The organism is Geodermatophilus sp. SYSU D00703 (assembly GCF_054050155.1).
The window spans coordinates 1-48094 of the sequence record NZ_JBJGYU010000035.1; the positions used below are offsets into that span (position 1 = coordinate 1).

The 48094-nt window shown below is 76.1% G+C and carries 42 protein-coding genes; 21 read left to right on the plus strand and 21 right to left on the minus strand.

The genetic code is table 11. The annotated features are described in order from the left end of the window. Positions 1-276 precede the first annotated feature (276 nt). Positions 277-426 (minus strand): hypothetical protein, encoded by a 150-nt coding sequence (locus tag ACI782_RS22075; protein ID WP_456912247.1) that lies wholly within the window; start codon positions 424-426, stop codon positions 277-279. 516 nt (positions 427-942) lie between these two features. Between ACI782_RS22075 and ACI782_RS22080 the strand changes: the two genes are divergently transcribed. After that, the gene (locus tag ACI782_RS22080) at positions 943-1404 is read left to right on the plus strand and encodes a hypothetical protein (protein ID WP_456912248.1); all 462 of its coding nucleotides are present in this window, start codon (positions 943-945) and stop codon (positions 1402-1404) included. Positions 1405-1483: 79 nt separating this feature from the next. Next, on the plus strand, positions 1484-2485 hold the full coding sequence (locus ACI782_RS22085) for an ABC transporter substrate-binding protein (protein WP_456912249.1): 1002 nt from the start codon (positions 1484-1486) through the stop codon (positions 2483-2485). On the opposite strand, the gene ACI782_RS22090 is transcribed toward ACI782_RS22085, so the two are convergent. Then, the gene (locus ACI782_RS22090; protein WP_456912250.1) at positions 2482-3747 is read right to left on the minus strand and encodes a wax ester/triacylglycerol synthase domain-containing protein; all 1266 of its coding nucleotides are present in this window, start codon (positions 3745-3747) and stop codon (positions 2482-2484) included. The genes ACI782_RS22085 and ACI782_RS22090 overlap by 4 nt on opposite strands. A 130-nt stretch (positions 3748-3877) precedes the next feature. Here ACI782_RS22090 and ACI782_RS22095 point away from each other — a divergent pair, with 130 nt between their 5' ends. Both ACI782_RS22095 and ACI782_RS22100 read left to right on the plus strand, forming a co-directional pair. Then, positions 3878-4468, plus strand: a complete 591-nt coding sequence (locus tag ACI782_RS22095) for a carboxymuconolactone decarboxylase family protein (protein WP_456912251.1) — start codon at positions 3878-3880, stop codon at positions 4466-4468. Next, positions 4465-5343: an RNA polymerase sigma-70 factor gene (locus ACI782_RS22100; RefSeq protein WP_456912252.1), complete on the plus strand. Its 879-nt coding sequence runs from the start codon at positions 4465-4467 to the stop codon at positions 5341-5343. Before ACI782_RS22095 ends, ACI782_RS22100 begins: the two co-directional genes overlap by 4 nt. A 12-nt stretch (positions 5344-5355) precedes the next feature. Here ACI782_RS22100 and ACI782_RS22105 read toward each other — a convergent pair whose 3' ends face one another. Continuing rightward, the gene (locus ACI782_RS22105; RefSeq protein ID WP_456912253.1) at positions 5356-5694 is read right to left on the minus strand and encodes a hypothetical protein; all 339 of its coding nucleotides are present in this window, start codon (positions 5692-5694) and stop codon (positions 5356-5358) included. A 78-nt stretch (positions 5695-5772) separates the two neighbouring features. Between ACI782_RS22105 and ACI782_RS22110 the strand changes: the two genes are divergently transcribed. From ACI782_RS22110 to ACI782_RS22125, 4 genes are all read left to right on the plus strand, one after another. Continuing rightward, entirely contained in the window at positions 5773-7380 is a 1608-nt protein-coding gene (locus tag ACI782_RS22110) for an AMP-binding protein (RefSeq protein ID WP_456912254.1), read from the plus strand. 97 nt (positions 7381-7477) lie between these two features. Continuing rightward, on the plus strand, positions 7478-8185 hold the full coding sequence (locus ACI782_RS22115) for a CBS domain-containing protein (protein ID WP_456912255.1): 708 nt from the start codon (positions 7478-7480) through the stop codon (positions 8183-8185). After that, a complete protein-coding gene (locus ACI782_RS22120) occupies positions 8182-8760 on the plus strand; it encodes a flavodoxin domain-containing protein (RefSeq protein WP_456912256.1) in 579 nt (192 codons plus the stop codon). Before ACI782_RS22115 ends, ACI782_RS22120 begins: the two co-directional genes overlap by 4 nt. A gap of 230 nt (positions 8761-8990) precedes the next feature. After that, positions 8991-9275 (plus strand): hypothetical protein, encoded by a 285-nt coding sequence (locus tag ACI782_RS22125; protein ID WP_456912257.1) that lies wholly within the window; start codon positions 8991-8993, stop codon positions 9273-9275. Here ACI782_RS22125 and ACI782_RS22130 read toward each other — a convergent pair. Then, the gene (locus tag ACI782_RS22130; RefSeq protein ID WP_456912258.1) at positions 9241-10686 is read right to left on the minus strand and encodes a wax ester/triacylglycerol synthase domain-containing protein; all 1446 of its coding nucleotides are present in this window, start codon (positions 10684-10686) and stop codon (positions 9241-9243) included. The genes ACI782_RS22125 and ACI782_RS22130 overlap by 35 nt on opposite strands. Positions 10687-10857: 171 nt before the next feature. Here ACI782_RS22130 and ACI782_RS22135 point away from each other — a divergent pair, with 171 nt between their 5' ends. Genes ACI782_RS22135 through ACI782_RS22145 form a run of 3 tightly spaced genes read left to right on the plus strand, consistent with a single transcriptional unit; the run spans position 10858 to position 15606 of the window. Further along, on the plus strand, positions 10858-14082 hold the full coding sequence (locus ACI782_RS22135) for a PEP/pyruvate-binding domain-containing protein (protein WP_456912259.1): 3225 nt from the start codon (positions 10858-10860) through the stop codon (positions 14080-14082). Positions 14083-14119: 37 nt separating this feature from the next. Beyond that, complete coding sequence (locus ACI782_RS22140; protein WP_456912260.1) at positions 14120-14851, plus strand: hypothetical protein; 732 nt, start codon at positions 14120-14122, stop codon at positions 14849-14851. Continuing rightward, entirely contained in the window at positions 14848-15606 is a 759-nt protein-coding gene (locus tag ACI782_RS22145) for an SDR family oxidoreductase (RefSeq protein ID WP_456912261.1), read from the plus strand. Before ACI782_RS22140 ends, ACI782_RS22145 begins: the two co-directional genes overlap by 4 nt. 18 nt (positions 15607-15624) lie before the next feature. On the opposite strand, the gene ACI782_RS22150 is transcribed toward ACI782_RS22145, so the two are convergent. From ACI782_RS22150 to serA, 13 genes are all read right to left on the minus strand, one after another. Then, a complete protein-coding gene (locus ACI782_RS22150; protein ID WP_456912262.1) occupies positions 15625-16413 on the minus strand; it encodes a class I SAM-dependent methyltransferase in 789 nt (262 codons plus the stop codon). Positions 16414-16505: 92 nt separating this feature from the next. Beyond that, positions 16506-16913 carry a YkvA family protein gene (locus ACI782_RS22155; protein WP_456912263.1) on the minus strand — a complete coding sequence of 136 codons (408 nt, stop codon included), beginning with the start codon at positions 16911-16913 and terminating at the stop codon, positions 16506-16508. A gap of 105 nt (positions 16914-17018) precedes the next feature. Beyond that, on the minus strand, positions 17019-18224 hold the full coding sequence (locus ACI782_RS22160) for a heparan-alpha-glucosaminide N-acetyltransferase domain-containing protein (RefSeq protein ID WP_456912264.1): 1206 nt from the start codon (positions 18222-18224) through the stop codon (positions 17019-17021). A gap of 120 nt (positions 18225-18344) precedes the next feature. Then, positions 18345-18545 carry a hypothetical protein gene (locus ACI782_RS22165; protein WP_456912265.1) on the minus strand — a complete coding sequence of 67 codons (201 nt, stop codon included), beginning with the start codon at positions 18543-18545 and terminating at the stop codon, positions 18345-18347. Between the two features lie 177 nt (positions 18546-18722). Continuing rightward, positions 18723-18935, minus strand: coding sequence for an acyl-CoA carboxylase epsilon subunit (locus ACI782_RS22170; protein WP_456912266.1), 213 nt, complete (start codon positions 18933-18935; stop codon positions 18723-18725). A 13-nt stretch (positions 18936-18948) separates the two neighbouring features. Further along, positions 18949-20670, minus strand: coding sequence for an acyl-CoA carboxylase subunit beta (locus tag ACI782_RS22175; RefSeq protein ID WP_456912267.1), 1722 nt, complete (start codon positions 20668-20670; stop codon positions 18949-18951). Between the two features lie 43 nt (positions 20671-20713). Beyond that, complete coding sequence (locus ACI782_RS22180) at positions 20714-21601, minus strand: NAD(P)-binding domain-containing protein (protein ID WP_456912269.1); 888 nt, start codon at positions 21599-21601, stop codon at positions 20714-20716. Positions 21602-21674: 73 nt separating this feature from the next. Continuing rightward, complete coding sequence (gene sbnB / locus ACI782_RS22185; RefSeq protein ID WP_456912270.1) at positions 21675-22748, minus strand: 2,3-diaminopropionate biosynthesis protein SbnB; 1074 nt, start codon at positions 22746-22748, stop codon at positions 21675-21677. Next, entirely contained in the window at positions 22745-23746 is a 1002-nt protein-coding gene (locus tag ACI782_RS22190) for a TauD/TfdA family dioxygenase (RefSeq protein WP_456912272.1), read from the minus strand. Before ACI782_RS22190 ends, sbnB begins: the two co-directional genes overlap by 4 nt. A 56-nt stretch (positions 23747-23802) precedes the next feature. Continuing rightward, positions 23803-26361 carry a non-ribosomal peptide synthetase gene (locus ACI782_RS22195; RefSeq protein WP_456912273.1) on the minus strand — a complete coding sequence of 853 codons (2559 nt, stop codon included), beginning with the start codon at positions 26359-26361 and terminating at the stop codon, positions 23803-23805. 28 nt (positions 26362-26389) lie between these two features. Next, positions 26390-29239, minus strand: coding sequence for a Pls/PosA family non-ribosomal peptide synthetase (locus tag ACI782_RS22200; protein WP_456912274.1), 2850 nt, complete (start codon positions 29237-29239; stop codon positions 26390-26392). 94 nt (positions 29240-29333) lie between these two features. Further along, positions 29334-30368 (minus strand): 2,3-diaminopropionate biosynthesis protein SbnA, encoded by a 1035-nt coding sequence (gene sbnA / locus ACI782_RS22205; RefSeq protein ID WP_456912275.1) that lies wholly within the window; start codon positions 30366-30368, stop codon positions 29334-29336. 260 nt (positions 30369-30628) lie between these two features. After that, a complete protein-coding gene (serA, locus tag ACI782_RS22210) occupies positions 30629-31855 on the minus strand; it encodes a phosphoglycerate dehydrogenase (protein ID WP_456912276.1) in 1227 nt (408 codons plus the stop codon). Positions 31856-32247: 392 nt separating this feature from the next. On the opposite strand from serA, the gene ACI782_RS22215 reads away from it, so the two are divergent. Then, positions 32248-32388, plus strand: coding sequence for a hypothetical protein (locus ACI782_RS22215; protein WP_456912277.1), 141 nt, complete (start codon positions 32248-32250; stop codon positions 32386-32388). 52 nt (positions 32389-32440) lie between these two features. Further along, positions 32441-32698 carry a hypothetical protein gene (locus tag ACI782_RS22220; protein ID WP_456912278.1) on the plus strand — a complete coding sequence of 86 codons (258 nt, stop codon included), beginning with the start codon at positions 32441-32443 and terminating at the stop codon, positions 32696-32698. Here the strand turns inward: ACI782_RS22220 and ACI782_RS22225 are convergent. Continuing rightward, positions 32644-35364: an Hsp70 family protein gene (locus ACI782_RS22225; RefSeq protein WP_456912279.1), complete on the minus strand. Its 2721-nt coding sequence runs from the start codon at positions 35362-35364 to the stop codon at positions 32644-32646. The genes ACI782_RS22220 and ACI782_RS22225 overlap by 55 nt on opposite strands. A gap of 290 nt (positions 35365-35654) precedes the next feature. Here ACI782_RS22225 and ACI782_RS22230 point away from each other — a divergent pair, with 290 nt between their 5' ends. From ACI782_RS22230 to ACI782_RS22255, 6 genes are all read left to right on the plus strand, one after another. Further along, positions 35655-35855, plus strand: a complete 201-nt coding sequence (locus ACI782_RS22230) for a hypothetical protein (protein ID WP_456912280.1) — start codon at positions 35655-35657, stop codon at positions 35853-35855. Positions 35856-35892: 37 nt separating this feature from the next. Then, positions 35893-36558 carry a lasso peptide biosynthesis B2 protein gene (locus ACI782_RS22235; protein WP_456912281.1) on the plus strand — a complete coding sequence of 222 codons (666 nt, stop codon included), beginning with the start codon at positions 35893-35895 and terminating at the stop codon, positions 36556-36558. After that, a complete protein-coding gene (locus tag ACI782_RS22240; protein ID WP_456912282.1) occupies positions 36555-39071 on the plus strand; it encodes an asparagine synthase-related protein in 2517 nt (838 codons plus the stop codon). The genes ACI782_RS22235 and ACI782_RS22240 overlap by 4 nt, the downstream gene beginning before the upstream one ends. Then, positions 39062-39727, plus strand: coding sequence for a response regulator transcription factor (locus ACI782_RS22245; RefSeq protein WP_456912283.1), 666 nt, complete (start codon positions 39062-39064; stop codon positions 39725-39727). Before ACI782_RS22240 ends, ACI782_RS22245 begins: the two co-directional genes overlap by 10 nt. A 94-nt stretch (positions 39728-39821) precedes the next feature. Continuing rightward, on the plus strand, positions 39822-41174 hold the full coding sequence (locus tag ACI782_RS22250) for a hypothetical protein (RefSeq protein ID WP_456912284.1): 1353 nt from the start codon (positions 39822-39824) through the stop codon (positions 41172-41174). Next, positions 41171-44401 (plus strand): ATP-binding protein, encoded by a 3231-nt coding sequence (locus ACI782_RS22255; RefSeq protein WP_456912285.1) that lies wholly within the window; start codon positions 41171-41173, stop codon positions 44399-44401. Before ACI782_RS22250 ends, ACI782_RS22255 begins: the two co-directional genes overlap by 4 nt. Before the next feature lie 9 nt (positions 44402-44410). On the opposite strand, the gene ACI782_RS22260 is transcribed toward ACI782_RS22255, so the two are convergent. Then, complete coding sequence (locus ACI782_RS22260; protein WP_456912286.1) at positions 44411-44617, minus strand: hypothetical protein; 207 nt, start codon at positions 44615-44617, stop codon at positions 44411-44413. A gap of 221 nt (positions 44618-44838) precedes the next feature. On the opposite strand from ACI782_RS22260, the gene ACI782_RS22265 reads away from it, so the two are divergent. Both ACI782_RS22265 and ACI782_RS22270 read left to right on the plus strand, forming a co-directional pair. Next, positions 44839-45813: a hypothetical protein gene (locus ACI782_RS22265; RefSeq protein ID WP_456912287.1), complete on the plus strand. Its 975-nt coding sequence runs from the start codon at positions 44839-44841 to the stop codon at positions 45811-45813. A 126-nt stretch (positions 45814-45939) separates the two neighbouring features. Then, positions 45940-47127, plus strand: a complete 1188-nt coding sequence (locus tag ACI782_RS22270; protein ID WP_456912288.1) for a cytochrome P450 — start codon at positions 45940-45942, stop codon at positions 47125-47127. A gap of 21 nt (positions 47128-47148) precedes the next feature. Here ACI782_RS22270 and nthA read toward each other — a convergent pair whose 3' ends face one another. Together nthA and ACI782_RS22280 are read right to left on the minus strand one after the other, a co-directional pair. Then, positions 47149-47736 carry a nitrile hydratase subunit alpha gene (nthA, locus tag ACI782_RS22275; RefSeq protein ID WP_456912289.1) on the minus strand — a complete coding sequence of 196 codons (588 nt, stop codon included), beginning with the start codon at positions 47734-47736 and terminating at the stop codon, positions 47149-47151. Next, positions 47733-48094: SH3-like domain-containing protein (locus tag ACI782_RS22280; protein WP_456912290.1), on the minus strand; the 362-nt coding region annotated here is incomplete at its 5' end. The genes ACI782_RS22280 and nthA, both read right to left, overlap by 4 nt.

Genomic DNA, 48094 nt, shown 5'->3' on the forward strand with positions numbered 1-48094 from the left:
GGGGGGGGGGGGGCGCGGGCGGGCGGGGGGGGGGGGGGGGGGGGGGGGGGGGGCGGGGGGGGGGGGGGGGGGGGCGGCGGCGGCCCCCCCCCCCCCCCCCCCCCCCCCCCCCCCCCCCCCCCCCCGGGGCTCGGGGAGGTCGTCGCAGCTCTCGATCGGCGGGCGCCGCCCGCATCGGCGACCCGGCACCGGGTGCCGGGGAGAGCGAGCCGGCTCGCGCTCCGCGGTCGCGGAGTGCGGCGTGACCCGGACCGGCCGGGCCACGCCGCGGTCCGGTCAGTAGTCGCCGCCGTACTCGTCGTCCTCGTAGTCGTAGTCGTCGTGGTCGGAACTCTCGTCGTGCTCGTCGAAGTGGCAGTCGTCGCTGTCGTCCCAGTCACTGCCCCAGTCGTCGCTGCAGTTCTCGTCCCAGTCGTCGTCGAACACGGTCCACTCCTTCGTCCCAGGCCCGGGAAACCACTTCCCGTGTCGTGCCTGGAGAAGAGAATGGCGAGCGAGAAAGAGCGCCGACACCGAGCAGACCCCCGCATTCCTGGAGGGCACCACCACCGTTCCGGGTGGGGTCCACCTCCGGAACGGTGGTCTCCGCGGCCTCACTCTCCGCCGGGCCGCCGGGCCGCCGGGCCGCCGGCGCCGGACCGGGTCGGCCGTCGGGCGGGCTCCGGATCGCCGGCAGGACGCCGACGGCGGGCCGATGGCGGAGACGGTGCCTTCCGATCCTGGCCCCTCCGCTTCGCGGCGACCCACCCTGGCGGCGGTGTCCCGTGGCGCTCCCCGGCACCGCCGGACGCCCGAGGCAGGCGACCGGACCTCCTCGTGTCGTCGGCGCCCCACCGACGGTCGGGCTGCGTCCCCTGCTGCTTCGGTCCCCTACGAGCCGATCGACTGCGTCCGCTCCTCGCCGGCGGGAGGCGGGGAGCCGGCGCGGAGGAGGTGGACGCCGTGCTGGGCGATCGACTGGGCGAGTCCTCCGGGAAGTTCACCACCGTCCGCGTGCTGCCCTCCGAGGGGCAGCAGGTGTGGCTGGAGGCGCCCTTCCAGGGACGGGGCACCCTGCTGGGACAGGAGATCACCGACACCGGCACCTACCGGCAGACGTTCCGTCCCGGGCGCGTCCTGTCCGGAGAGGGCCACGTGCTGATGATGGCCGCGAACGGCGACGTCGCCGACTGGGTCGGCGGTGGCGTGGGCCGCCAGACCGGGCCGGGCTACCAGGCCAGCTTCGGGGTCTGGGGCTCCTGTCCGTCCGCGACCGGCCTCCTCGGGCGGCTGGCCGAGGTGGCCCACGTCCTCGAGTACGAGGTCACCGAGGACGGCAGCTACCACTGGACCATGTGGGCGTGGACGGGCGCCGGCGTGCCCCCGATCCCCCGCCAGGAGGCGCCGGCCAGCGCGATGACCTGACCGCGGGGTGCCGGGCCCGGATCGGGGTACTGCCGGTCCGGGCCCGATCGGCCCTGGGAGCTCCAGGAGGGAGACGCCGGTGTCCTCGTCCTCCCCGGCCGGGCCGCGCCCCACGAGGGGTCCGCGCCGCCCGGCGGGCCTCGCGGTGGGCTGCGCGGTCGCCCTGGTCCTCGCGGCGTGCGGCTCCGGCGACGAGGGCGGGGGCGACGCCGCCGGAGGCGGGACCGACGGCGCCACTCCGGTGACCGTCGGCTACTTCCCGCTGGTGCACACCGCGACCGCCGTCCACGCCGACGAGACGGGCCTGTTCGCCGACGCCGGTCTCGACGTCACTCTCGAGCAGACGTCCGGGGGCGCCCAGGCCATCCCGTCGCTGATCGCCGGGGAGTACGACATCACCTACGGCAACTACACCTCGGCCCTCCTGGCCGCCCAGCAGGGACTCCCGGTCCGGGTGGTGGCGGGCAACGACGTCGGCGCCGACGACCACGCGATCATGGTCGCCGCCGACTCCCCCTACCAGTCCGCCGCCGACCTGGCCGGCGCTCGCATCGCGGTCAACAACCTGCAGAACATCGGCACGGTGGCCATCAACGCGGTCCTCGAGGACGCCGGGGTCGACATCTCCACCATCGAGTTCGTCGAACTGCCGCTGCCGGACATGGCCGCGGCCCTGGACGGCGGGGACGTCGACGCCATCTGGCAGGTCGAGCCGTTCCAGGCCTCGGCCCTGGCGGCCGGCCACCGCGTGCTGTTCCCGCTGTTCAGCGGCCCGGTCGAGGACATGCCCGTCGCCGGCTGGCTGACCACCGAGCAGTACGCCCAGGAGAACCCCGAGGTCGTCGAGGCCTTCCGCACGGCGATGGCGCAGTCGATGGAGCAGCTCACCGGCGACCGGGAACGCCTGGTGGAGCTGGTGCCGACCTACACCCAGGTGCCCGCCGAGACCGTGCAGCAGGTCGCGCTCCCCGCGTGGGACGCCGACGTGGACGAGGCGCAGCTGCAGGAGATGGCGGACCTGATGCTGGAGTACGGGATCATCAGCGAGGAGTTCGACGTCCAGACGATGGTCGTCGACTAGAGAGCCGTACCGGCCCGCACCAGCTCGGCCGCCTCCCGCTCGACCGCACCGGCGAGCACGTCCAGGCCGCCGACCACCGCGGGATCGGCGACCAGCCCGAAGCACAGCCGGTCGGCGATCGAGACCACGGCCACCCGGAGGGCGTGGTGCTGGGCGACCTCGACGAGCGAGTGGACCGCGGCCACGCGCGCGCCGAGCACGGCGACCTCGCGCTCGGGCCCGCGGACGTTCGACACGGTGAGGGCGAAGGCCCGCCCGCTCCGCTGCAGCCGCTGCGACCAGCTCGCCGTGCGCGGCGAGAACCGGGCCAACCGGGCCATCAGCTCGTCGAGCTCCTGCGCGTCGTGGTGGGCCTTGCGCAGGGCCGTCTCCGCCCGGACGGCGGTCAGCCGCGTGGCGACGTCCGGCTCGTCCACCGGGAGGTCGACACGGAACCACGAGTCGCGGTTGCCGGCCGCGTCGCCGTCGGAGTGCAGGGCCACCGGGACCTTGACGCGCAGGCCGTGGACCGGCCCGTGGCGGTGCTCCAGCCAGAGGCGCAGCGCGCCCGCGACGACGGCGAGCACCGCGTCGTTCACCGTCGCGCCGGCCAGCTCCCGGGCGGCGTCGCGCACGGCGGGGAGCGAGGTCCCGGCGAACGCGACGTCGCGGTCGTGTCCCACCCGCGCGTCGAACGGGGAGCGGCGCAGGCCCGGGAGGAGCTCACCGGTCAGGACGTCGGCGAGGTGGGCACGCCCAGGGGCACCGCCGGCCGGCCTCGGGGGGACGGCGGCCGGGCCGGGCGCGTCGGCCGCCGGCGCGGGCGTCGGGTCCCACAGCACGTCGTGGGCCAGGCGCATCAGCGTCGTGCCGTCGGCCAGGGCGTGGTGCACCCGCCACACCAGGACCGCTCCCCCGCCCTCCAGCGGCCCGACCAGGTCCATCCGCCACAGCGGCCGGCGCCGGTCCAGGCGCTGCACGAACAGCCGCGCCACCTCCCGGCGCAGGCCGGCCGGGTCGAGCGGGCCGGCCGCGGCCACGGCACCGACGTGCGCCGCCACGTCCACCGCCTCGTCGGGACACCACGTCGGCTCCTCGGCGGTGCCGGCCAGCCGCCAGGTCAGCCGCGGCGCGCCCGGCAGCCGGCGGGCCACCGCGTCGCGGAGCTCCGCCGCGCTCGGGGCGCCCGCCGGGAGGTGGACCACCTTGCACGTGTGCCCGACCAGTGCCGGGCCCTCGAGGGCCAGGATCGCCCGGTCCTCGGCGGAGAGGCGGACCTGCACGGGAGCAGCCTGCCGGGCCGCGGACCGCCCGGACACCCCGCGGCGCCTCCCGCCCGTGCCCTCCGCGGTGCTGTCACAGATCGTCCTCGGCCGGTGTCTCCATGCCGGGACCACACGACGAGGAGGAGTCATGACCAGCACCACCCGGATCCCCCAGGCCGAGATCTCCGGCGTCCGGGGCGCCGTCCTGAAGGCGATCAGCCGGAAGGCGCTCGGCGACGTACCCGACGCCCTCGGGGTCATGTGGCACCACCGGCCGGTGCTCCGGTTCAGCTTCGGCCTCGGCCGGAAGGCGGCCCGGTGGCACGCGTGCGACGAGCACCTGAAGTCCTACGCCCACATGGCGGTCGCGTCCCTGGTCGGGTGCTCGTTCTGCCTGGACTACGGGTACTTCCAGGCGCACGACAAGGGGCTCGACGTCACCAAGGCCCGCGAGGTGCCGCGGTGGCGCGAGTCGCACGTGTTCACCCAGCTGGAGCGCGACGTCATGGAGTACGCCGAGGCGGTGTCGCAGACGCCGCCGACCGTCACCGACGAGCTCTCCGCCCGGCTGCTCGCGCAGCTCGGCGCACCGGCGATGGTCGAGCTCACCGCGTGGATCGCGCTGGCGAACCAGTTCGCGCGGACCAACGTCGCCCTCGGCATCGAGGCCCAGGGCATCTCGGCGTCGTGCGGCCTGGCGCCCCTCGCCCAGCCGAGCCGGGTCGCGTCGACGGCATGACCGACGACCCGTTCGTCGCCCACCGCAGCCTGCTGTTCACGGTCGCCTACGAGCTGCTCGGCTCCGCCGCCGACGCGGAGGACGTCGTCCAGGAGGCCTGGCTGCGGTGGGCGGGCCTCGCCACCGCGGCCCGCGCCGAGGTCCGCGACCCGCGGGCCTACCTGGTGCGGACCGTCACCCGGCAGGCGCTGAACCGGCTGCGCACGCTGGCGCGCCGGCGCGAGGAGTACGTCGGCGAGTGGCTCCCCGAGCCCCTGCTGACCAGCCCGGACGTCGCCGAGGACGTCGAGCTCGCCGAGAGCGTCTCGTTCGCGATGCTCACCGTGCTGGAGACCCTCGGCCCCACCGAGCGCGCGGTGTTCGTGCTGCGCGAGGTGTTCGACACGCCGTACGACGAGATCGCGGAGACGGTCGGCAAGACGCCGGCGGCGGTGCGCCAGATCGCCTCCCGCGCGGCGCGGCACGTGGCCGCACGTCGGCCGCGCGTGCAGGTGGACCGGGCCGAGCAGGAGGCCGTCGTGGCGCGGTTCCTGGCGGCGGTGCGCGGTGGCGACCTGCAGGGGCTGCTGGACGTGCTCGCTCCCGACGTCGTCGTGGTGGCCGACGGCGGCGGCGTGGTCGCCGCGGCGCGCCGCCCGATCACCGGCGCCGACCGGGTGGCCCCGCTCCTGGCCGGCCTGGCCGGGCTGGCCGGCCAGGTCGCGGTCGTGCCGGTGCAGCTCAACGGCGGCCCGGCGGCGCGACTCGACGTCGACGGGACGCTGGACACCGTGGTGAGCCTGGTGGTCGAGGACGGCCGGATCACCCGCATCTACGCCGTCCGCAACCCGGACAAGCTGGCCCGGCTCGCCGAGGAGGCCCAGCTGCGCCGGTGAACGGCCGGGAGATCAGTCGGGGCCGGCTGCGCCCGCGTCGGCCTCGCCGAGCGGCGGGGAGGTGTCGGCTGCCGTGCTCGACCCCGCCGCGGTCGACTCGGGGACGGCGGTGTCCTCCGGGCCCGCAGAGCTGCCAGGCACGCCGGGCTCGGTGGCGCCGGGGTCGCTGCTCTCCTCCTCCGGCGCGCCGGTCCCCGGGGTGGTGCCCTCCGGCGCGCTCGGCACCGGTGTGTCCGCCGCGGTGCCCTCGTCGGAGGTGTTCTCCGGCGCGGGAGGGCTCTCCGTGTCGGGTACCGGCGCCGGTGCGCTGGTCTCCGGGACCGCGTCCGTGCCCGCGTCCGTCGGCGCCACGCGGGACGAAGGGCTGTGGAACGCGGCACGCGCGGCGTGGACCATCCTCACAGCGGGGCTGGAGCGAGGGGGCGCGCCGTGCTGACGACCGCGTACTGGCCCGCCGAGCGCACCGATGCGGTGCAGGAGCTGACCGTCGGGGACCTGCTGCGGAGCGCCGCGGCACGGTCCCCGGACGCCCCCGCGCTGGTCGAGGGGGTGCCCGACAGGGACCAGCGCCGCCGCTGGTCCTACGGCCGGCTCCTGGCCGAGTCCGAGGAGGCGGCGCGGGCGCTGCTGGGCCGCTTCGCCCCGGGTGAGCGGGTCGCGGTCTGGGCCAACAACAGGCCCGAGTGGGTCCTCCTGGAGATGGCCGCGGCGCTGGCCGGGCTCACCCTCGTCACGGTGAACCCCGCGCTGCGGGCCGACGAGCTGCGGCACGTGCTGCGCCAGTCGCGCGCGTCCGGCCTGTTCCTGCTGCGCGAGTACCGCGGCAACCCGATGGCCGAGACGCTCGCCGCCGTCCGGTCGGACCTGCCCGACCTGCGGGAGAGCGTGCTGTTCGACGACTGGGCGCGCTTCTGCGCGTCCGGGGCGCCCACCGAGGCGCTGCCGGCCGTGTCCCCGGGCGACCCGGCGCAGATCCAGTACACCTCGGGCACGACCGGGCTGCCCAAGGGGGCGGTGCTGCACCACCGCGGGATCGCCAACAACGCGCGGCTGGCCTACGTCGAGGTCCTCGACGTGCGCCCAGGCGAGGCGGTCGTCAACGCGATGCCGCTGTTCCACGCGGCGGGCGGCGTCCTGGCCACGCTCTCGGCGATCGCGAGTTCCGGCACACAGGTGCTCATGCCCGCCTTCGACCCCGGGCTGCACCTGCAGCTCATCGAGGAGGAGCGCAGCGTCGGGCTCGCTGGCGTCCCCACGATGCTCCTCGCGCTGCTCGCCCACCCCGCCTTCCCCGACACCGACACCTCCTCGGTGCGCTGGGCGCTCTCCGGCGGCGCGCCCGTCCCACCGCCGCTGGTCCGGAGGGTGGAGCAGGTCCTCGGCGTGCCGATGCACGTCATCTACGCGCAGACCGAGGCCTCCCCCGGGATCACCATGACCCGCAGCGACGACGACCCGGACGACCGGGCGGAGACCCTGGGCCGGCCCCTGCCGGCGACCGAGGTGCGCATCGCCGACCCCGTGGACGGCGCCACCGTCGCCCCGGGCACGGTCGGCGAGCTGTGCACGCGCGGCTACTCCGTGATGACCGGCTACTTCGACGCGTCCGAGCAGACCGCGGCGGCGATCGACGCGGACGGGTGGCTGCACACCGGCGACCTGGCGTCCATGGACGAGCGGGGCTACTGCCGGATCGCCGGCCGCCTCAAGGAGATGGTCATCCGCGGGGGCGAGAACATCTACCCGCGCGAGGTCGAGGACGTGCTGTTCACCCATCCCGGGGTGGCCGAGGTGGCCGTCATCGGGGTGCCGGACCCGGTGTGGGGCGAGCAGGTCGCCGCGTTCGTCCGGCCGGCGCCCGGGCCCCGGCCCAGCGAGGCCGAGCTCGTCGCCCACTGCCGGGAGCGCCTGGCGCCGCACAAGACGCCGCGGCACTGGCGGTTCGTCGACCGCTTCCCCCTGACCGCGTCCGGGAAGATCCAGAAGTACCGGCTGCGGGAGGAGTTCGCGGCGGACCGGCACCCCGAGCCGGCGTGAGGGACCGAGGTCCTCCGCACGCTGCGCCCGGCGACCCTGGGGACGCGCCGCCCGCCTGCCCAGCGTCCGGCGCAGCGAACCCCGCTGAGGAGGAGCCGTGCAGGCCAGAGACGTCATGACCCGCGAGGTCGTCACCGTGGGGCCGGAGACCTCCGCCAAGTACGCCGCTGAGGTCATGGCCGAGCACGGCTTCGCCGCCCTCCCCGTCGTCGACGACGACGACCGGCTGGTCGGGATCGTGGCCGAGGCCGACGTCCTGCGCGACCGGATGCCGCAGGACCCCCGGCTCCACCTGCGCCGCGACGGCGGGACCCCGACCTCGGCCCCGGCGCTGCTGGTGCACGGGGTGATGACCCGCGACGTCCGTGCGGTCCAGGACACGGCCGACGTCGCGGACATCGCCCGGCTGTTCGTCGACGACCGGCTGCGCAGCGCCCCCGTCCTGGACGGCGACCGCCTGGTGGGCATCGTCAGCCGGCGCGACGTGCTGCGGACCCTGATCCGTCCGGACGCCGAGATCCGGCACGACCTCCTCCACCTCGTGGAGGGCTACACCGGCTCGCTGGACGCGTGGTCGGTCGCGGTCAGCGACGGCGTGGCCACGATCCAGCGCACCCGGGGCGTGCCCGAACCCTCCCCCGAGGTCGAGGAGCGGGCCCTCGCCGAACTGGCCCGGACCGTCGGCGGGGTGGTGAGCGTGCGAGTCCTCCCGGCAGAGGCCGGGGGGACGCCCGTGGCCGGGCAGCCGAGCCGCCCGGTGGTCGTGGGCGCGGACGGCGCGGACGGCGCGGACGGCGATCGGTGAGCCCGACCGCCCCGCGGGTCCTGGTCACCGCGGCCAGCAGGTACGGGTCCACCCACGAGATCGCCGCAGCGCTGGCTCGCGCACTTCCCGAGGGAGCTTCCGCTGCTGGCACCGCCCTGACCGCCACGTGGATCCCCGCGGAGAACCGCCCCGACCCGTCGGCCTACGACGCCGTCGTCCTCGGCAGCGCCGTGTACGCCGGCTCGTGGCTGCCGGCGGCCCGGGACCTCGCCACCGCGCACGCGACGGCCCTGCGCAACCGGCCCCTGTGGCTGTTCTCCAGCGGCCCGATCGGCGACCCGCCGTTCCCGTCCGACGAGCCCGACACCGCCGACACCCTCCGGAGGATGCTGGGTCCGCGCGGCCACCGGGTCTTCCCCGGCCGCCTGGAACGGTCCCGGCTCACGTTCGCCGAACGGGCGATGGTCACCGCCATGCGCGCTCCCCTCGGTGACTTCCGGGACTGGCCCGCCGTGGCGGCCTGGGCCGGGGAGATCGCCGTCGAGGTCGCCGCACCCACGACGTCGGCGTCCAGCCCTGGGCGCCCGGAGAACACGGTCACTGGCTGCGGCTGATCCCCACCACGTCACCGGACGACGGGTCGTGCCGGGCGAGCTGCCACCGGCCGTGGACCCGCGGGCCCACCTCTGAGCGCTCCGGCCGGCGGAGTGCCCAACGTCCCGGCCGCCGGGGCCACTCAGCACCGCGCGCGGGACCTTCGCTCCGAGCGCGCGCGTCCGCCGCGGCGCAGGCTCAGCACCGTCGGGAGACCGTGGGCGTGCTAGGAGATGGAGCGGTACCCGGAATGGGCTGGTACGGCTGGAACCACATGAGCGGCTGGGGCTGGTTCACGATGACGGTCAGCGCCCTGCTGCTGCTGGCACTCGTCGTGGGCGGCATCGTGGCGCTGGCCCGGGTCGCCCAGCAGCCGTCAGTGCGCACGCCGCCGCAGCCCGCCGCGTCCCCACCGCCGCGGCCGGCCGAGGACGTGCTCGCGGAGCGGTTGGCCCGGGGCGAGATCTCGGTGGACGAGTACCGGGAGCGGCTCGCCGCGCTCAGCTCGAGCGGCCAGGGCGCACCCCCGCGCTGATCCCCTGCCGCCTGCCGCGTGCCCTGCCCCTCCGGGTCACGGCCGGTGGTGCAGGCGGCAGCCGCACACCGTCCCCGGCCATCCCGGCCAGGTCGGCGAGGGTCCGGGCGATCCCGTCGCCGAGGACGTCCACGTCGGGAACGGCGGCGTCGGCATCGACCGACACCGCCAGCACGCCGGCGTAGGACAGCGCCGCGACCGCGAGCGGGACCCGCGACACCAGCGGGGCGATCGGTACCGCCTCCACCATCCGGGCGCCGGCCAACCACAGCGGCGCCGGCGGGCCGGCGACGTCGGTGACCGACAGGGAGGTGTTGCGGCTGCCGAGCCGGCGTCCCCAGCGGACGACCAGCCGGGCCACCGGTGCCGGCAGCCGGACGTCGACGACGCTGCCCGCGGCCGCGCGGAGCCGGGCCTTGCCCGCCGCGGTGGTGCGAGCGATCCCCGCCAGCCGCCGCAGCGGGTCCGGCTCGCCGACCGGCAGGTCGACGACGAGCATGCCCGTCACCTGCTGCCCGGGCAGGCCCGTGGCGGCCGGGACGACTGCTCGCACCAGTCGGGGCGGCTGCTCGCCCCGGGCGGCGAACAGCTCCCGCAGGCCGCCGGCCACCGCGGCCAGCAGCAGGTCGTTGACGGTGACGGTCAGGGCGTGCCCGGTGCGCTGCAGGTCCGCCAGCGGGTGCCGGGCGACGGCCAGCCGCCTGCCGGGGCCGGTCCGCCGCGGCAGGGACGTGCGGGGCACCGGGCCGCCCAGGTCGGACATGAGGTCGCGCAGCTGCTCCAGGCCTCGCCGGCCGCGGCGGGAGCCGCCCGCCGGTCGTGCCCGGCGCAGCGCCGCGGCCGCCTCGTGCAGCCGGGCGCGCAGCAACTCCCGGTGCGTCGGCAGCGGGGGCACCGCGGCTGCCGCCGGCTCCTCCGGGACGGTGTCGGCCGCGGGGTCGAGCAGCGCGCCGGCGAGCGCCACGCCGGTCCGCCCGTCGGCGAGGACGTGGGAGACCACGACGAGGACCGCGAACCGGCCGTCGGGCAGGCCCTCCACGACCTCCGCCCGCCACAGCGGCCGGTTCTGCAGCAACGGCTGCAGCGAGCGGCCGGCCGCCCAGCTGCCGAGGTCGGCGCCCGGCGGCAGCCGTCCCGTCCCGACGTGGCGCAGCGGGTCGAACGACGGGTCGGCGACCCAGATCGGGCGACCCTCACCGACGCGGGTCCACACCACCCGCCTGCCCAGGGCGGGGACGCGGCGGGCCCGGGCGGCCAGCGCCGAGCGGACGCCGGCGGTGTCGACGGCGCCGTCCGCCCGCCGGAACGGCCCCGGGTCGAAGACCCCGAGGAGTGCGATCTGCATCGGTGTGTGCCGGTCGGCCGCCCACACGTTGACCAGCTCGTCGGCGCGCAGCCGGGTGAACGACACGCGCCCACGGTGCCCTGCCCGCCGGAGGGCCCGACAGGGACCAACGCCCACGGCGCTCGACGTGCTCCGCTGCCCACGAGCAGGGGCTCAGTGACCTCGGACCCTGGGGGCGCATCACGGCGCCCAAGAGTCTGGTCGGCGGGGTGGTCGGGCCGACAGGGGGTCGATGCGATGACCGAGCAGCCGTCTTCGCCACCGGGGGCGCCGGAGCCGGCGGGGACCGTCACCTGGCTCGACGACCCGCGCGCCACCGACGTCGCGCGCGCCGGCGGCAAGGGAGCCGGCCTCGCGCGGCTGCGGCAGGCCGGCCTGCCGGTGCCCGACGGTCTCGTCGTCGACGCCGGGGCCTACCGGCACTTCGTCGCGGTGTCCGGCCTCGGCTCCCTCGTGGAAGGGGTGACCGCCGACCTCGACGGGCGCGACGCCGGCGCGCTGGACGGCGCGTCGGCGCGGCTGCGGGCCGCCTTCGACTCGGCGCCGGTGCCCGGAGAACTGGCCGGACCGATCGTCGCGGGCTGGCACCGGCTCGGCGGGCCGCCGGTGGCGGTGCGCTCCTCGGCCACCACGGAGGACCTCCCGGGGGTCAGCTCCGCCGGCCAGCAGGACACCGTGCTCGACGTCCGCGGCGCCGACCAGGTGGTGGCCGCCGTCCGGCGCTGCTGGTCCTCGCTGTGGACGGCGCGGGCGATGGCCTACCGCATCCGGCAGGGCACGCCCTCCACCGAGGTCGCCGCGGCCGTCGTCGTCCAGCGGATGGTGCCGGCCGACGTCGCCGGCGTGCTGTTCACCGCCGACCCGCTCACCGGGCGCCGCGACCGGGTGGTCGTGGAGGCCGTCCGCGGCCTGGGAGACGCCCTGGTCAGTGGGCGGGTGACCCCGCAGCGGTGGGTGCTGGACGCCGGCAGCCTCGCCGTCCTGGACCGGCCCGACGGGTCGGACCGTCCCCTGCTCGACGACGCGCGCCTGCGGGAGCTGGCCGGCCTCGGGCTGCGGGCGGCCGCGCTGTCCGGGATCCCGCAGGACCTGGAGTGGGCCGTCGCCGGCGGGCGCTGCTGGCTGGTGCAGTCCCGGCCGATCACCTCCCTGTTCCCGCTGCCGTCCGGACCGCCGGCCGGCCCGGGCGTGCGGGTGTACATCCCGCTCACCCTGGCCGCGCAGGGCCTGACCGAGCCGCTGACCCCCGCGGGCGGCACCCTGTTCGCCGCACTGGCCACCGCCGCGACGTCCCGGTGGGCGTCCGGACGGCGCGCGCCGCGGGGGTCACCGGTGTCGACGGCGGCAGGCCGCCTCCTCTACGACATGACCCCGCTGTTGACCTCCCCGCGCCTCGGGCGGACCCTGGCCGACCGGATGGCGCTGAAGGACCCGGCGACCGCCGCGGCTCTCCGGGAGTGGCTCGACCGGGAGGGGCACCGGCTGGTCCGCCCCCGGGGCGCGGCAGTGGCGGTCGGCCTGGCGGTCTGGGGAGGTCGCGAGGTCCCCGGGCTGGCCGCGGCGGCCGCCGCCCCGGGGCGTGCACGGCGGAGACTGCTCGCCCGCGCGGAGGACCAGCTCCGCCGGCTCTCCCGGGAGGCCGCGGCCCTGCCGGGCGCCCGGCAGCAGGTGGAGTTCGTGCTGGACACCGTGCCGCGGCGCGCCCTCGACGTGGCCTGGGTCCAGCTGCCACCGGTGTACGCGGGCCTGCTGGCCGGCGCGCTGGCCGCCCGGCTGTGCGAGCGGTGGCTGGGCTCCTCGTCGGGGCTGGAGCCGGTGCGCCGCTGGCTGCCCCACGACCCGACGCTGGCGATGGGCACCGCCCTGGCGCGGCTGGCGCAGGCCTGCGCGACGACCGGCCGGGAGCCGTCGGCGCAGATGCCGGGCATGGCGGAGTTCCTGACCACCTTCGGGCACCGGGCGCCGGACCGGGAGATCGACCTGGGGCTGCCCCGCTTCGCCGACGACCCGTCCTACGTCGTGGAGCTGGTCCGTGGCTACCTCGCCGCCGGGGACCCGGCCGACCTGCTGGCCCGGCAGCGACGCGGCGCGGCCGAGGCCGGGCGCGCCGCCGGCGAGCTGGTCGCCGCGGTCCGCCGGTCCCGCGGCCGGCTCCGTGCCGCGCTGCTCCGTGCGGTGCTCACCCGCTACCGGGGTCTCGGCGGGCTGCGGGAGCGGCCGAAGTTCGACCTGGTGCGGGTGCTCGCCGTGGCCCGGGGCGTGCTCCAGCAGGTCGGCGCGGCCCTCGTCGCGTCCGGACGCCTCGACGACGCCGACGACGTGTTCTTCCTCGACCCGGCCGACCTGCGCGCCGCGGTGGACGGGCCGCCGGCGGACCTGCGCGACCGGGCCGAGCGCCGGCGGCGGGAGTACGACCGGGAGCTCGACCGGCGGGCCGTGCCGCGGATCCTCACCAGCGACGGGGAGGCCGTCTACGGCCCGGCCGCCCTCCCGGAGGGCGCCCCGGGGACGCTGCGCGGCACCGGGGTCTCCCCGGGCGTGCACGAGGGCGTCGTGCGGGTCCTCGACTCCCCCGTCGGGGCCGCGCTCGCCCCGGGCGAGGTGCTGGTCGCGGCCAGCACCGACCCGGGGTGGACGCCGCTGTTCCAGCTCGCCGGGGCCCTCGTGATGGAGGTCGGCGGGGTGGTCTCCCACGGGGCGATCGTGGCCCGGGAGTACGGCATCCCCGCCGTCGCCACGGTGCCGGACGCGACCCGGCGGCTGCACACCGGTCAGCGGGTCCGCGTGGACGGCGCCGCCGGGACCGTCACGCTCGTGGACGCCCCGGACGGCGGGGAGCGGTCGGTGCCCTCAGCGGGGACGAGCCGGGTCCTCGTCGGCTACGCCACCGGCGCCGGCTCGACGAAGGGCGTCGCCGAACGCATCGCGGCAGGCCTGCGCGGCGCCGCCGTCGAGGTGGTCGTGCGGCCGCTCGACCCGGGCCTGGACCCCACCGGGTTCGACGCCTTCGTGCTCGGCAGCGCGGTGCACGACCAGCGGTGGCTGCCCGCGGCGGTGCACTTCCTGCACGCCGCGGGGCCGCGGCTGGGCGACCGCCCCCTGTGGGTGTTCAGCGTCGCCGGCGTGGCGCCGCGCGGACCGGTGCGGCGAGCCCTCCTCCGGCAGGAGGTCCGGCGGATCGACGCGACCTTCCCCGCCGGGGTGACGCCGCGCGAGCACCGCGTGTTCGCCGGCGTCGTGGTCACGAAGGGCCTCCCGCTGTGGGTCAGGCTGTCCTGGCTCGCCGTCGGCGGGCGGCCCGGTGACCAGCGGGACTGGCCGGCGATCGACCGGTGGACGGCGGAGATCGCCGCTGCCCTCCCCCGCCGGCGCGCCGCCTCGGGCGGCCGCCTGCCCGAGCAGCGGTCCTGGGACACGGTCTACGCCCCGTCGTCCCGCGCGGAACCGCAGGACGTGCGGTGACCGCCGCCCCCTCGTCCCCTCTCGGAGAGGAGGAGCAGTGAAGACGACGATCCCTCGTCCGACGCCGCTGGACCGGACCGGGCCGGCCGCACCCGCGGACCACCGCGCGCCCCCGATAACCCCGGCAGCCCTGCTCCGTGAGGTCAGGGACGTCGTCGCCGACGTCCCCCTGCTCCTCGTCGCGCCGCTGCTGCGGCACTGGCACCGCACGTGGGGGGCCACGGCCGAGGAGGCCGCGGCGACCATGCCGGGGGACGGCCTGCTCCCCCGGGCGCAGTACCGCTGCACCCGCGCGATCACCGTCGCGGCACCGCCCGGGGAGGTGTGGCCGTGGCTGGTCCAGGTCGGCTTCGGGCGCGCCGGCTGGTACGCCAACGACCTGCTCGACAACTTCGCGCGCCCCAGTGCCCGCACGATCGTGCCCGGGCTGCAGGACCTCCACCTCGGCCAGCGGCTGGCGTTCGTCCCGTGGCCCTCGGAGCGGACGGCGTTCGTCGTCGAGGACTTCGTCGTCCCCGAGTGGCTGCTCTGGCGGACGCCGAACCGGACGTGGGCCTGGCGCCTCCGGCCGCTCCCCGGCGGGCGGACCCGGCTGGTCACCCGGATGCACACCGTCTACGAGTGGTCGCGCCCGTTCGTGCTGCTCACGGTGCTGCTCGCCGAGGTCGGCGACTTCCCGATGATGCGGCGGATGCTCCGCGGGATCCGGGCCCGCGCCGAGGCGGCGCACGGTCCACAGCACCGACGGCCCCCCGGGGGGCCGGCATGAGGATCGTCGTCATCGGCGGGACGGGGCTCATCGGCTCCAAGGTCGTCACCCGGCTGACCGAGGCCGGCCACGAGACGGTCGCCGCAGCCCCGTCCACGGGGGTGGACACCATGACGGGCCAGGGCCTCGACGACGTCCTCGCCGGGGCCGCGGTCGTCGTCGACGTGTCGAACTCCCCCTCCTTCGAGGAGGCCGCGGCGCTGTCGTTCTTCACCACGTCGACCCGCAACGTCCTGGCCGCCGAGGCGGTCGCCGGCGTCGGCCACCACGTGGCCCTGTCGGTGGTCGGTACGCGGCCCACGTCGGAGATCGCGTACTTCCGCGCCAAGGCCGCCCAGGAGGAGCTCGTCGAGGCCTCGCCGATCCCCTGGTCGATCGTGCACGTGACCCAGTTCTTCGAGTTCGTCTCCCGCATCGCCGACGACGCCACCGTGGACGGGACGGTGCGGGTCCCCCCGGTCCTCTTCCAGCCGATCGCGGCGGACGACGTCGCGGCGGCCGTGGCCCGGACCGCGGTCGGCCCGCCGACGGGGCGCGTCGTGGAGGTGGCCGGACCGGATCGCGCCCGGTTCGACGGGATCGTCGCGCAGGCCCTCCGCGCGCACGGCGACCCGCGACCGGTCGTGGCCGACCCCGCCGCGCGCTACTTCGGCGCGGAGGTGACCGAGCGCGCGCTGGTGCCCGGCGACGGCGCCCTGCTCGGCACCACCCGGTTCGCCGACTGGCTGCGCCTCAGCACGAGCGTGTCGTCCTGAGCCGCCGCACCCACCGGCTCAGACCGGGGCCCGGCGCACCCACACGGCGGTCACCATCCAGCACTGGGTCCACCGGTCCGGGTCGTCGAGCAGCGCGGACGCGGCGTCCAGCGTGGCGGCGTCCAGCTCCCCGCTGGCGAGGACCCGGTCGCGCACCTCCGCGAAGAAGAGCTGGAAGTACCGCGCCCCGCGGTCCGTGCCGCGGATGGCCTGGACGTCGCTCTTGGCCTGGGGCCGGCCGAGGCCGAGGTCGCTGACCATGCCCGGCAGCCGGCGACCGATGAGCCAGTCGACCCCCTGGGTGCGTCCCCACCGGATCAGGCCGGACCAGGTCGCCGCCCAGACCTCGGGCTCGGTGGTGGGCGCGAGGGAGAAGTCCGGCTCCTGCACCACCAGCCACCCGCCCGGCTTGACGGCGGCGGCCATCTGGGCGAGCACCGCCGGGGCGTGGTCGGCCACCTGGTGCAGGAGCGCGCGGCAGGTGACCAGGTCGAACGCGCTCTGCGGCAGCCGGGCCACGCGGACGTCGGTGCGCTCCACCCTGAGGTTCTGCGCGGGCACGAGGTCCAGCAGCACCGTGTCGACGTCGACGGCGGTCACGCTCCCGGAGGGGCCGACCGTGTCGCAGAGCCACTCGGCGATGCTGCCGTTGCCGCTGCCCAGCTCCAGGCACCGCCAGCCCGGACCGACGCCGACCGCCCGGAGGTAGCCCCGGGTCCACGGGTCGAGGATCTTCGACATCAGGTCCAGCCGCTGGTACTCCGACGTCGCGGCGTCGTCGAGGATGTAGGGCCGCAGGTCCTCCATCGCCGTCCTCCCGCCGGATCGGACGTCGTCGCGACGTAGCATCCCGACCGGGCTCGCGCGGCGGCGAGGGTCCGAGGTCCCGCCCGGCGTCCCTACGCGGACAACCGGCTGGCCCGGAGCAGCGCAGCCAGCCCGTCGGGGGTGCCGGGCCAGTGCCGCTCGACCGCCGACGCACCGGCCCGGCGGACCACCGAGCGCAGCACCAGGGCCACCGCGATCGCGTCGTCGGCGTAGCCGAGCACCGGCACGAAGTCGGGCACCAGGTCGATCGGCACCACCAGGTAGGCCAGCAGCAACCACAGCCGCACCCGCACGCCGCGCGGCAGGGAGCCGTCGGCGGCCAGCCGGCGCACCAGCCGGAGCACGTCGGGCAGCAGCCGCAGCAGATCGCGCGCGGCCATCTCGTCCGGGCGGGAGGTCCACAGCACGACCATCAGCAGCAGCCAGCACAGCAGCAGGCCGCCGCCCACCCCGACCAGCGTCCACGCCCAGCCCGGCACGCCGCCCCCTCCCTGGTCCCCGCCCGGACCCGAGCATGGCACCGGAGCGCCGTCAGGCGCGGATCGAGGAGGTCGTCCCACGCCTGACGGCCGGTGCTCGCCCGCTCAGGGAGCGGCCGACCCGGTCGGAGCGTCCAGCACCGCGCGGCGGGCGCGGTTGGCCGGGACGGCCACCAGCCGCTCCAGGGGCCCCTGCCCCATCCACCGGTTCCAGAGGACCCCCAAGACCAGCGCAGCGGCCACGAGGGTCAGCCAGAGCGCGGTCGGGTCGCCGCGGAACAGCGGCGTGGCCAGCACGACCGCGTGGGCGGAGTACACGGTCAGGGTCATGGCGCCGGCGATCCCCACCGGCCACAGCAGGCGGCGGACGCCGGGGACCTTGGCCAGGAGCAGCACGACGCCGAGGACGGCGATCGCCGACCCGAGGGTGTGCAGCATGTCCAGCGGCGTGCCGGAGTGGTGCACGCGCAGCGCCAGCCACCACCAGGTGTCCAGCGGGTCGGAGTCCCAGACGAGCTCGGTCGGGGTCACGTCATCCGAGGCGGCGAGCAGGGACGGCAGGCCACCGAGGTGGAACACGAGCACCGATGACGCGATCCACGCCGCGACCGCCAGCGCCAGCCCGCCGACCGCCAGCCGGACGGCGACCCTGGTGGAGGACAGGTCGAGCCGCCCGATGGCCAGCCCCACACAGATGTAGGCCATGTAGACCACCGCGGGGTACCAGCCGGTGACGAGCAGGTCCTGGAGCAGGCCGAGCGGGTGGGTGACGAGGGTGCCGAACGTCGGGTCGCTCTCGTCCAGCGCCGACTCCCACTCCAGGTGGTTGGCCGCCAGCAGGACGAGCGGGCCGACCGCGACCAGGGCGGCGGCGATCCCGACCAGCGTGCGCGGCCGGAGGCCGATCAGCGGGAGGGCCAGCAGGAAGAACAGGCCGTAGTACGGGAGGATCACCCAGAGGCCCTCGATGGCGACGTAGCCCAGGGCGAGGCCGATGGCGCCGATCGCCAGGGCGCGGACGGCGATGCTCGCCCTGGCCGCTCGGCGCGCGCGTCCCTGCACCGGGCGTCGCCCGCCGGTGATGAAGGCCAGACTGATGCCGGCCACCATCGCGAACATCGTCGCGGCTCGCCCGATCACCGTCTCCCCGGCCAGTGTCGTCCGGCCGTCGGCAGTCAACACCTCGAAGACGTTCGCCGCGAGCATCCCGATCAGGGCGACCCCGCGGGCGATGTCGACGCCCTGGAACCGCGTCTTGCCGGGTGGGCCGGCCGGTGGCGGGGCGGCAGCCGCCGCAGGTGCGTCGATCACGGCTGACGGTGCGCACGCAGAACTCGACATGATCTCCTCGTTCGTGGGACGGCAACGGCGACGGCGACGGGGCTGTCCTCGACGGTGGTGGGCGGCACGGTGCGGCGGAGGGCGCCGCGGTCACGCCGTCCGACGAGCGCGGGAGGACGGCACCCGGGCCGATCTCGCGTCGGACCGCAGGCGGGTCCGCGGCGACTGGTTCGCGTAGCCGGTCGGCAGCGGGTCGCACCGCGACTCCTCGACGCGCGGCGTGCTCCTCGGGGCCGGCTCCGGAGCCAGGTGCACGTAGCGGATGCTGTCGGCGGGGTCGTAGGTGTTCATCGTGATCTCCGGATCGGAGTGCCCGTCCGCTGGTCGAGGCCGGCAGTGGCTGTGGAGTTCCTCTGGCACGAGCGTCGCCGGACCGGGACCCCCGGGACATCGCGCCAGCCCCCGCACGGCCGTCGCGATCCCCCGTTTCCCGGCGGGGGTTGACCCCCCGCCGGAGCGGGGGATCGCTCACTGGCGCGAGGGGCTCCAGGCGCGCGGTCCCGGTGACCACGACGCCGGGCCCTGCCACGGGCGGCCCGGGCCTCGCGGGGCACGCCGGACCGGCGCCGGGCCGGCGGGCGGCCGAGGAGGCGGCGCGCAGGCCTGCAGCACGGCGAGGAGCGCGGCGAGCTCCTCCGCCGTGGGCTCGCCCCTGACGATCGAGACCGGTGCCGGGTCCACGCGCGTCGCCCGGTCAGAGCGGGACGTTGCCGTGCTTGCGGTGCGGCAGCACCTGCCGCTTGGAGCGCAGGAGCTCCAGGGACCGGATGAGGACGGCGCGGGTGTCCCGCGGGTCGATGACGTCGTCCACCAGGCCACGCTCGGCCGCGGCGTAGGGCGTCATCAGCCGCTCGGCGTACTCCCCGACCAGCTCCGCCCGCCTGGCCTCCGGGTCCTCGGCGGCCGCGATCTCCCGGCGGAAGACGATGCTGGCCGCGGCGTCGGCACCCATGACGGCGACCTCGTTGGACGGCCAGGCGAAGGAGAGGTCCGAGCCCACGGACTTGGAGTCCATGACGATGTAGGCCCCGCCGTAGGCCTTGCGGAGGATCACCTGGATCCGCGGCACGGTCGCGTCGCAGTACGCGTACAGCAGCTTGGCCCCGCGCCGGATGATCCCGGCGTGCTCCTGCCCGGCACCGGGCAGGAAGCCCGGGACGTCGACCAGGGTAACCAGCGGGATGTTGAACGCGTCGCAGGTCCGCACGAAGCGGGCGGCCTTCTCCGCGGCGTCGATGTCGAGCACCCCGGCGAGCACCGACGGCTGGTTGCCCACGACCCCCACCACCGAGCCGCCGAGGCGGGTCAGTGCGCAGACGACGTTGCGGGCCCAGCCGGCGTGCACCTCCAGGTACTCGCCGTCGTCCACGATCTCGGCGATCACGTCCCGGACGTCGTACGCGCGGTTAGGTTCGACCGGGACGACGTCGAGCAGCGCCTCGCAGGGCCGGTCCGCCGGGTCGGCCGACGCCGCGGGTGCCGGCGTCTCCTGGTTGTTGTCGGGCAGGAAGGACAGCAGGTAGCGGACGTCCTCCAGGCAGCTCTCCTCGTCGTCGGAGAGGAAGGTGGCCACGCCGGTGCGCGAGGCGTGCACGGCCGCTCCGCCGAGGTCCTCCGGGCTGATCCGCTCCCCGGTCACCGCGGCGACCACGTCGGGACCGGTGATGAACATCCGCGCCGCGTCCCGGACGGCGAAGACGAAGTCGGTCAGCGCCGGTGAGTACACGGCCCCGCCCGCGCACGCGCCGAAGACGACCGAGATCTGCGGGATGACGCCCGAGGCCCGCACGTTGCGCCGGAAGATGCCGCCGAACCCGGCCAGCGCGTCCACGCCCTCCTGGATCCGCGCGCCGCCGCCCTCGTTGAGCCCGATGATCGGCACGCCCGTCGACTCGGCCAGGTCCATCAGCGTGTGGACCTTGGCCGCGAAGACCTCTCCGAGCGCCCCGCCGAAGACCCGGGAGTCGTGCGCGAACACGCACACCCGCCGGCCGTCGACCGTGCCCCAGCCGGTCACGACCCCGTCGGTGTCCGGCCGGCGGTGCTCCAGCCCGAAGCCGGTCGCCCGGTGCCGCGCGAAGGGGCCCAGCTCCACGAACGAGTCCTCGTCGAGCAGCAGGTCGATCCGCTCCCGCGCGGTCAGCCTGCCCTCGGCCCGCCGCCGGGTCGTGGCGGCCGGGTCCGGCCCGTCCACCGCCTCGCGCCGACGACGGGCGACGCGAGCGGTGGCCTCCCGCAGGGAGCCGGGCGCCCCCGGCCGCGACGCGCGCGACGGGTGCGGCGCGCCGCCTCGGCGGGGTTGCAGCGGCGTGACCGTCGCCTCGTGCGCCCCCTGGGCCCCGGTCCGCGGGTGCGGGTGCGGACGCCCGGCGTCCTCTCCCGGCCAGACCGAGCCGTTCCAGCGATCCGTTCTCACGTGTCCTCTCCTCCTGTCGGGGAGCGTCGGCGGCGCGACCGCGTCACACGCCCGACGTCACCTGCCGGTTGACCAGGGCCACGAGTTCCGCGGGCGTGCTGCACTGCACGGCCTCCCGGTGCAGGGGGATGCCGCAGCTGCGCTCCAGCTCGGTGATCACGTCCTCGAACTGCACGGATCCCAGCCCCAGGCAGTTGGCGCCGGACCGGGGCTCGACCGCGGCCGCGCTCGGCGCCGGTCGCCGCCCGGGGTCGCGCCGGCGCACGGTGCCCACGACGTCCATCAGCTCGTCGAGGGTCAGGACGCCCGGGGCGACGCCGTCCGCCGCGGGCGCGGTCACCGCCGTCCTCGGGTGGGGCAGCGTGGCGCCGTCGACGGTCGGTCCCTCGGCGGGACGTCCCAGCGCCTCCACCGCGGCCCTCAGCGCGCAGACCGATCCCAGTGGACCGACGTGCACGACGCGCTCCGCGGCCGCCCCGAGCGCCGGGGCCGCCGTCGCGAACCCCTCGCAGCTGCCGCCGACGAACACCGTGGTCGTCGGGCGGCCGGCGTCCCCGGCGAACCACGCCTCCAGGGTGTGCACCCCGAACGCCGCCAGCCGCGCGGCGGCCGAGAGGACGAAGACGGGGCCGGTCGGGGAGGTGACGACGACGACCCCGCCGCCCCGCAGGGTCTCCCCCACTCCCCCGCAGTCGAACAGCACCTCCTCGGCGGCCGCCTCGCCGGGCACGGAGACCAGGACGACGTCGGCCGGTTCGGCCGCGTCCGCCGGGATCCGCGCGGGCCTGGCACCCGTCTCCACCATCGCGGCCACCGTCCAGGCGTCGCGGTCGTGGACGGTGACCTCGAACCCGTCGTCGAGCAGTCGGTGCGCGACGGCGCGACCGGTGGTGCCCAGACCGATGACACCGATGCGGGGAACGATGGACATGTCGCCTCCTCAGGCGTGCATGGGTCGGCGGGGCCGCTGCGGGACCGGACGCCGAAGGGGGATGCCGCGCCGGTCAGCCGTGGCGGCGCAGGTCGGTGAAGAAGTCGTCGACGGTGTGCAGGTGGCCCGAGGCCGCCGTCCGGTCGTAGACGTACTTGCCGACAGCGAGGTCGAGCACCCCGAGGCCGAACGGCGAGAAGACGACCGGCCGGTCGGTCGGGACGACGACGCGGCCGGTGAGGACGTCGTCGAGGGTGCCGGTGAGGAAGTCCCGGTTGCCGGTGAGCTGCTCGGCCAGGTGCGGCGACGTGTCGGCCTTCAGGCAGTGCTCGACGTCGTCGACGACGTTGGCCGAGGTGAGCAGGATCTCCGGGTCGAGGTCGCGCAGCGAGACGTGCAGGACCAGCGGGTCGTGGTCGAACCAGGAGCGGTCGTGGACGTGTGGGGTGCCGGCGACGGTGGCGAAGACGACCAGGTCGCTGGAGCGGATCAGGTCCTCGGCGCGGTCGTGGACCGTGATCGGTGCGGCCGTCCCGGTCCGCTCGAGGTAGCTGCGGAAGCCGGCGGCGCTGGCGGGGACCGTGTCGTGGACGCCGATCTCGTCGAAGGTCCAGCCGGTGCCGGCCAGGAAGGCGTGGATGTAGCGGGCGATGAGCCCCACGCCGAAGAAGCCGATCCGGGTGGGCCGGGGCCGGCCCTGCGAGAGCCGGTCCGCGGCGAGCGCGGCCGAGGCGGCCGTGCGGGTGGCGTTGATGATCGAGGCCTCCATGCAGGCGAACGGGTAGCCGGTGGCGGAGTCGTTGAGGATCAGCACCGCCGAGGCGCGGGGGATCCCGGCCGCGACGTTGTCCGGGAAGCTGGAGACCCACTTCAGGCCGTCCACCCGCTCGTCCCCGCCGAGCGAGGCCGGCAGCGCGATGATCCGCGACGACGGCCGGTCGGGGAAGCGCAGGAAGTACGACGGCGGGTTCACCGTGTCCCCGGCGCCGTGCAGCCGGTAGGTGGCCTCGACCAGCTCGACGATCTCCTTCTCGCGTCCGCGCAGCGCCTCCTGCACCTGCGCTCCGGTCACGACGGCGAACGTCGGCACGGCGGTCGGCTGGGGCACGGCGGTCTCCCTGGGGTCGGATCCGACGGCGGCGGTCACCGGGCCACCTCGACGGTCGGCGAGCAGTCGGTCAGGCGCACCGGGTCGGCCATGCCGACGAGGACCTCGCGCGGGCCCTCGAAGGGCTCCCGGGCGTGTGCGGTGCGGATGTTGTCCACGAGCAGCAGGTCGCCGGCCTGCCAGGGCTCGCGCACGGTGTGGGCCTCGTACACCTCGTTGATCTGCGCGACGACGTCCGCGCCGATCGGCTCGCCGTTCCCGAAGCGGGTGGTGAAGGGCAGGCCGTCCTCGCCGTAGACGTCGACGAGGTACTCGCGGATCTCGGGCGCCAGGGTCCACTCGTTGAGGAAGGCGACCTGGTTGAACCAGCAGCGCCGGCCCGTGACGGGGTGCCGGACCACGGCGCTGCGCCGCTGCCGGGTGCGCAGCCCGCCGTCGGGCTGCCACTGGAACTCGATCGCGGCGGCCCGGCAGTACCCCTCGACGGCGCCGCGGTCGTCGGTGCCGAACGCCTCGGCGTAGGAGGCGCCGATCTCGTCGTTGTAGGTGCGGGTCAGCAGCCAGCCCTGCCGCTCGAACCGGTCGACGAGCTCGGTCGGGAGCGCGTCGAGGACGGCCGCGGCGTCGGCCAGCGGCGTCGCCCCGCCCGCCGTCGGCGCGACCAGGCAGGCGAACAGCAGCAGGCCGGGGAACTCGACGGCGTAGCTGAGCTCGGAGTGCATGCACATCTGCTGGTTGGCCGGCCAGGCGGTCGCGGAGTACAGGCCCTCGCCGTAGGGCCGGCGCGGCGTGAAGGACTCCCGCTCGGTCACGAGGCCGTCCGTGAGCCGGCCGAGGACGGCGCCGACCTCGATGGGGCCGTGCAGCCCGAGACCGCGGACCATCACCGCACCGTGCTCGGCGACGACCGCGCGCAGCGCGTCCCGGTGCTCGGTCGCCCACCCCGCCGCGTCGCCGGCGGCCGCCACGCGCAGGACCGGAGGCCGGCCGGGCTGCAGGTCCACGTCGGGCAGTGCGGATGAGACGTACGACGACACGTGCGGGTCCTCTCGATCGGGGTGGGCGGTGGGGGTGGGACGACGCGGGCCGGCGGTCACCGGGAGCCCGCCGCTGCGGTGCGGCACGTCGCGGCCCCGGCGGGATCCGGTCCCGGGAGCGTCGCGGGGAGTCCGCGTCGCCCGTCGGACCTGCCGTCGAGGAGGGCGGCGAGGTCGGCGAGGACGGGGTGGGCCATGAGCTCGGGCAGGGTGACGGCGCGGTCGAGGGCGATGGCGAGCTTGACCGCCGACAGCGAGGTGCCGCCGCGGTCGAAGAAGGAGTCCCCTCGGCCGATCTGCTCCTCGCCGATGCCGAGCACCCGGGCCCAGGCGGCGGCCACCCGCTGCTCGGTCGGCGTGCTCGGCGGAACGCGGCTGCCCTCGACCGCCCCGAGCTCCGTGGCGAGGGCCGTCAGGGTCTTCCGGTCGACCTTGCCGTTCGGGGTCAACGGCAGCGCCTCCTGCCAGTGGACGGCCGACGGGACCATGTACTCGGGCAGGGCGCCGGTCAGCCGCTCCCGCAGGGCGTCGTCCTCGAGCGCCCGCGGACCGCAGTAGAAGGCCACCAGGCGCGGCGTCCGGTCGGCGCCCTCGGCGACGACCGCGGCACCGTCGCGGATCCCGGGCACCCGCAGGAGTGCGCTCTCGACCTCGCCGATCTCGATGCGGAAGCCGCGGATCTTCACCTGGTTGTCGCGGCGGCCGAGAAAGTCCAGCGTGCCGTCGGGCAGCCAGCGGCCGTGGTCGCCGGTCCGGCAGATCCGCCGGCCGGGCCGGTTGGGGTCGGGGCGGAACACCTCGGCGGTGCGCTCGGGGTCGTTGACGTACCCGCGCCCCACGCAGATCCCCGAGAAGACGATCAGACCCGGGGCACCCAGCGGCACCGGCACGCCGTTCGCGTCGACCACGTCGACGGAGGTGTTGAGGACGGGCCGTCCGAGCGGGACGCGGTCCCCGGCGGGCGGCCGGTCCATGACCAGGTGGACGGCGTCGTCCGAGGTCTCGGTCAGCCCGTAGGTGTTCACCATCGGGATGCCGGGCTGCACGGCGAACCAGCGCTCGACCAGTTCCTTCTTCAGCAGGTCGCCGGTCGGGCAGACGGTGTGCAGGTCGGGCAGGGCGCGCGGGTGCTGCTCCAGGTAGCTCACCACGACGTCGAGGTAGGACGGCACCACCTGCAGCACCGCGGCGCGCTGCTCGACGAGGGTGTCGACGAGCCGCTCGACGTCGAGGACGACCTCCTGCGGGACCACCAGCGTCCGCCCGCCGAGCACCAGCCCGGCGACCATCTGCCAGATCGAGATGTCGAAGCACTGCGGCCCGGTCTGGGGCACCACCGCGCCCTCGGCGAGGCCCAGGTCGGCGATCTTGGCGTACAGGTGGTTGATCAGCCCGGCGTGCTCGCACAGCACCCCCTTGGGCTCACCGGTGGAGCCGGAGGTGAACAGCACGTACGCCAGCTGGTCCATCGCCACCGGGACGCCGAGGTCGTCGTCGGCGTGCCCCTCCGCCCACGCGGCGGCGACCGGCAACCGCTCGACGTCGGGCAGCGTCTCCAGGGCCTGGTCCAGCGTGGTGCTGCTCCGGTCCTCGGTGAGCACGACCCGGCACTCCGCGCGGGCGAGCGCGGTGCCGATCCGGCCCGCCGGGAAGTGCGGCTCGAGCGGCAGGTAGGTCCCGCCGGCCTTGTAGACGGCCAGGACGGCGGCGACCCACTCGAGGTCGCGCTCCAGCACGACCGCGACCACCTCCTCGGGACGCAGGCCGCGCGCCAGGAGGGCCCGGCCGAGCCGGTTGGCCCGCGCGTTGAGCTCGCGGTAGGTCCACTCCCGGTCGCCGCACACCACGGCGACGGCGCCCGGGTGGGCCGCGACCCGCTCCTCGAAGAGCTCGTGCACCGGCCGGTCGGGCAGGTCCCGGTGGGGACCGCCGAGGCCCTCGAGCTGAAGGGTCAGTTCCTCGGCGGAGAGCAGGCTCTGCCGCCGGTGCTCCGCGTCGGGGTCGGCGGCCATCAGTTCGAGCGCGGTGAGGTGGTAGCCCGCGATCCGGGCGGCCGCGCCGGCGTCGAGCGCGTCGGTCCGGTACCGCAGCCGCAGCAGCGGCCGGCTGCCGTCCCCGGCCATCGCCACCTCCAGCACCGTCGTGCGGGCCAGCTCCCCCGCGGCGCCGATCGGGTCGACCACGGTCTCGAACGACGGCTCCGGCAGGGACAGGTCACGCCTGAGGTCGTCGACCGGGAAGCTCCGGTGCGCCTGCAGGTCGGCCTCGGCGCCGTGGGCGGCTGCCAGCACCGCCCGCCACGTGGCCGGCTCGGTGGTGAGCCGACAGGGCAGCGGCCGCCCGCCGGCCTCGGCGACGTAGCCGGTGACGACCTCGCGCTCGCCGGCCAGGGCGGCCAGCACGACGGCGTGCGCGGCCAGCAGCACCGAGGCGAGCGGGGCCTCGAGCTCCTCGGCCAGCCGGTGCAGGGCCGCCGCGCAGCCCTCCGGGATCGGAGCCTCGTGCTCGGCGACGCCCGGTGCCGGGGCGAGTGTCCACCGCGGGACGGCGGTGGAGCCGCCGGCGGAGAGCACGCCGCGCCAGAAGTCCCGGCCGGTGTCCATCAGCTGGTCCATGGGGGTGGTTCCTCCACTCATTCCGTGATCACCTGGTGCCGGCGAGGGCGGCGGAGTCGGCAGCGGGCCGGGGGGCCGGCAGCTGCGGGGGCGTCGCGGGCGTCAGGGCCTCGGGCATCTCCCGCGCGGGGTTGCCGCCCCAGCGCTCGCCGTCCGGCACCTCCTCGCCCTTCATCAGGAAGGAGTCGGCGGCGAGGACCACGTCGTCGCCCGCGGTCACGCCGTAGTGGACGAAGGCGGCGACGCCGAGGGTGCAGCCGGAGCCGATCGAGACCCGGTCGGACTTGAAGGCGTAGTCCTCCTGGGAGTGGCACTGGACGACCGATCCGGCGTTGAGGGTGACGTCGTCCCCGATGGTCACGAGGGTCTTCTCGGCCATGGACACCCCGTCGTCGAACAGCCGCTTGCCCAGCCGGACGCCCACGATCCGCCAGAGCACCGAGGCGAACGGGGTGCCCACGGCCATCCGGTGCACGGCCACCCGGGCACAGAACTTGAAGAAGCGCTCGGACCGCCAGAAGTCCCTCGTGTAGATCGAGCAGTGCATCGGCGGCAGGCCCCGGAACCGTGTCGCGGCGCCCTCGAGCAGGCAGAAGTAGACGAGGCTGAAGAGCAGGACGACCGGGGTGGCCAGCGCGATCGCCCACACCCCGAGCTCGTCCAGGAAGTCCAGCACGGTCATGGCGAGCAGGGCGAGGACGAAGACGTAGAACCACTTCGCCGTCAGGTACAGCCCGATGGTGCGCAGGTTGAACCGGTTCTTCGCGGCCAGCCGGCGGGGGAACTGCTCGTCGTGCGCCATCTGGATGAACTGGCTGTCGCGCTCCACCGTGCGCGGGATCTCGAAGGCGGGCGACCCCAGCAGCCCGACGTTCTCCCGGACCTCCCCGTCGATCGGGACCAGGACCTTGGTGGCGAGCAGGACGTTGTCACCGGTCCGGCCGTCCGGGGGGTAGACGATGTCGTTGCCGAGGAAGCTGTCGGCCCCCAGGGAGGTACGGGACAGGCGGAAGGACGTGCTCGAGTAGGTGGCGTGGAGGAACGAGATCCCGCTGGCGACGACCGTCCCCCGGCCGACGGAGGTCAGGGTGGGGGCCTCGTGCTTCACCTCGTTGCCGAAGTTCGACCCGGTCTGGACCACCGGCCGACCGAGCCGGTACCCGATGCTGCGCAGGTAGCCGACGACGTAGGAGCTGTCGCCGGTGAGCACGGCGAAGAACTTGCTGTTGGCGAAGTGCAGGACCGCCCGGTGGATCGAGTAGCGCAGGCCGTACAGGGGGTAGACCACGTCGGGCTTCACGGCGCGGCCGAGGACCTGGGCGACGGCCGCGACGAACAGGTAGCGGACGACGATGCCGCCGAAGAACAGCACCAGGGACAGGACGAGCGCGAACTGGTAGAACGCCACCGACGTCAGGGCCGCCGGGCCCGGCTCCAGCAGCGCGGCCAGCCTCGGCTGCGAGGTCAGGACCGCGACCACGCCGCCGAACGCCAGCGGCAGGTACACGAGCAGCGTGGTGAGGAGCTGCCCGGTGCCGTAGGCGGCCCGTCGCACGGTGCTGCAGGAGGCCGGTTCGATCCGCTGGTAGTCCGAGCTCGTCGGCTGCGCCGGTGACCCGTGCCAGCGCTCCCCCGCCGGGACCGCCTGTCCGGCGTGCAGCGAGGAGGCATGGCCGAGCTGGGCGCCGTCGCCGATCGAGGTGCCGATGTCGAGCACGGACTTGTCGCCGACGAACGCGTTGGCCCCGATGGTGACCGGGCCGGTCTGGATCCAGCCGGAGTGCGCGCGGTACCCGTTGAGGTAGGCCTCCTTGCGGACGACCGTGCCCGCGCCGATGGTGATCAGGTCGGTGCACACGGGCGCGTGCTTGGTGAAGACCACCGCGCCGCGGCCGACCCTCGCGCCCAGCGCCCGCAGGTAGAGGTTGTAGACCGGCGAGCCGGCGAACAGCACCAGCGGGTTGGACATGACCAAGGTCTTCACCAGCCAGAAGCGGACGTAGCCCAGGGTCCAGATCGGGATCTGCTGCGGCTTCCACCGGCCGACGAGCAGCCACTTCAGCAGGATCGGCAGGCTGACCGCGACCAGGAACGTCGTGCCACCGGCCACCACCGCCCGCAGGTAGTCATCCACCAGGGAACCGCCGGCGGAGATCCACTCGAAGCTCCACACGAAGACGGCGCCGGTGAGGTAGCAGTACGCCGAGAAGAGCAGGAGCTGCAGCGCCCCGGTCAGCACGTACTGCCCGGTGGTGGCCCGGTGTGCCACGGTCGGTGCAGCGGCCCGCGCGGCGGCCGGGGTCTCGACAGCGGCGGGCACCGCGGGGGCGGGCACGTCGGTCGCGAGCGCCGCCGCCAGGTCGCGGACCGTCGGGTGCGCGTAGACGTCCTTGATCGAGACCGAGGGCAGGTCAGGCCGCTTGCGCACGCGAGCGCAGAACCGCGCCATCACCATGGAGTCCGCACCCAGGTCGTCGAAGAAGTGGGCCTCGACCGGCACGGCCTCGGCCTCGAGGACCCCGGCGAGCACCTCGGCGAACGCGGCCTCGGCCCCGGCGGGAGCGGGCTCGGCTCCGCCGCTGGGCGACACCGCCGCCGCCAGGGCCGCGATGGTCGGGTACTGGTAGACGTCCTTGATCGAGACCGTCGGCAGGTCCGCCCGCTTGCGCACCCGGGCGCAGAACCGGGCCATGACCATCGAGTCCGCACCCAGGTCCTGGAAGAAGTCGCTGTCCGCGGGCACCTGCTCGACGCCCACCAGGTCGGCCAGCACCCCGGACAGGGCGGCCTGGGTGTCCCCGGTCGGGGAGGCGTGCTCGTCCTGCACGGCCGGGTCCGCTGCGGGGGCCGCCGTCTGGACCGTGATCGGGTTCGCCACGTCGTGAACTCCCAGCGTCGTCGGAGGAGAGGTCCGGGCGTGTGCCCGGGCGTGGGAAGTCGCCTGTGCTGTCGCGGTCACCGGTGCTGCCGCCTCACCGCAGGGCGGACAGGACCGACGAGGACTCCGGGGACCGCGGCTCCGGCACGACCGGCTCCGGCTCGGCCCCGTCGTCGGCACGGAGCGCGTCCTCGCCGAAGAGGTCCTGGACCCAGTTGGGCTGGTAGATGGTGTCGAGGTAGCGCTCGCCGAGGTCGGGGGAGATGGTGACCGCCGTGAGCCCCTCCGCGTCGTGGCGGGCCAGCCAGTCCACGGCGCCGCTGACCACGGTCCCGGTGGAGCCGCCGAAGAGGAAGCCGCGCCGGGCCAGCCGGTGGCAGGTGCGGATGGTGTCGGCCTCCTCCACCCAGGTGACCTCGTCGACGTAGGCGTCGTCGAGCATCGGGGGGCGGATCGCCATGCCGAGGCCGGGGATGACCCGGGTGGCGGGGGGAGCACCGAAGGACACCGAGCCCACGGCGTCGACGGCGACGATGCGGACGGGGCGGTGCCACTCGCGGAACCAGCGGGCGCAGCCCATCAGGGTGCCGGTCGTGCCCGCCCCGACGAACAGCACGTCCAGGTCGGGGAACTGGCGGGCGATCGCCGGCGCCGTCGTCCGGTAGTGCGCGCCCCAGTTGCCCGGGTTGCGGTACTGGTCGAGCCACACGTACCGGTCGTCCGCGGCGCACAGCGCCTGCACGTGGTCGATCCGCGCCTTGAGGAAGCCACCGGCCGGGTCCGGCTCGGTGATCACGTACACCTCGGCGCCCAGGGCCTCCATCAGCTGCCGGGTGGCCAGGTTGCACCGGGGGTCGGTCACGCACCGGAACCCGTAGCCCTTGCTGGCGGCGATCATGCTCAGGGCCACGCCCAGGTTGCCGGACGAGGACTCCACCAGGATCGACCCGGGCCGCAGCTGCCCGCGGCGCTCGGCGATCTCGACCATCCGCGTGGCGGCCTTCAGCTTGACCGAGCCGGCGAAGTTGAGGCCCTCGCACTTGAGGAAGAGGGACTGCCCGAAGACCGGGCGGAGGTCGACGTACAGGTCCTCTTCGTTGAATTCCTGCGGAGCGGAGATGATGGGCACGTCGGTCCCCCTGTCGGGCGGGATTCGGGTTCTCGGGAGGGGTGCGATCTCCTCGCGAGAAGCCTGCGGCGCGGCGCGTCGGCGATCGATCGGGCTTCCCCCAGAACCGGCGGTCCGGTCCCGAGTCCCGGGTGGGGGTGGACCCCACCCCGGAACCCCACCGTCGGCGGCGGGTGCCCGCGCGGGCGGCCGGGAACGGGCGCGCGGACGGCCCGGCGCCCCGCTCCGGGGAGCGGGACACCGGGCGGCGCGATCTCGGCTCAGGCGGGCAGCACGTCGAGCCGGATGGTCTCCGGCAGGCCGCGCAACCGGTCGAGGACGGCCGGGCCGAGCGTGCCGTCCACGTCGGTGACCACGTAGCCCACCGGCCCGGAGGTGGCTAGCACCTGCTGCGCCACGTTCAGACCCGCGTCGGCCAGCACGCTGCCGAGGTGGCCGAGCGCCCCCGGCTGGTTGCGGTGCAGCAGCACCAGGCGGGTCCGCGTGCCCGGGTCGGGGGGCTGCAGTTCCGGCAGGTTGACGCTCAGCGCCGTGTTGCCGCGCTGCAGGAAGCCGAGCAGCTTGGCCGCGACGAAGTCCCCGATGTCCTCCTGCGCCTCCTCGGTGGATCCGCCGATGTGCGGCGTGAGGATCACGTTGGGCAGCCCGCGCAGGTCGGACTCGAAGGGCTCCCCCGCGGCCGACGGCTCCAGCGGGAAGACGTCCACGGCGGCACCGGCCAGGTGGCCGCTGTCGATGTTCCGGCGCAGCGCCTGCTGGTCGACGACGAAGCCGCGGGAGAGGTTGAGGAAGATCGCCCCGGGCAGCATCGCCGCGAACTGCTCCTCGCCGAACAGGCCGCTGTTGCCCGGCCGGCCGTCGACGTGCAGCGTCACCACGTCCGAGCAGCGGAGCAGCTCGTCCAGCGTGGCGCACCGGCGCGCGTTGCCCAGGGCGAGGCAGTCGGCCGTGTCGTAGAAGGACACCCGCATGCCGAGCGCCTCGGCGAGCACCGACAGCTGGCTGCCGATCTTGCCGTACCCGACGATGCCCAGACGCCGGCCGCGCACCTCGTGGCTGCCCTTGGCCGACTTGCGCCACAGCCCGGTGTGCATGGCGTCGTCGTGGACGGTCAGCCGGCGGGTGAGCGCGATGATCTCGGCCAGTGCCAGCTCGACCACGCTGCGGGTGTTGGAGAACGGCGCGTTGAACACCGCCACCCCGCGCTCGCGGGCCGCCGCCAGGTCGATCTGGTTGGTGCCGATGCAGAACGCCCCGATCGCCCGCAGGTCCGGGGCCTGCGCCAGGACGTCGGCGGTCACGGACGTACCCGACCGCAGGCCCAGCACCTGGACGCCGTCGAGCCGCGAGACGAGTTCCTGCTCGTCCAGCGCCCGGTCGACCTGGTCGACGTCGAAGCCGGCCGCGGTCAGCAGGTCGGCGGCGGTCGGGTGGATGCCCTCGACCAGCAGGGCGCGCGGCGGGCCGGGGGACGGCGGTGCGGTCATGCGGGATCTCCCTCGATCACGGACCACGACTCCTCCGGCCGGCGACGGCAGGACGACGGCAGGGGTGCCGCCGCGCGGGGAACGCCGCGCGGCGCGCGTTCCCCGGGAGGGCGTGGTGTCGGTTCGCACTGGCAGGGAGAAACGCTGTCGCCGACGGTCCCGCCGGGCCATCGAGCAGACCCCAGGACCGGCAGGTCCCGCCCCCCGCCTCCGGGTGGGGCGGGCCCCCGTGCGGACCCGCCCCGGGCGCCGGTGCGGCCCCCCGGGCGGAATCGGGGGGCGGCGCGGCGAACCGGGGGGTTGACGCGATGTCCCCGGCGCGGCCGCCCGACCAGTCTCGACAGGCAGCAGGACAACGCCGAACCCCCCGCCTCGCCCCCGAGGAGCCAGCGATGACCACCCCCCGGTGCTTCCGCCACAGCCGTTGGATCGCCTCCTGCCCCGACTGCACCGCCTGGCACCTCACCCGCCTGCACCACCACCGGGCCGGCGCCCCGGCCGCGCAGCACCCGAGCCCGGCCACCGCCGCCTGACCCCCGCCGCCTCCCGCACCCGCCCGCCCGGACACCGACCCTGGAGATCCCGATGCTCGCCCCCGCGCACACCCTCGTGGACGAACTCACCGCCGACCTCGCCCAGGCTCGGGCGGACCTCGTCGCCGCCCGCCGCGCCCAGCAGGCGAAGGACACCCCTGCGCACCGCGCCGCCGTCGCCCGTTCCCGCGACCGCCTGGACGCGCTGCTGGACCTGCACCTGGAGCTGTCCGACCCCCGGTGCTGGGACGCCGATCAGCCGCCGACGTTCAGCACCGTCAGCGTCCCGGCGTCCTCGTCGCTGACGTAGGCGGTCTCCCCGTCGGGCAGGACCGTCATCGACGTCGGCGACGCCCCGGTCGGGACCGTCGCGGTGACCGCGAAGGTCTCGACGTCGATGACCGAGACGGAGTTGTCGGAGTTGTTGACCGTGTAGGCGAACCGGCCGTCCGCGGACCAGGTGAAGTACTGCGGGTGCTGACCGACCGGGACGGTCGCCACCACCGTGTCGGTGGTCGTGTCGATGAAGGTCACCGAGGCCGAGTCGTAGTTGACGTTGCCGACCAGCGGCCGGGTGGGGTGCACCGCCAGGCTGTGCGGGCTGGTGCCGACCGGCACGGTCGCGACCACCTCGTTGCTCGCGACGTCCACGGCCGACACCAGGTTCGACTCGTGGTTGGCCACGTAGGCGCGCGCGCCGTCGCGCGTGAACGACACCCAGTGCGGGTTGGGCGGCACGGTGATGTAGTACAGCTCGGCGTCCGTGTCCGGGTCGATCACCGCGATGTTGCCGGTGTCGTGGTTGGGGACGTAGACCCGGTCCCCGTCCGGCGGAACGGCGGGGACGAACGGCCGGCTGGCCATCGGGATCGTGTCGACGACGGCGTTGCGCGTCGCGTCCACGACGCACAGCACGGCGATGGTGCGCTCGTCGTTCCACACGCTGACGTAGATCCGGCGGCCGTCGGGAGAGAAGGCCAGGTACTGCGGAGGGCCGGCGGGGACGTCGATCGTCGCGGTCACCTGGTCCACCGCCGTGTCGACGACCGTGATGACCCCGGCCTCGCCGTTGGCCACGTACAGCTGGTTGCCGTTGGGGGTGGCGGCGACGAAGTTCGGCGTCGGCCCGACCGGTACGGGCGTGCCCAGTGACGGGATCGGCACCGCGGGGGCGGGCGCCTGGGCGGAGGGCGGAGCCGGCTCGGGTGACGTCGACCCGGCCGAGGTCTGCGCGGTGGGACCCGCTCCCCCGTCGGACGCGCCGTCGGGGCGGGTCAGGACGACGACCAGCACGACGACCAGGACGACGGCCAGCGCCGTGCACAGGAGAGCGACCACCGTCCCCCGGCGGAGCTCGCGCCACCGTCGTCCACGGCCCGGTCCCGGCGGGGGCCGCTCCTCGCCCTGCGCAGGGGGTCCCGGCGGCGGCACGGGCGGTTCGCCGCCCCAGCCGTCCGCCGGGGGCAGTGCTCCGGGCGGCGCTCCGCCCGGGAACGGGCCCGTCGGGGGCGGGGCTCCGTCCACGCGCTCGCCGCCCCCGCCGGCGGACCGGTCGTCCGGGAGCGCGCCCGGTGCGACGAGCGGCGCCGCGCCCCCCGGTGCGGGGGCCTCCACCGCCCCGGCGGCCGGCCGCGCGGCGTCGGCCGAGGCGCCGGCGACCGTCGCCGCGACGTTCGCCGCCTCCCGGAGCGCCGGCCGTCCGTTCCCGGCGGGGAAGGGGTCGGCCTGGGGCGCCGGTCCGGACGCCGTGCGCCCACGCTCCCCGGCGTCCGCCTCGGCGGAGGACCGCTGGGTCGGCAGTCCGGCGCCGGCCGGTGCCCGGTCCGCGACCCGCACCGTCTCCCCGGCCGCGGGCCCCGACCGGGCGTCCCTGCTCGGCGAGGGGCCCGCGCCCTGGACCGGGCCGGGCGGCTGTCCGGACGACGACGCCACGGTGGCCGCCCCGAGGGCGACCGGGTGCTTGGGGTGGGCGTCGACGATCGTCGGGCAACCCAGCTGCTCGGCGACCGTCTGCGCCACGAACGGGATCTGCGCGGAGCCGCCGACCAGCAGGACCGCCGACAGCCGGCTCGGCGCGACGTCCGCCGACCGCAGCGCCCGGTGGAGCGTGCCGATCGTGGACTCCACCTGGGCCCGGATCAGGCCCTCGAACTGGCCGCGGGTGAGCGCGACGTCCATGTGCCGGCCCGGGATGAACAGCGGGATGACGGTCTCGGTGTCGAGGGACAGGGCCTCCTTGGCCAGGATGCAGTCCTGCCGCAGCCGGGCCAGCGCGACGACGGTCCGGGCGTCCCCCAGGTCGAGCTCGGCGAGGGCGCCGCCCGCGGCGTGGTTGACGAAGGTCAGGACCGACTCGTCGAGGTCGGTCCCGCCGAGCCGTTCGATCCCCTCCGGGGTGCCCAGCACCTCGATGCCGGTCTCGGTGCGGCCGACGACGGTCGCGTCGAACGTGCCGCCGCCGAAGTCGTAGACGGCGATGACCTCGCCCACGTCCATCTCGCGGGTCGCCGCGTAGTGGGCGGCGGCGGCCTCGGGCTCGGTGACCATCCGCCACTGCTCCACCCCGGCCGCGCGGGGCACCTCCTCGAACAGCTCCCGCCGGTAGGGCCCCCAGGTGGCGGGGTGGGTGAGCACCACCGCGTCGGGAGGTCCACCCTGCTCGGCGTCGACCTTCGTCAGCACGTCCCGGAGCAGCACGCCGAGCAGGTCGGTCACCGGGTAGGCCGACCCGCCGAGCACGACGGGGGTCGGGTCCCCCAGCCGACGCTTGATCTCCGACGCCACCCGGTCCGGGTTGCTCACGGCCCGCCGCGCGGCGGCGTCACCGGTGACGAGCCGCCCGTCGTCCCGGACGTAGACGGTCGAGGGGATCACCACGGAGCGGTCCCCGAGCGGCACCATGTCCACCCGGCCCCCGCGGGCGACCGCGGCCGCGACACAGGTCGTCCCGAGATCGACCCCGAGGCAGTAGTCCACGGCGCCCCCTGGGACCGCAGTTCGCTGCGTCTCCGCTGACGATCGAGCAGCCTAGTGACGGCGGGCGTGATCAGGGGCGGAATCGCCCTCCGGGGAGGTGGGGTCCCCCCTACCCCCAGGTAGGGGCCGCCCTCTTCCGTGCGGCGCGCACCCCGCGTGACCATCGATCTGTGGTCTGTGACGTCGTCCCGGGTGATGGCCCGCCGCGGGACGTCCCCGGTCCGGCGTCCGGCACCACACCACAGCCTCATGGACAGGGCTGGCCGACGATCCACGCTCCAGGAGGTCCCATGTCCACTCCCCGTGCACCGGAGGGGACCGACCCCGACCGGCCGGCCGTCCACGACGAGGCCGTGGTCGGGGAGCCCGCCGGACGGCGGGAGTACCGCCGACCGCGGGCCTTCCTCGTCGGCCCCGCTCCCCGCCTGGTCCGCGGGGGCCTCTACGGCAAGGCCCAGGACGGGTACACCGGGTACTACATGGAGCCGTGAGGTCACCGTCGGCGCGGCCGTCCGGCTCGGCCCCGACGTGCTGCTGGTCTCCGCCCCGGACGGCAGTGGCCGGCTGCTCGACCTGGCGGGGTCGTTCTACGCGGTCGACCCGATCGCCGCGGGGCTGCTCGCCGACCTGACGCGCCTCGGGCGCCCCGGGGCGGTGCGCGCCGCGGCGCGGCGCCACGCCGTCCCCGAGGAGCAGGTCGCGGCCGACCTCGACGACCTGCTCGCGGAGCTCCCGCCCGGCATCGAGGCCACGGCGGTTCGACGCGGCGGGTGGGTCGACCCGCTCGTCGTCGCCCTGCTGTCCCTGCTGCGCCGGGTGGGGCACCCGCCGCTCCGGACCTGGGCCCTGCTGGCGGCGGCACGCGCCTGCTTCGCCACCGCGGGCTGGTCCCGCACGCTCCGCTGGTGGACGTCCCTGCCGCTCCGGGGTACCCCGGGAAGAGCGTCCGCCGCCGCGATCGACCGGCGCGTGCGTCGCTCGGCCTCGCGCAGCGTCCTCGGGCACACGTGCAAGGAACGGGCCGTGGTCTGCCTGGCGGAGGCGCGGGCGGCGGGGCTGCCGGCCGCCGTGGTGCTCGGCGTGAGCTTCTACCCGCTGGCCACCCACAGCTGGTGCGTGGTGGAGGACGACGTCGTCCTCGGGAGCTCTCCCGACCTGTGCGCCGCGTTCGAGCCCGTGGCCCTCGCCCGATGAGCCGGAGCCGGCTGGTCGCGACGATCGACCCGGCCGGCGCCGTCCTGACCGCGACGGGTGCGCTCGTCACCGGCTCCCGCGGCGGCGACGTCACGGTGGTGCTGCTCGGTGAGCTGCACTACCGCGCGGACCTGCACGTGGAGGCGCCGGGCCGGCCCGACGACGCCGAGCGGGTCGCCCGCGTGTACCGCCGCGGCGGTCGGGTCGGCCTCGCGGCCCTCGAGGGCGACTTCGCGTTCCTGCTGCACGACCGTGCCGCCGGCCGGGTCCTCGCGGTGCGCGACCCCATGGGCGGGCACCGGCTCTACTGCGAGCGTCTCGGCGGGCGGGTCGTCGTCGCGACCGACCTCGCGACGCTCCACCGGCTGCGGGGCCGGCCGGCCGATCTGGACCTCGACTCCCTCGCCGACCACCTCGCCGGCCGGTCCCCCGTCCACGAGCCGGCCGGGACGAGCACGCCGTTCCGCGGCGTCACGCGGGTCCCGGCCGGCGCGTGCCTGCAGGTCGACCTGCCGGCGCTGACGATCGCCGTCCACCCGCTGTTCGCCCCACTGGACGCCGCCCGCGGTCGCGGCGAGACGATCTCCGGTGCCGTGGCCCGCTACCGCGAGGTGCTCGGCGCGGCGGTCGCCGAGCGCGCGGTCGGCGCGGTGGCCTGCCACGTGTCCGGCGGCCTGGACTCCTCCGCCGTGCTCCGCTGCGCCGCGGACGCCGCCGAGCGCGGCCGGTGCACGCTCGTCGCCGGGATCTCGGTCGTGTACCGGGAGCTGGCCCTGCTCGCGCGCGAGACGCCCTACGTCGAGCACGCGCTCGGCATCGTGCCCGGGCTGCGGTCGGTGCGCCTCGACGGGGACGACCTGCTGGACTTCGACGTCTTCGCCGACCCGCCCGAGCACGACGAGCCGTACCCCGGGCTGTGGCGCCTGGGCATGGACCGGGCACTGACCCTCGCGGCGGCGCAGGCGGGTGCCCAGCGGGTCCTCACCGGCATCGGGGCCGACGAGGTGCTCGACACCCACCCGTTCCACCTGGCGGAGGACCTGCGCCGGTGGCGGCTCGCCACGGCCTGGCGGGAGGCGCGCCGCTGGGCGGCGGCGGACGACACCGACCCGTGGACGGTGCTGCGCCCCTTCGGCATCGACCCGGTGCTGGCCCGCCGGCGCCGCCGGGTGCCCGACGTCCCGCCGTGGATCCGGCCGGAGTTCGCCCGGGACACCGCCCTGGCCGAACGCCTCGCCGAGCAGGCGGTGTCCGGGGCCGCGTCGCACCCGGTCCCCGCGGTCGGGTTCGCCCTGGCCGGCATCCGCAGCCGGGTCGGGGACCCGGTCCGGTGGGCGGTGGCCGACCCCGCCGGCCTGGTCGTCTCGCACCCCTTCCTCGACCGGCGGGTCCTGCGGGAGGGCCTGCGGGTGCTCGCGAACACCCGGCCCGAGCCGACCGCGGGCAAGCCGCTGCTGCGGGCCGCGATGCGCAGCGCGCTGCCCGAGCCGATCACGACGCGCCGGCGCAAGGGGCACTTCAACGAGGTCTACTACCGCGGGCTGCTGCGCAACCGGGACCTGCTGCTGGAGCTGGTCGGCGACCCCGCGGTCGCCGACCTGGGGATCCTGGACGCCGGGGCCCTGGCCGCGACCCTCCGGCGCGGTGCCGTCGGCGCCCTCGGCGTCCAGGAGCTGCACCCGCTGAACCTCGCCCTGACCCTCGCGCGGTGGCTGCTCCAGGAGGCGCGACGCCCGTACGGCGGCCCGGCTCCGCCGGGCGGACCCGGGGGCCTGCCCCACCCCGGGGAGGGTGCGCACCCCATTCCCGCAGGTCCGGCCCGGCCGCAGGATCGGCTCGTGACGTCCACGCCTGCGCGCTCGCCGGACGCCCCCGGTGCCGCGGGCGGGGAGCGGACCCCTCCGCACGAGCCGCCGCCGCGACCGGTCGACCTCGGCTCGGGCGGCCCCCGGCAGACCGAGCGCGAACGGTGGCTGCGCCGGCTGCGCCTGCAGCGCCGGCTGCACGACGGCGCGTCGCTGCAGATCTCCGCACTGGTGCCGCAGCTCGGCGTGGTGCGCAAGCGGCTGGGGGACGACGAGGACGGCGTGCGACTCTCGATCGACGACCTGCAGGACCAGTTGCACACGGTGCTGCAGGAGCTGCGCGAGGTCGCGCGGGAGATCTACCCCCCGTTGCTCGACCAGGCCGGGCTGGGTCCGGCGCTGGGCGAGTTCGCCGACCGCGTCGCCGTGCCCCTGCGGGTCGTGGCGCCGCAGGAGCGCTTCTGCCCGGAGGTCGAGGGGGTCGTCTACTTCGCCGTCACCCACTGCCTCGCCCAGCTCGAGGCCGGGGGACCGCCGGCCGAGGTGGTGCTGCGACGCGACGGGGACGCCCTCGTCGTCCTCATGGACGGGGTGCCGGTCCGGTACGCCGACGAGGTCCTGGACCAGGTCCGGGCGCTCGGTGGCCAGGTCGGCGTCACCGCGACGTCCACCTCCGAGACGATCAGGGTGAGGATCCCGTGCGAGTAGCCCTGGCCGAGGACGGCGCCCTGTTCCGTGAGGGGCTGCTCATGCTCCTGGAGGCCGCGGGCCACGAGGTCGTCGGCTCCACCGCCGACGGGGACGCACTCGTGGAGCTGCTGGACACCGAACGCGCCGACGTGGCGATCCTGGACATCCGCATGCCCCCCGGGCCCGACGGCGGCCTGGTGACCGCCGAGCGGCTCCGGGCGCTGCACGCCGACATGGGACTGCTCTTCCTCTCCCACTACGCCGAGGCCCACTACCTGATGCGGATCCTGCAGATCGGCACCGAGGCCATCGGCTACCGGCTCAAGGAGAAGGTCGGCAGCGTCGACGTCCTGACCGACACGCTCGCCCGCATCGAGGCCGGCGAGATCGTCATCGAGCCGGTCCTCGCCAAACGCCTGGTCGAGCACCCCCGCGGCGAGAAGAAGGGCGTCATCGACTCGCTGTCGCCGCGGGAGCTGGACGTGCTGCGGCTGATGGCCGAGGGCAGGTCGAACAACGGGATCGCGGCCCAGCTGTTCGTCACGCCCAAGGCGGTCGAGAAGCACATCGCCAGCATCTTCGGCAAGCTGCAACTGGCCGAGGACGCCGCCGAGCACCACCGCCGGGTCCTGGCCGTCCTGACCTACCTGCGAGCGCAACGCGACGACGACTGAGCCAGGCTCCGGAAGGGGTTGGCGCGGTCTGCACCTCCCCCTAGCGTGAGCGGCGGGGCCCGGCCGGTGCGCCGGGCGGGGGCCGGGGGTGGAGATGACCCGGGTCGGCACCGCAGCGGTGCTCCGCTGGCTGTTGGTCACCGGCGGCGTGGCCGCGGTGCTGGTCGCCGTCGTCCGGGGTGGCCACGACCTGATCGAGACCCGGCAGGTCCTGCTGCTGCTGCCGTTCGTCGCGGTCGCTCTCGCGACCGTCGCGCTGTTCCTGGTGTGGCCGCTCCTCGAGCGCGTGGTCACCCGCGTGGCCGGCCGGAGGCTGGCGAGCCCCTACTCGGCGCTGGCCGAGGCGGCGCGGCGGATCCAGGCCGGGTCGCTCGAGCAGGTCCTGCCCGGCCTGGCGCAGGTGCTGGCCGAGGGCACGGGGGCGGTCCGGGCCGCGGTCTGGCTGGCGGTGGGCGACCGGCTGGTGGAGGCGGCCCACCACCCGCCGGACGCCGGTGCCGCGACGCCCCCCGGCCGGACCGTGCCGGGCCTGGCGGACCTGCTCGCCGACCCGGCCGTCGACTCCGTCGTCCCCGTGCTCGACGCGGGGGTGCTCCGGGCCGCCCTGACGATCACCAAGGCGGACTCGGTCACCGTCGCCGACCGGGGGCTGCTCCACGACGTCGCCCACGGAGCGGCGCTGCCGCTCCGCCTGGTCGCGCTCAACGCGGAGCTCAGCGAGCGGGTCCGGCGGGCCGACGAGCTCGCCGAAGAGCTCCGCGCCTCCCGCCGGCGCCTCGACTCGGCCCGGGACGCCGCCCGCCGGCGCCTGCTCGCGGAGCTCTCGCACGCCACGGGGGACCGCCTGACCGTGCTGCGGACCGAGCTGGCGGCGATCCGCGCCGGCCTGGCCGACCCGCCCGACGACCTGACGGCGGTCCGGCAGTCCCTCGCCCGTGAGCGGGCCCGCCTCGACGACCTGCTCGACCGGTTCCGGACCGTGGCCCGGGGCGTGTACCCGTCCGTGCTCCGCGACCACGGGCCGGCCGCCGCGCTCGACGAGGTGGTCGCCGACCTGCCCCGGCCGGTGCGGCTGCACGCGCACCTGGGCTCGCGCGTGGCCTGGGAGCTGGAGTCCGGGCTCTACTACGCGGCCGCCTCGGCGCTGCGCGAGCTGGCCGGCCGACCCGCGGAACGCGAGCTGAACCTGCGCCTCGAGGAGGGCCGCGGCGCGATCAGCGTGGTCCTCGAGGACCCCGCTCCGCCGGTGCCCGTCGAGCGGCTCGAGGCGGCGCTCGCCGACGACGCCGACCGCCTGGTCGCGCTCGGCGGCGGCCTGCGGGTCACCGGCCCCGGCGGGGACGGCGCCCCCCGGCGCGGCACGCCCGTCGTCATCCACGCCTGGGTACCCGACCGGGTGGAGCCGGTCGTGGAGCGCGGCATCGAGGCGGAGGTCGCGCTCCGGTGACCGGCCGGCGGGCCGGACGACGGGGCGGCGGCTGGATCGCCGCGCTCCTCGTCGGGTGCGCGCTGCTGTCGATCGTCTGGCTGGTCGTCGGGGTGGTCGCGGCCGGGGTCCCCGGCGCCGGGGGCGACGTGTGGTCCCGGGCCGTGCTCGCCGGGGCGCGGCGCAGCGAGCCCCTGTACCAGGTGGTCCCGGACGCCGCGCTCACCGTGCTCGTCCTCGGCTGCGCCGGCGCCCTGCTGGTGTGCCCGCCGCGGGACCCGGCGCAGCGCCTGCTCGGGACGGCGCTGGCCGCCTCGGGCGCCGCCTTCAGCCTCCAGGCGGACGCTGCGTCGGAGGTGCTGGCCAGGCTGACCGGGCTGGACCTGGTCGGTGCGGTCGCCCGGTTCGTGCTGCCGGTGGTCACCTGCGTCTGCTACGTCCTGGCGGTGGCCTGGGCGCCGCGGAGCGTGCCCCTCGGGCGCCCCCGCCGGTGGGTGGGGGTCGCGGCGGTCGGCGTCGCGGCGGCGGCGCTCCTGGCCGCCGCGTTCCTCCCGGGCAAGGTCCGCTGCGTCCTCCTCGCCGGGCTCGTGCTGCCGCTCGTCGGGGCCGCCGGCCTGCGCCGCCAGCTGCGCACCAGCACCAGTGAGCGGCTGCGGGCGCCGGCTCGGCTGCTGTTCGGCCTGCTGGTCGCGACGGTGGCGATGGGGGTGGCGCTGGCCGTCATCACCGTCGTCCTGGCGTTGCTCAGCTGGCCGGGGCTGGCCCTCATGGGCTGGACGATCGAGGACTGGGCGTCGGCACCGTCCCAGCCGGCGATCCTGCTCTGGTACTGGGCCTCCCGGCTGTCCCTGCCGATCGTGGCCGTGGCCGTGCTGATGACGAGCCGGCGCTCCGGCGCCCTGAGCGCGCAGCGGTGGTTCAGTCGCGGGCTGGTCGTCGCACTGGTCACCGCGTCCGTCGGCTGCCTGTACGTGATCGTCGACCTGCTCTCGAGCAAGTTCACCTTCGGCGGGCGGTTCGCTCCTCCGGCGGTCACCCTGGGCGCGGCGGTCGCGGTGAGCGCGCTGGCCTTCCTCCCCGTGTTCCTCGTGACCGAGCGGGCGGCCGACCGGCTGCTCTACGGCACCAGGCCGGCCCCCTACAGCGTGCTGGCCGAGCTCTCCGCGGGGCCCCGGGCCACCTCCGGGGGCGTGCCCGACCTGGCCGGCGTCGCGGAGGCGGTCGGCCGGGGCCTCGGCGCGACCACGTGCCGGCTGACCGTGCACCGCCCCGGGCTGCGCGACCGGAGCTACCGGTGGGTCCGGCCGGGACAGGAGGAGGCCGAGACCTCGCTGGAGGTGCCCGTCCGGCACGGGGAGCAGGAGGTCGGGACGATCGCGGTCGACCGGGCCGCGGTCGCCGGCGCCGACGACCAGCGACAGGACCTGCTGAGGGCGATCGCGAACAGCCTGGGGGTGGTGCTGCAGGCCGTGCGGACCAGCATCGACCTCGAGCGCCAGCTGCGCACCGCGGTGGCCCACGCCGCCGAGATCGCCGACGCGCGCCGCCGGGTCGTGGCCGAGACCGACCGGGAGCGGCGGCGCATCGAGCGGGACCTCCACGACGGCGCCCAGCACCACCTGGTGTCGGTGAGCCTGGCGCTCGGGCTGGCCGAGCACGAGGTCGGCACCGGACGACTCGAGCAGGCCCGGGCCCGGCTCGACCAGGTCATCGGGCAGCTCGACACCGCGGAGGCCGTCCTCGCCCGCACCGCCACGGGCCTGTCCTCGGCCACGCTGGCCGAGCGCGGTGTGGTCGCCGCCCTCCGGGACGAGCTCGGGGAGGACCCGCAGGTCCGGCTCGACACCGCGGGGGTGACCGGCGCGCGGTTCCCCTCCGAGGTGGAGGCCGCCGTCTACTTCTGCTGCCTCGAGTCGGTGAACAACGCCCGCAAGTACGCGGGCGGCGCGCCAATCCGCGCGCGGCTGGAGCGCGCCGGCGACCACCTGCTCTTCTCCGTCGAGGACGAGGGGCGGGGCTGGGACCCGGCGGCCTCGGGGTCCCTCGGGCGCGGGGTCCGCAACATGACGACGCGCCTCGCGGCCGTCGGCGGGCACCTCGACGTCCGGTCCGCTCCGGGAGAGGGGACCTGCGTCGAGGGCTGGGTGCCCCTCGGCGAGCCGGGGGCGGCGCCTCCGGCGCCCCCCGCCGTCCCGGCCCCCCGCCCGCTCGAGCAGGTCCGGGTCATGGTGCGCCGGGCCCGCGACCTCTACCACGGGACGGCGCACGCGCAGGAGCTGAGCACGCTGACCCGTCAGCTGGGCGAGCCGCCGCGGATCGCCCTGGTGGGACCGTCGCCGGCGGTCGTCGACTCCGTGCGCAAGCGCCTCGACGCGGCGCTGCACGGCCCCGGCCGGCTCCGGGACCGGTCCGGACGGCGCGGCTCCGCCCTCGCGGAGTCGACGGTCCTCGTCCCGGTGGCCACCGCGGGGCCCCCCGCGCCCGCCGGTCCCGATCCACCGGACCAGCCGGCACCGGACCCCGTGGCGGCCGCCGACGCGGACGCCGTCGTCCTGCTCGTGCCGTCGTCCGCGCGCGCGGAGGAGTGCTACACCGACCTGCTCGCGGTCACCTCGCGGCTGCGGCCCAGCCAGGTGCTCGGCGTCCTGGTCCCCGAGCCGGCCGGCGGCGCCGACCGCCCGGTCGAGGCGCCCGCGGAGCTGCGCCGCTCGTGCGTCACCGTCCTGCCGGCAGCCGGTGCCGAGGGGTCGGAGGGCGCCGCGGGGTCGGCGGACCAGGAGCGGCAGGCGTACGTGGACCTGGCCGACCTGGTGCGCACCCGGCTGGAGTCCAGGCTGGAGGCGTTCCGCGCCCGGGCGGCGATGGAGGCGCTCGCGGAGCTGCTGCACACGTCGCCACCGCCCCGCGACGCGCACCCGCTGCGCTACGAGCTCGACCGGTTCCGGCTGGGGCGGCACGAGCTCACCGAGCTCGACCTGCTCGACCAGCTCACCGCCGACGGCGCCCCCCTGCCGCCGGCCGAGCGCCTGGCGGCGGTGCGGCTGCTCGGCCTGCACGGCACCGACCCCGCGGCCCGCCTCGGCTGCGGTCCGGACGCCGACCCCGGGCAGCTGGTGCGCGCCGCCCGGGAGCACCTCGCCCACTGGCAGCAGGTGGCGGCCCACCCGGCGTCGTCCACGGAGGACCGCACCGTCGCCCGGTACCTCGTGGGCACGTGCGAGCGGCTGCTGACCACGACCGGCGCGTGAGCGCCGCCGCTACTCGTCGCGGCGCGGGCCCGACCGGCCGTCCAGCCACGCCTGCCACTCGGACCGCCCGGACGCGGCGGTGCCGGCTGCGAGGACGACGAGCGCGGCGAGGGCCAGCACGACCACGACCGCCACGACGACCAGGACGTGCTCCCAGCCGAACAGTGGGGGGACGGTCATGCTGCCCGGAGCCGGAGGGGTCGCGACGGTCGCCATGGGACGAGGGTGCGCGACGTCCCCGGCCGGCACACCCTCCACGCCGGCGTCTCACCCACCCGGGCGACGTCACGCAGCGAGAGGGCGCCGACGCCGACCGCCGGATCGCGCGAGCCGGGTCGCCCGGCCGGGTGGTCGGCGCCCGGCGGGGGTCCGCGCGCCCGCACGGGCGCCGTAGCGTCCCGCCCCCGGACCCGGGACCGTGGAGGGAAGCAGGGAGCATGAGCGTCGATCTGCACACCGAGGACGCCGAGACCGGCGTCCCCATCCCGCTCGGGACGCCGTCGCGCGACCGCCGGCGACCCAACGTCTCCGGGGACCTGCCCACGGTGCTGGAGGCCGGGCCGATGTTCCGCCGGACCGTGGCCGGCTACGACCGCTTCCAGGTCGACACCTACGTCCGGTGGGCGGAGGACGAGCTCGCCGCCGCCGACCGCGAGCGCGAGCGCCTGGACGCCCGTCTGCTCGCCACGCGGGCCGCGCTCGACGAGGCCCGGGAGCTGCTCGGCCACTCGCCCGGGGGCGGGGAGTGTCTCCAGCTGTCGCGCCGGATCGGGGCGGTGCTCGCCGCGGCGGCCGACGAGGCCGAGGCGCTGCGGGCGGACGCCGAGGCCGACCGGAGGGCGGCCGCCGCCGAGGCGGAGCGGCTGGTCGGCTACGGGCGGCGGCTGCTCGCCGACGCGCGGGCCGAGGCGGACCGGGTCGTCGCCGACGCGGTCCGCCGGGCCGAGGAGGCGACGGCCGCGGCCGGCCGGCTCGTCGACGAGGCCGAGCAGACCCGCCGGGCGGCCTGCGCGGAGGCGGCGGCGCGGCTCGAGGCGGCGCGGGCGGCCGGGCAGCGCGCCGCCGAGGACGCCGAGCGGACCCGGCAGCGGGCCGCGGACGACGCGGCCGCCGCCCGGCTGCACGCCCGGGACGAGGTCGTCCGGCTGCTGGGCACCGGACGGGAGGAGCGGCGGCGGGCGGACGCCGAGGCGGCCGCGACCCGGGAGCGCCTGGACCGGGACGCCGCCGCCCGCCGCGCCGCGCTGCTCGCGGAGGTCGAGCGCCTCGAACGCCGGCGGGCCGAGCTCCGGCGGGCCGAGGCGGACGGCGCGGCCGAGCCGATCAGCGCGGTGCCCGACCGCTTCCGGCTGCGGCTGCGCGGCCCCCTCGACCGGCTCCGCGAGCGTCGCGTGTCGCGCCCGACTGCCTGACGGTCCGCCCGCGGCCGCGCCCTCCCCGGGACGGCGGCCTCCGACGGGGAGGGCCGAGGCGCCCCACCGGGTCCGCGTCCGCGCCTAGCGTGGACGCGGGTGCTCCGCCCGGAGGGAGTGAGGAGCATGACGACCACCCGATCGACGTTCGCGGACTTCCTCGGCTGGCTGGAGGACAGCCGCACGCGAGGGCAGGTGCACGTCGACGACCGGCAGGAGTGCTGGCAGGTCCTGGGCCACCCGGAGGCCGGCACGGTGCTGTCCGACCCGGCGGTGTTCTCCTCCGACCTCTCCGCGCTCCAGCCCCGGCAGGACGACTTCGCGCTGTTCCAGCGCGGCAACTTCGTCCGGATGGACCCGCCCCGGCACCGCACGCTGCGGACCCTGGTCAGCCAGGCGTTCACCCCGCGGGTCGTGGCCGACCTGGAGCCGCGCATCGCCGAGCTGACCGGCGAGCTCCTGGACGCGGCCGGCGAGCGGTTCGACCTGGTCGACGCGCTGGCCTATCCCCTGCCGGTGATCGTCATCGCCGACCTGCTCGGCATCCCCGTCTCCGACCGGGCCCTGTTCCGCCGGTGGGCCGACGCGCTGCTGGACCAGGAGATCGACCCGGACCGGTCCCTGCGCGAGGTCGGCGAGCAGGCGGTCACGGCGGTGGCTCCGGTGATGCACGAGATGAACGACTACTTCCTGCAGTACATCCGCTCGCGGCGGGCCCGCCCCGGCGACGACCTGACCAGCAAGCTGGTCCGGGCCGAGGTCGACGGGGAGCGGCTGGCCGACGAGGAGATCGTCGGCTTCGTCGGGCTGCTGCTGATCGCCGGCCACATCACCACGACCGCGACGCTGGGCAACAGCTTGGTCTGCTTCCGCGACGCCCCGGACGCCGTCCGTGCCGTGCGCGCCGACCCGGCGCTGCTGCCGACGGCGATCGAGGAGGTGCTGCGGGTGCGCACCCCGTTCCCGCGCTTGGCCCGGATCACCCGGGCCGACACCGAGGTCGGCGGCGTGCGCATCCCGGCCGGGCAGGTGGTGCTGGTCTGGCTGACCGCGGCCAACCGGGACGCGCGGGTGTTCCCGGAGCCGGACCGGTTCGACGTCCACCGCACGCCCAACCCGCACCTGACCTTCGGGCACGGCATCCACTTCTGCCTCGGCGCGCCGCTGGCCCGGCTGGAGGCCCGGGTCGCGCTGCGGCTGCTGCTGGACCGCTACCGCGACATCGCGGTGCCCGGCGACGAGCAGGTCGGGTACCGCAACCCGTGGGCGATGATCGCCGTCACCCGTCTGCCTCTGGAGGGCCGCGCCGCCTGAGCCGCGAGGCGCCGTCCGGGGTCAGACGGCGGCGGTGCCGACGAGCCCCTTGCGGGTGACGAGGCCGGCGAGCCGCTCCTCGGGCACGCCCTCGGTCCCCGCGGGGCGGCGCGGCAGCACCATGTACCGCGACTCGGCACTGGCATCCCAGACCGAGATCCGCGTCCGCTCCGGCAGCTCGAGCCCGAACTCCCGCAGCACGCCGCGCGGGTCCCGCACGACCCGCGAGCGGTAGGCCTCGCTCTTGTACCAGCCGGGCGAGGGGCCCAGCAGCGCGATCGGGTAGCAGGAGCACAGCGTGCAGACGACGACGTTGTGCTCGTCCTCGGTGTTGGCGACCACCTTGAGCCGCTGCTCCTGCAGCCCGCCGGCCATCGACAGGCCGAGCTCGCGGATCGCCGCGTTGGCGTCGGTGAGCAGCCGCTCGGCGAAGGCCGGGTCGACCCAGGCGCGGGCGACGATCCGGGCGCCGTTGGCCGGTGAGCCGCCGGCGAGGAACGCGTCGATCCGGCGGTCGATCTCGCCGTCGTCCAGCAGGCCGCGGCGCTCCAGCAGCGCCTCGACGTGGCGCACCCGCGCCGAGATGACCGAGCTGGGGTGGTCGCTCACGGGTCCTCCTCGATCGGGGTCAGGTAGTCGGCCCACAGCTCCACCGTCACCGTGTGGTCGCCCGAGCCGAACAGGTCGGCGGCGGCGAACCGCACGTGCCACACCGGCTGCGGCGCGCCGGCACGGCCGCGGGCCCGGTCGTCGGCCAGCGGGTGCACGCCCGCCTGCTCCACGAGGACGCCGACGGCGCCGCGCGCGTACCGGGGCAGCCGGGTGTGGCCGTCGTGGTCGGTCGTGGGGGGGGGGGGGGGGGGGGGGGGGGGGGGGGGGGGGGGGGGGGGGGGGGGGCGCTCGCCCCCGGCCCCCCCCCCCCCCCCCCCACACCCCCCCCAAAGGCGTCTGACGGCCCACCCCCTCG

Excerpts from the sequence above, each read along its gene's own strand:
- ACI782_RS22180 (WP_456912269.1), bottom strand. The coding sequence starts at position 21,601 with ATGTCCATCGTTCCCCGCATCGGTGTCATCGGTCTGGGCACCACCGGT.
- ACI782_RS22230 (WP_456912280.1), top strand. The coding sequence starts at position 35,655 with ATGTCCACTCCCCGTGCACCGGAGGGGACCGACCCCGACCGGCCGGCC.
- ACI782_RS22100 (WP_456912252.1), top strand. The coding sequence starts at position 4,465 with ATGACCGACGACCCGTTCGTCGCCCACCGCAGCCTGCTGTTCACGGTC.
- ACI782_RS22150 (WP_456912262.1), bottom strand. The coding sequence starts at position 16,413 with ATGGAGGACCTGCGGCCCTACATCCTCGACGACGCCGCGACGTCGGAG.
- ACI782_RS22250 (WP_456912284.1), top strand. The coding sequence starts at position 39,822 with ATGACCCGGGTCGGCACCGCAGCGGTGCTCCGCTGGCTGTTGGTCACC.
- ACI782_RS22165 (WP_456912265.1), bottom strand. The coding sequence starts at position 18,545 with ATGAACACCTACGACCCCGCCGACAGCATCCGCTACGTGCACCTGGCT.
- ACI782_RS22195 (WP_456912273.1), bottom strand. The coding sequence starts at position 26,361 with ATGGACCAGCTGATGGACACCGGCCGGGACTTCTGGCGCGGCGTGCTC.
- ACI782_RS22220 (WP_456912278.1), top strand. The coding sequence starts at position 32,441 with ATGCTCGCCCCCGCGCACACCCTCGTGGACGAACTCACCGCCGACCTC.
- serA (WP_456912276.1), bottom strand. The coding sequence starts at position 31,855 with ATGACCGCACCGCCGTCCCCCGGCCCGCCGCGCGCCCTGCTGGTCGAG.
- ACI782_RS22125 (WP_456912257.1), top strand. The coding sequence starts at position 8,991 with ATGGGCTGGTACGGCTGGAACCACATGAGCGGCTGGGGCTGGTTCACG.
- ACI782_RS22270 (WP_456912288.1), top strand. The coding sequence starts at position 45,940 with ATGACGACCACCCGATCGACGTTCGCGGACTTCCTCGGCTGGCTGGAG.
- ACI782_RS22095 (WP_456912251.1), top strand. The coding sequence starts at position 3,878 with ATGACCAGCACCACCCGGATCCCCCAGGCCGAGATCTCCGGCGTCCGG.
- ACI782_RS22240 (WP_456912282.1), top strand. The coding sequence starts at position 36,555 with ATGAGCCGGAGCCGGCTGGTCGCGACGATCGACCCGGCCGGCGCCGTC.
- ACI782_RS22260 (WP_456912286.1), bottom strand. The coding sequence starts at position 44,617 with ATGGCGACCGTCGCGACCCCTCCGGCTCCGGGCAGCATGACCGTCCCC.
- ACI782_RS22215 (WP_456912277.1), top strand. The coding sequence starts at position 32,248 with ATGACCACCCCCCGGTGCTTCCGCCACAGCCGTTGGATCGCCTCCTGC.
- ACI782_RS22145 (WP_456912261.1), top strand. The coding sequence starts at position 14,848 with ATGAGGATCGTCGTCATCGGCGGGACGGGGCTCATCGGCTCCAAGGTC.
- ACI782_RS22265 (WP_456912287.1), top strand. The coding sequence starts at position 44,839 with ATGAGCGTCGATCTGCACACCGAGGACGCCGAGACCGGCGTCCCCATC.
- ACI782_RS22135 (WP_456912259.1), top strand. The coding sequence starts at position 10,858 with ATGACCGAGCAGCCGTCTTCGCCACCGGGGGCGCCGGAGCCGGCGGGG.